This window comes from Roseovarius sp. MMSF_3281 (assembly GCF_030733685.1).
Taxonomy (GTDB): Bacteria; Pseudomonadota; Alphaproteobacteria; order Rhodobacterales; family Rhodobacteraceae; genus Roseovarius.
In genome coordinates, this window is the sequence record NZ_JASHIM010000001.1 from 383,494 (window position 1) to 441,164 (window position 57,671).

The 57,671-nt window shown below is 59.6% G+C and carries 43 protein-coding genes (1 of these 43 running past the window's edge); 25 read left to right on the plus strand and 18 right to left on the minus strand.

Annotated features, from left to right (window positions below):
- From cpaB to RBB32_RS02235, 17 genes are all read left to right on the plus strand, one after another.
- Positions 1-502, plus strand: the 3' portion of a protein-coding gene (gene cpaB, locus RBB32_RS02155; RefSeq protein ID WP_306151018.1) for a Flp pilus assembly protein CpaB. The gene continues 446 nt to the left of window position 1, outside the view; 502 of the gene's 948 nt are visible here — the last part of the coding sequence; its start codon lies off the left edge, out of view; the stop codon is at positions 500-502.
- Positions 503-622: 120 nt separating this feature from the next.
- Positions 623-1,867, plus strand: a complete 1,245-nt coding sequence (locus RBB32_RS02160) for a type II and III secretion system protein family protein (RefSeq protein ID WP_306151019.1) — start codon at positions 623-625, stop codon at positions 1,865-1,867.
- Positions 1,864-2,421, plus strand: coding sequence for a hypothetical protein (locus RBB32_RS02165; protein ID WP_306151020.1), 558 nt, complete (start codon positions 1,864-1,866; stop codon positions 2,419-2,421). The genes RBB32_RS02160 and RBB32_RS02165 overlap by 4 nt, the downstream gene beginning before the upstream one ends.
- A 17-nt stretch (positions 2,422-2,438) precedes the next feature.
- Positions 2,439-3,668, plus strand: a complete 1,230-nt coding sequence (locus tag RBB32_RS02170; RefSeq protein ID WP_306151021.1) for a hypothetical protein — start codon at positions 2,439-2,441, stop codon at positions 3,666-3,668.
- A gap of 3 nt (positions 3,669-3,671) precedes the next feature.
- Positions 3,672-5,219, plus strand: a complete 1,548-nt coding sequence (locus tag RBB32_RS02175) for a CpaF family protein (protein WP_306151022.1) — start codon at positions 3,672-3,674, stop codon at positions 5,217-5,219.
- Entirely contained in the window at positions 5,216-6,181 is a 966-nt protein-coding gene (locus RBB32_RS02180; protein ID WP_306151023.1) for a type II secretion system F family protein, read from the plus strand. The genes RBB32_RS02175 and RBB32_RS02180 overlap by 4 nt, the downstream gene beginning before the upstream one ends.
- Positions 6,174-7,124: a type II secretion system F family protein gene (locus RBB32_RS02185; RefSeq protein WP_306151024.1), complete on the plus strand. Its 951-nt coding sequence runs from the start codon at positions 6,174-6,176 to the stop codon at positions 7,122-7,124. The genes RBB32_RS02180 and RBB32_RS02185 overlap by 8 nt, the downstream gene beginning before the upstream one ends.
- A gap of 2 nt (positions 7,125-7,126) precedes the next feature.
- The gene (locus RBB32_RS02190) at positions 7,127-7,540 is read left to right on the plus strand and encodes a TadE/TadG family type IV pilus assembly protein (protein ID WP_306151025.1); all 414 of its coding nucleotides are present in this window, start codon (positions 7,127-7,129) and stop codon (positions 7,538-7,540) included.
- Complete coding sequence (locus RBB32_RS02195) at positions 7,530-9,263, plus strand: pilus assembly protein TadG-related protein (RefSeq protein WP_306151026.1); 1,734 nt, start codon at positions 7,530-7,532, stop codon at positions 9,261-9,263. The genes RBB32_RS02190 and RBB32_RS02195 overlap by 11 nt, the downstream gene beginning before the upstream one ends.
- An 89-nt stretch (positions 9,264-9,352) precedes the next feature.
- Complete coding sequence (locus tag RBB32_RS02200) at positions 9,353-10,135, plus strand: tetratricopeptide repeat protein (protein WP_306151027.1); 783 nt, start codon at positions 9,353-9,355, stop codon at positions 10,133-10,135.
- A gap of 620 nt (positions 10,136-10,755) precedes the next feature.
- Positions 10,756-15,891 carry a VWD domain-containing protein gene (locus RBB32_RS02205; protein WP_306151028.1) on the plus strand — a complete coding sequence of 1,712 codons (5,136 nt, stop codon included), beginning with the start codon at positions 10,756-10,758 and terminating at the stop codon, positions 15,889-15,891.
- A gap of 195 nt (positions 15,892-16,086) precedes the next feature.
- Positions 16,087-17,712, plus strand: a complete 1,626-nt coding sequence (locus RBB32_RS02210) for a CAP domain-containing protein (protein WP_306151029.1) — start codon at positions 16,087-16,089, stop codon at positions 17,710-17,712.
- Positions 17,713-17,957: 245 nt separating this feature from the next.
- Positions 17,958-21,854 carry an Ig-like domain-containing protein gene (locus tag RBB32_RS02215; protein WP_306151030.1) on the plus strand — a complete coding sequence of 1,299 codons (3,897 nt, stop codon included), beginning with the start codon at positions 17,958-17,960 and terminating at the stop codon, positions 21,852-21,854.
- A gap of 109 nt (positions 21,855-21,963) precedes the next feature.
- Entirely contained in the window at positions 21,964-22,797 is an 834-nt protein-coding gene (locus RBB32_RS02220; RefSeq protein WP_306151031.1) for a SapC family protein, read from the plus strand.
- A complete protein-coding gene (locus tag RBB32_RS02225; RefSeq protein ID WP_306151032.1) occupies positions 22,794-24,128 on the plus strand; it encodes a TolC family protein in 1,335 nt (444 codons plus the stop codon). Before RBB32_RS02220 ends, RBB32_RS02225 begins: the two co-directional genes overlap by 4 nt.
- A complete protein-coding gene (locus tag RBB32_RS02230) occupies positions 24,125-26,308 on the plus strand; it encodes a type I secretion system permease/ATPase (protein ID WP_306151033.1) in 2,184 nt (727 codons plus the stop codon). Before RBB32_RS02225 ends, RBB32_RS02230 begins: the two co-directional genes overlap by 4 nt.
- Entirely contained in the window at positions 26,298-27,608 is a 1,311-nt protein-coding gene (locus RBB32_RS02235) for an HlyD family type I secretion periplasmic adaptor subunit (RefSeq protein WP_306151034.1), read from the plus strand. Before RBB32_RS02230 ends, RBB32_RS02235 begins: the two co-directional genes overlap by 11 nt.
- 601 nt (positions 27,609-28,209) lie before the next feature.
- On the opposite strand, the gene RBB32_RS02240 is transcribed toward RBB32_RS02235, so the two are convergent.
- From RBB32_RS02240 to katG, 7 genes are all read right to left on the minus strand, one after another.
- Positions 28,210-28,584 carry a Na+/H+ antiporter subunit G gene (locus RBB32_RS02240; protein ID WP_306151035.1) on the minus strand — a complete coding sequence of 125 codons (375 nt, stop codon included), beginning with the start codon at positions 28,582-28,584 and terminating at the stop codon, positions 28,210-28,212.
- Positions 28,585-28,596: 12 nt separating this feature from the next.
- Positions 28,597-28,866 (minus strand): K+/H+ antiporter subunit F, encoded by a 270-nt coding sequence (locus RBB32_RS02245; protein ID WP_306151036.1) that lies wholly within the window; start codon positions 28,864-28,866, stop codon positions 28,597-28,599.
- Complete coding sequence (locus RBB32_RS02250; RefSeq protein WP_306151037.1) at positions 28,863-29,354, minus strand: Na+/H+ antiporter subunit E; 492 nt, start codon at positions 29,352-29,354, stop codon at positions 28,863-28,865. Before RBB32_RS02250 ends, RBB32_RS02245 begins: the two co-directional genes overlap by 4 nt.
- Positions 29,351-30,928, minus strand: coding sequence for a monovalent cation/H+ antiporter subunit D (locus tag RBB32_RS02255; protein ID WP_306151038.1), 1,578 nt, complete (start codon positions 30,926-30,928; stop codon positions 29,351-29,353). The genes RBB32_RS02250 and RBB32_RS02255 overlap by 4 nt, the downstream gene beginning before the upstream one ends.
- A complete protein-coding gene (locus RBB32_RS02260) occupies positions 30,925-31,290 on the minus strand; it encodes a Na+/H+ antiporter subunit C (RefSeq protein WP_306151039.1) in 366 nt (121 codons plus the stop codon). Before RBB32_RS02260 ends, RBB32_RS02255 begins: the two co-directional genes overlap by 4 nt.
- A 1-nt stretch (position 31,291) precedes the next feature.
- Positions 31,292-34,156: a monovalent cation/H+ antiporter subunit A gene (locus tag RBB32_RS02265; RefSeq protein WP_306151040.1), complete on the minus strand. Its 2,865-nt coding sequence runs from the start codon at positions 34,154-34,156 to the stop codon at positions 31,292-31,294.
- Positions 34,157-34,413: 257 nt separating this feature from the next.
- The gene (katG, locus tag RBB32_RS02270) at positions 34,414-36,591 is read right to left on the minus strand and encodes a catalase/peroxidase HPI (RefSeq protein ID WP_306151041.1); all 2,178 of its coding nucleotides are present in this window, start codon (positions 36,589-36,591) and stop codon (positions 34,414-34,416) included.
- A gap of 164 nt (positions 36,592-36,755) precedes the next feature.
- Here katG and RBB32_RS02275 point away from each other — a divergent pair, with 164 nt between their 5' ends.
- Positions 36,756-37,640, plus strand: coding sequence for a hydrogen peroxide-inducible genes activator (locus RBB32_RS02275; protein WP_306151042.1), 885 nt, complete (start codon positions 36,756-36,758; stop codon positions 37,638-37,640).
- 6 nt (positions 37,641-37,646) lie between these two features.
- On the opposite strand, the gene dxs is transcribed toward RBB32_RS02275, so the two are convergent.
- From dxs to RBB32_RS02290, 3 genes are read right to left on the minus strand one after another with little or no spacing between them, the layout of a single operon-like run.
- Positions 37,647-39,575 (minus strand): 1-deoxy-D-xylulose-5-phosphate synthase, encoded by a 1,929-nt coding sequence (dxs, locus tag RBB32_RS02280; protein ID WP_306151151.1) that lies wholly within the window; start codon positions 39,573-39,575, stop codon positions 37,647-37,649.
- Between the two features lie 30 nt (positions 39,576-39,605).
- On the minus strand, positions 39,606-40,535 hold the full coding sequence (locus RBB32_RS02285; RefSeq protein WP_306151043.1) for a polyprenyl synthetase family protein: 930 nt from the start codon (positions 40,533-40,535) through the stop codon (positions 39,606-39,608).
- Positions 40,536-40,543: 8 nt separating this feature from the next.
- The gene (locus tag RBB32_RS02290; protein ID WP_306151044.1) at positions 40,544-40,786 is read right to left on the minus strand and encodes an exodeoxyribonuclease VII small subunit; all 243 of its coding nucleotides are present in this window, start codon (positions 40,784-40,786) and stop codon (positions 40,544-40,546) included.
- Positions 40,787-40,887: 101 nt separating this feature from the next.
- Between RBB32_RS02290 and RBB32_RS02295 the strand changes: the two genes are divergently transcribed.
- Entirely contained in the window at positions 40,888-41,856 is a 969-nt protein-coding gene (locus RBB32_RS02295; protein WP_306151045.1) for a phosphotransferase, read from the plus strand.
- Here RBB32_RS02295 and RBB32_RS02300 read toward each other — a convergent pair whose 3' ends face one another.
- Positions 41,857-43,407: a helicase HerA-like domain-containing protein gene (locus RBB32_RS02300; RefSeq protein WP_306151046.1), complete on the minus strand. Its 1,551-nt coding sequence runs from the start codon at positions 43,405-43,407 to the stop codon at positions 41,857-41,859.
- A 448-nt stretch (positions 43,408-43,855) separates the two neighbouring features.
- On the opposite strand from RBB32_RS02300, the gene RBB32_RS02305 reads away from it, so the two are divergent.
- Positions 43,856-44,512 (plus strand): invasion associated locus B family protein, encoded by a 657-nt coding sequence (locus RBB32_RS02305; RefSeq protein ID WP_306151047.1) that lies wholly within the window; start codon positions 43,856-43,858, stop codon positions 44,510-44,512.
- Between the two features lie 76 nt (positions 44,513-44,588).
- Here the strand turns inward: RBB32_RS02305 and RBB32_RS02310 are convergent, their stop codons facing one another.
- Genes RBB32_RS02310 through RBB32_RS02325 form a run of 4 tightly spaced genes read right to left on the minus strand, consistent with a single transcriptional unit; the run spans position 44,589 to position 48,819 of the window.
- Positions 44,589-45,800, minus strand: coding sequence for a beta-ketoacyl synthase (locus RBB32_RS02310; RefSeq protein WP_306151048.1), 1,212 nt, complete (start codon positions 45,798-45,800; stop codon positions 44,589-44,591).
- Positions 45,797-46,054, minus strand: a complete 258-nt coding sequence (locus tag RBB32_RS02315) for an acyl carrier protein (protein ID WP_306151049.1) — start codon at positions 46,052-46,054, stop codon at positions 45,797-45,799. The genes RBB32_RS02310 and RBB32_RS02315 overlap by 4 nt, the downstream gene beginning before the upstream one ends.
- A 33-nt stretch (positions 46,055-46,087) precedes the next feature.
- Complete coding sequence (gene lpxD / locus RBB32_RS02320; protein ID WP_306151050.1) at positions 46,088-47,179, minus strand: UDP-3-O-(3-hydroxymyristoyl)glucosamine N-acyltransferase; 1,092 nt, start codon at positions 47,177-47,179, stop codon at positions 46,088-46,090.
- Between the two features lie 26 nt (positions 47,180-47,205).
- Entirely contained in the window at positions 47,206-48,819 is a 1,614-nt protein-coding gene (locus tag RBB32_RS02325; RefSeq protein ID WP_306151051.1) for a murein L,D-transpeptidase, read from the minus strand.
- Positions 48,820-49,141: 322 nt separating this feature from the next.
- Between RBB32_RS02325 and RBB32_RS02330 the strand changes: the two genes are divergently transcribed.
- Complete coding sequence (locus RBB32_RS02330) at positions 49,142-49,711, plus strand: DUF882 domain-containing protein (protein WP_306151152.1); 570 nt, start codon at positions 49,142-49,144, stop codon at positions 49,709-49,711.
- A gap of 82 nt (positions 49,712-49,793) precedes the next feature.
- On the opposite strand, the gene lipA is transcribed toward RBB32_RS02330, so the two are convergent.
- Positions 49,794-50,741: a lipoyl synthase gene (gene lipA, locus RBB32_RS02335; protein WP_306151052.1), complete on the minus strand. Its 948-nt coding sequence runs from the start codon at positions 50,739-50,741 to the stop codon at positions 49,794-49,796.
- Between lipA and RBB32_RS02340 the strand changes: the two genes are divergently transcribed.
- Entirely contained in the window at positions 50,709-51,737 is a 1,029-nt protein-coding gene (locus RBB32_RS02340; protein WP_306151053.1) for a VIT1/CCC1 transporter family protein, read from the plus strand. The genes lipA and RBB32_RS02340 overlap by 33 nt on opposite strands.
- Here the strand turns inward: RBB32_RS02340 and RBB32_RS02345 are convergent.
- Positions 51,734-52,864, minus strand: a complete 1,131-nt coding sequence (locus RBB32_RS02345; protein WP_306151054.1) for a DUF6456 domain-containing protein — start codon at positions 52,862-52,864, stop codon at positions 51,734-51,736. The two genes, RBB32_RS02340 and RBB32_RS02345, sit on opposite strands and share 4 nt — an antisense overlap.
- A 227-nt stretch (positions 52,865-53,091) precedes the next feature.
- Here RBB32_RS02345 and RBB32_RS02350 point away from each other — a divergent pair, with 227 nt between their 5' ends.
- Positions 53,092-53,397 (plus strand): DUF6477 family protein, encoded by a 306-nt coding sequence (locus RBB32_RS02350; RefSeq protein WP_306151055.1) that lies wholly within the window; start codon positions 53,092-53,094, stop codon positions 53,395-53,397.
- Here the strand turns inward: RBB32_RS02350 and RBB32_RS02355 are convergent.
- Positions 53,390-54,934 carry a trimethylamine methyltransferase family protein gene (locus RBB32_RS02355; RefSeq protein WP_306151056.1) on the minus strand — a complete coding sequence of 515 codons (1,545 nt, stop codon included), beginning with the start codon at positions 54,932-54,934 and terminating at the stop codon, positions 53,390-53,392. The two genes, RBB32_RS02350 and RBB32_RS02355, sit on opposite strands and share 8 nt — an antisense overlap.
- A gap of 195 nt (positions 54,935-55,129) precedes the next feature.
- Here RBB32_RS02355 and guaA point away from each other — a divergent pair, with 195 nt between their 5' ends.
- Together guaA and RBB32_RS02365 are read left to right on the plus strand one after the other, a co-directional pair.
- Positions 55,130-56,692 carry a glutamine-hydrolyzing GMP synthase gene (guaA, locus tag RBB32_RS02360; RefSeq protein WP_306151057.1) on the plus strand — a complete coding sequence of 521 codons (1,563 nt, stop codon included), beginning with the start codon at positions 55,130-55,132 and terminating at the stop codon, positions 56,690-56,692.
- Positions 56,689-57,585 carry a DMT family transporter gene (locus RBB32_RS02365; RefSeq protein ID WP_306151058.1) on the plus strand — a complete coding sequence of 299 codons (897 nt, stop codon included), beginning with the start codon at positions 56,689-56,691 and terminating at the stop codon, positions 57,583-57,585. Before guaA ends, RBB32_RS02365 begins: the two co-directional genes overlap by 4 nt.
- Positions 57,586-57,671 lie beyond the last annotated feature (86 nt).

Consider the following 57,671-nt stretch of genomic DNA (forward strand, 5'->3'; position numbering starts at 1 on the left):
GATATCCCTGCCAGTAACCACCGAAATGGCGGTCGCCGGCCTGATAACCCGCGGAGATCGCTTGGATATTCTGGTAACCTACGACGTGCCGGACAACATCCGCGCGGTCCGTACAGTGCTGCAGAATGTCCGCGTGATCGCCACGGATCAAACCACCGAAGTCTCGCACGAGACACCGGAATCGGCGCCCAAGACGGTGACGCTGGAGCTTCCTCCGGAAGGTGCAAAAGTGCTCGCACTTGCAATGCGGACCGGCAACCTTGTCCTGGTGTTGAGCCCTGCCGACGGCGGCGATCATCCGGTCATCGCGGATGACGAGCCGATCCTCTCAAGCCAAATTTCGGACAACAGTCTCTCGGGCACGGCCCCGGCGAGCAAAAGCGTTCGCATCATACGCGGAGCGGTGAAAAGCGATACCGTCATGATCCCAACCGGATCAACAGGAGAGAGAGGCCCCGGGTCAAACGCTTCGAACGTCATGACAGTCACTCCAACCAATTAGGTCAAACTGAAAATGCTGCTCCATCTCTTAAAACGAATTTGCCCACCCTCCCCTACTGTCCTCGCTTTCCTGGTCGTGACGGTGCTTTTACAAATCCCCGGCACCGCCCCGGCCCAAACCGTGATTGCGAGCCAAGGGCGGGCGATCGACCTGTTCACCGGTGAAGGAAAACTGGTCAAGCTCGATGCGCCTGTCGAAACTGTATTCCTTGCCGACCCTTCTATCGCCGACATCGAACTGAAATCACCGAGCCTTCTTTACATTTACGGTAAGGCGACGGGGGAAACCACGCTATTTGCCATCGGCGCGGGAGAAGAGGTGACGCTTAGCAGTTCAATCGAGGTCACGCTGAACATCGATGCTTTGCAACGCGCCGCGAAAGCCGCCGTAAGGGGTAACCGTTATGCAGTATCGCAGGTCGGAAACGCAGTAGTTCTGAACGGCAACGTGACGACGATAGGCGATGCCCAACGCCTGGAAGACGTAGTCAAAAGGCTGGCCGGAGACACGGTAACTGTTGTCAATGGCCTGTCTCTCGATACACCGGCACAGATCAACCTGCAGGTGAAGATCGCCGAGGTATCCCGCACGATCGCCGAGGGGCTGGGTGTCACATGGAGCACCCTTTCCGGTAACGGCTTGAACGGGGGTGCCGGGATCAACGGGGGATATGCGCTTGCCACCAGCCTGAGAGACGGCAGCTTTCAGGCCAGCGTGACGCTGGAAGCCCTCAAGGAAGAGGGGTTGGCCTCGATCCTCTCCGAACCCAACCTGACGTCTCGCTCAGGCGACAAGGCCAGTTTCCTTGCCGGCGGGCGTTTCCCATATCGGATTATCGATGAGGACGGTCGTGAGAGCGTTCAGTTCGAACCCTACGGGGTCGAGCTTGAGTTTCTGCCGAAAGTACAGCGAGCGGACCAGATCCAGCTGAATGTGCGAACCAGCATTCGAGAGCTTGATTTTTCGGGCGGCGCCGAGGACCGGCCGAAAATCCTCGAACGCAGCGCCTCGACCACCATTGAAGTCGGCAGTGGCCAGAGCTTTGCCATCGCCGGGCTATTCAAGGCCACATCACAACAGGACGTCGAGAAAGTGCCGGGCCTTGGCGATGTGCCCGTGCTGGGCGCCCTGTTCAAATCGACAAGATACCAGAAAGGCGAGACCGAGTTGGTCATCATCGTAACCCCCTACATCGTGGAGCCGACAGCGCCGAAAAGCATGAGAACACCACTCGACGATTTCGCCACCACGAACAGCATTCAACGTAACATCATGGGACAACTCAGCCTGGGCGTTCCGGTTAGCAAGGATGGGGCTGTCTCGGTTAACAGCATCAACGGCAAAGCGGGGTTCTTGTTGCAATGAGGTTCCCGATTCATTCCTTGCGTAAACCGCTGATTTTCGCCCTCTTGACGGGCATACTGTCGGCCTGTGAAACGCCCGAACCCGATCTTGGTGTTGTGAACCGGCTGTCGTCCACCTACGTAGAGGCGCAGCACGAGTACCGCTTTGCTCGGAACGCCGCTTCGCTCAGTGGCACGGAACGTAGCAAGATTGCAAAGTTCCTTCATGAGTCCGCCCCGCGCGAGGGCGACTCCCTTATCGTCACGATCCCATCCAGTGGCCTGGCCCGTGTGGATTCCAGCCGCATGCGGACAATGCGGGCAGCCCTCGCTTTGGTTCCCTCGCGCAAGACCTTCAACATGACGGAAAATTTCGGCGCGCGACCGAAACCAGCCACCGGCACCGGCATTCTGCGGCTGGTCCGCCCAAGCGGAATAGATGCCGATTGCCGACCCGGGCTCGACGCACTCGGCTGCGCCAATGCGTCGAACCTTTCCGCGATGGTTCATCAACCCGGCGACGTGCTTGGCCCCCGGGCCACCGCCAGAATAGCCCATCGCCAGGCAGCGCCGTAGCCAGAGGAGACAGCACCGTGAATCGCCCCATGCTGACAACAGCGCCCCCGACCAGCGACAGAAAGCTGGAGGCCTTCGTTTCCTCGGAAGAGGGCAAGAGCGCTGTTGACCAGCTCGTTCAAAAATCCGGCACACATCTCGCAGCATCCATTCATTCAGGCACCCTGGCAACCGCCGCACGCATGGTGGGGATCACGCAATTCGGCGATCTGGTGATTGCCGAGCTGGGCGAAGAACCATTGGCAAACAGCCTTGAGGCAATCCACGAGATCGCCAATGACGGCGTAGAGTTGATCCTGCTCGGACGACAGGACGATATCGCCACCTATCGCGCCCTGATCGCGGCGGGTGCCCGAGACTACCTTGTGCTGCCGCTTGCGGAAACGACCGACTTTCCCGGACTGCCGCAACAGCAGCCCACCATTGCGCCGGAGCCACCGGCCCGGACCGGCAGGGTCATCGCGGTTTGCGGTGTTTCAGGCGGCACCGGGGCAAGCCTGCTGTCCTCCAACCTTGCCGTCGCCCTGATGAAAGAGACAGACCGCGACAGCCCGGAAACACGCCTGGCGGATGTCGCCCTGCTCGATGCCGACCTCGGTTTCGGCACGGTCGCGATCGACTTGGATATCGAACAAACGCAGGGATTGCTTGATGCGCTTGTCGCACCGGAACGGATCGACAGCACCTTCCTGACCTCCACCATGGCAGAGCCGCTTCGTGGCCTGCGCGTTTATTCCGCCGAGGCGTCGGAAACGAAGGAAATATCGCATTCCGAAGCGGGCCTGCCTGAATTGCTTCGGCACCTCCGGCGCGAATGTTCCAACACGGTTGTCGACCTTCCGCGCAACCTGATGACGGGAAATTCCCCCCTTCTCAACGAGGTTGACGACGTTGTTTTCGTGATGTCTCCGGGGTTCGCTTCCGTGCGGGCCTGCGGACGGCTGATCGACCTTCTGAAAACCCGCCAGACGCCCCCGCGCCTCTGGCCGGTTCTGTCGCATACCCGCCGTGATGCCGGTCTCAAACCATCTGAAATCACGTCGGTCCTGGACTGCCCAATCACATTCGAACTGCCGTATTGCGCGGCAGACCTTGCCCGCGCCTCGGTCAAAGGCCAACCGTTACAGAAACTCGCCCCGCGCAGTGCATACGCACGCAAGGTATCGGCGCTTGCAAAAAGTGTCTCGGCCCCACGAGTGCCCGCCAAGCCCGCCCGCCGGACGTTTTTCAAGCGCAAGGGAGGCTGAGCCATGTCCCAAGCTCCCGACCTGGAAGCCCCTTCACTGGACGATATCCGTGCATCCATCCGCGAACGCCTTTTGATAACGGAGCATTCCGGGGCCTCGCCCGACCTGCATGCCATCAGCAACGCCATCGACTGGTACGAACACTCAACCGGGCAGTCCCTGCCCCGCGACCTGCAACGCGCGTTAATGAGGCAATTGGCCCCCCTCGCCGCCGGTACCGAGCTGCCGCCACCGCCAGACAGCGCGCACACTATCACCCAGACCGTGTATATGCCCGAATTCGCCAACCGGCTCACCGGGCTTTTCCACCAGATCGTGCCGGAGGCGATGGCCCTTCTGGATTTGCGCGCATTGGCCGAACAACCCGCCGAGGCGCAACGCTCGACCATCCGCGAGGCCGTGCTGAGCGTCAGCCGGAGTCGACGGTTGGACCTTAATGGCGCGGAAACCAGCGAACTCGTCAGCCATGTCGTGGACGATATGCTGGGTTTCGGACCGTTGGAGCGACTGCTTGCCGATGAAGGTGTAACGGATATCATGGTCAACGGACCGCACCAGGTGTATGTCGAACGCAACGGGCGGCTTGAACTTACCGATATCCGCTTTCGCGATGACCAGCATGTCCTCAACATCGCGACGCGCATCGTTTCGGAGGCCGGGCGGCGGGTGGATGAAACGACACCGCTAGTCGATGCGCGCCTGTCCGACGGCAGCCGGATCAACGTCACCATTCCACCGCTTGCCATCGACGGCCCCACGATGACGATCCGGAAATTTCCGAAAGATGACCTGAAGCTCGATGACCTGGTTGCCCGCAAGGGCCTGTCGTCCGGGATGGCCGAGTTTTTGCGGCTCGCAACCAGGATGCGGCTTAACATTCTGATCTCGGGCGGGACCGGATCCGGCAAAACCACCCTGTTGAACGCGATTTCACGGGAAATCTCGGTTTCCGAGCGTATCGTCACGATCGAGGATGCCGCGGAACTGCGCCTGCAACAGCCGCATGTGGTGCGACTTGAAACGCGGCCCGCCAATATCGAGGGATCGGGCGAGGTTGTCATGCGTCAATTGTTTCGCAACGCCCTGCGGATGCGGCCCGACCGGATAATCATCGGCGAGGTGCGCAGCGACGAGGCATTGGACCTTCTGCAGGCGATGAACACGGGACATGACGGCTCGATGAGTACGCTTCACGCCAACAACCCGCGCGAGGCGCTCACCCGAATGGAGAACATGATCGCCATGTCCGGCGTCAACCTGTCGCCCGAATTCGTTCGGAACCAACTCAAGAACGCCATCCACCTGATTGTTCAGATCGCGCGGATGCGCGATGGTGTCCGCCGAGTCGTCTCGATTTCCGAGGTCGTCGGTTTTGACGGCAATGTCGTGAACATGCAGGAACTTTTCCGGTTCCGCCATGAGGCGAGCCAGGCCTCCGATACCGTCAACGGCGCTTTTGAAACCACCAGGATAATGCCGAGTTTTCTTGACCGGGCGGCCGAACATGGCCTGGAACGCACCCTGCGCGCGACTTTGGAGCGGGGGACATGACAAAGGTTCAATTGATCGGGTTTATCCTTACGTTTGCCATCTGCATGAGTGTTGGCCTGTTACTACTGAAGTTGCTGGATCGGGCCCGGCGCATCCGGCGCATCCGCCTTGCCCGCTATAGCGCCGATCACCCGAACGCTTCGACAGACGTGGTTCAACAACGCCTTCAGGCCGGTCAGAAGAATGATGGCCTGCGCGATGCGCGCGCCGGCTTTTCCGGAACGCTTGAAAGGCGGCTCATCGGCGCAGGGGTGCCAATGTCGGCCAGATCGGCCTGCACCGTGATTGCCTTGTTCGCCTTGTTCATTTCCGGCGGGATCGCCTTGGCCGGTATCCTGCCGCTTCCCTTTGCCGTGCTGCTCGGCCCGGTTGCCGGTTGGGTCCTATTTAACATCTTTCTGGACATGCGCCGGGCGCGGCGCGTGCGGGTCTTCAACGACGCGCTGCCCGAATGCCTTGATATGTTCGCCCGCGGCTTGCGCTCGGGCCAGACGATCACCGCCTCCGTGGGCGTGGTCGCACATCATTCAACCGGTATCGCACGTGAAGAATTCCAGCGGTGCCGGGAAGAACTGCGCCTAGGGATGACGTTACACTCAACGCTTTCCTCCATGGCCGAGCGGATCGGCTCGCCCGAAGTCCGCTTTATCGCGGTTGCCACCAGCCTTCAGGCCGAGACCGGTGGCAACCTGGTCGAAACCCTGGAAAACCTTGCTGCGCTGCTGCGCGACCGGCATAAATTGCGCAAGAAGGCCGCGGCCCTTTCGGCGGAAACCCGGATCAGCGCCGTTATCCTTTCCGGCCTGCCCTTCGCCATCGCGGCAACGCTTCTTGTGATCAACCCGAACTACTTGCTGCCATTGTTCGAGGACCCGCGAGGCCGGACACTCACCCTGGTTGGGTTGTTGAGCCTGGGTGCCGGTATTTTCAGCATGTACAGACTGTCAAAGATCGATGCCTGAAACGTCACTTTTCTTGCTGGTAGCCGTGATTGTCCCGATCATGATCGTCGGACAACTTTACATCTTGTCACGGCTCGATCACCGGGCGCGGCTTGCGCGGTTGGCCCGTAGTGTCGGCGCAATGCACACCGGACCGGTGAAACCGGCGGGGGCCGCACCCTTCGCGTATCTGGGAAATGCACTGAACCGGATCGCGGCACTGACCGCTGAACGCTTTTCCGTCGTGAAAGGCGGCGAGGCGGAAAGCTCGGCCGCCCTCCTGCGTGCCGCGGGGTTCCGCAGCCGCGATGCGGTCCTGATCCATGCCTTCCTGAAACTTGTCCTGCCACTTCTCGGCGCGGGGCTGGCGGCGCTTTGGCTTTATATCGGCGGAAACCTGACCCCCATGACAGGCACGATCTGGATCTGCGGCGGGGCGCTGGCGCTATCGAAGGGGCCCGACCTTTTCCTTGCCTATCGTCGCAACAAACGCCTGGAAAGTGTCCGCCGCAATTTTCCGGACATGCTGGAATTGCTGGTCATCGCAAGCGAGGGCGGGCTCGCCCCCGGCGCCGCACTCTCCCGCGTCAGCCGGGAGATGAATGTCAGTTGCCCGCCGCTGGCACTTGATATGCAACATCTCGTGATCGAACTGGGCGTTCTGCCGGACCGGACCATCGCCTGGCATAATCTTGAAGATCGCCTGCCATTGCCCGAAATATCCGTTTTCGTGAATGCCCTCTTGCAAGCCGAACGTTATGGCACCCCGTTCTCCGGTGCGCTTCGCACCCTGATGCAAGAGGAACGCGCGTCGCGGCTCCTCAAGATCGAGGAAAAGGCGGGGCGGGTGCCCGCGCTGATGACGATCCCGCTGATTGCCTTCATCATGCCCGCCTTGTTCGTCGTCCTGATCGGCCCGGCCGCCCTCAATATCCTTGATAACATCATGAACGGAGCATTCTGAACATGCGTATCGTCCGAGAATTCGTTCATGATGAAAGCGGCGCCACGGCTGTCGAGTTCGCACTGATCCTGCCGCTTTTGCTGTCCATCGTCTTCGGCATCATCTGTTTTGGCCAGTTTTTCGCCATCGCCAACAGCCTGCAGCAGCTTTCGGCCGAGGCCGCCCGCGCATCGGTTACGGAAATAACCATGGCTGACCGGGAGACCACCGCGAGGGCCTTTATCGACAACGCCGGTGAGCGTTTTTCCTTTCTCGGCGGGGGGAATATCGACCCGACGGTTACCCCGTTCGAAGATCCCCCGGCAATCGAGGTAAGCCTTGAATACGATCTGGCCGGTTCGGCTGTCGAGATCGCATCCGGTTTCCTTGGCCTGAACATCGGGTCGATCACGCGGAGCAGCTATCTTGCGTATTAGACCGTTCCTCATCCGTTTCCGCCGCGATGAAAACGGCGCGGTCGCCGTGTTGGTTGGGCTTCTACTGGTCGTCCTGATAGGTTTCCTGGCCATCGGGGTGGATATAGGCGCTCTTTATTACCAGCAAAAAACGTTGCAGACGCGCGCCGATCTCGCGGCGGTCACGGCGGTGATGAACCTTGATGATGCGCCCGCGACGGCAGCCGAGAGCACGGTCACCGAAAACGGCCTTGATGCCGCTGCCCTTGGCGACCTGTCCTATGCCCACTATGATCGCGACAGCACATTAACGCCCGAGGCACGGATCACGGCGCGCGACCTTGGCGATGCGGATGTGAACGCCGCGACAACCAGCTTGCAGAAAAGCGCTCCGCTCTACTTTGCCTCGACCTTCCTGCCGACGGGCAGCACGACCCTTTCCGCGACGGCTACCGCCGCCCGGCTTGACCTGGCCTCTTTCACGCTCGGCTCTCGCCTGCTGGCCCTCGACACCACCGACTCTGCCGTTCTCAATGCCCTTCTGGGCACGGCCCTCGGGTCGCCGGTATCGCTCGACCTGGTCGACTACGAGGCGCTTGCCGATACCTCGATCGACCTTCTGACATTCACCGATGCACTGGCCACCCGTGCCGACCTGACCGCACTGAGCTATGAGGAGATCCTCAATAGCAACATCAACCTCCCCGATATCGCCGGGGCGCTGCTGGATACAGGGTTGGTCGCCGGCAGCACGGATGTGCTGACCACGGTGTTGAATTCCGGGGCCACGTCCCTTCTGAATGCCTCCGATCTCATTGCCCTCGATGGCGACAATGCCGATTTGTGGCTTGATGATGTCCTGCCCACCATCGAAGTCACCGCCCTCGACCTGCTGGTGGCCTCGGTCGACATTATCAACGAAGACGCCTTGATCGACATCGGTGTCGGCATTCCCGGGCTGGCCTCGGCCTCGGTCGTCGTCGGGGAACGTCCGGTGGGATCGGGCTGGATCATCATCGGCGAGCGCGACACGACGCTGCATACCGCGCAAGTGCGGTTGAAACTGCGCGTGGCGCTGAATCTTGTCGGTCTCGCGTCGGTAGATTTACCGCTTTACCTTGAGATTGCCGGTGCCACTGCCACGCTGACCAGGGCCAACGCCTGCGGCACGCCTGATCCTTCGGATGTGGTGGCCGTATTCGACACCGGTTCCGACGCGATGGCAGGCGGCCACGGCAACCAGGTTGCCAAGCTTTATATCGGTGATCTCGTCGGGAAATCTTTCGAAGATACCTCGACCTATTTTACCGCCAATGATTTTGAACCCGTTAAACTCGTGGACGTTCTCGGGCTCCTCGGCGTCCCCATCGCGAGGGTGGACATCAAGGCATATAGTTCGGTCGGGGCCACCCCCACGGAAAGCACTGAATTCACATATGATGAAATCGGCGAAACGAAAACTTACGGTTCCGGGACGTTGCTGACCACGGCCCTCTCTACCCTGCTTGCCCCACAGGACAATCCGGGCATGGAAGGCGCCCATATCGACGTTACCGTTCTGGGCCTCGGCCTTGGGTCCATCACCGACCTTTTGCTAACACTGGTCTATCCCATCCTCGATGCCTTGTTATCCCCCCTCGACGTTTTGGTCGACAGGTTGCTCAGTGCGCTTGGCATCGGGATCGGTGAAGCCGACCTTACATTGAACGGCGTAAGTTGCGGGGGGGTCATGCTCGTACGATGATACAATTTACAAATCCGCTGCCCGCCCGTTCCTTTCTTTCGCCGACCTTTCGAACAGGAGACCTTCTTTTGCAACACCTGTCTGCTCTCATGCGCCCCCTACTCTTGTTACTTATGGCATCGGTCGTTTCCGCCTGCAGCCTGAAGACACCGGAACCATCGGCTCCTCGGCCAGAGACCATTCATTCCGAGGATCTGCGGCTGGCTCAAGCAACCGCCAAGGCAGGTGATTACACAACCGCTGCGCAATTGTTCGAAAAGGTACTTGCCAAACAACCGGATTCGGTGCCCGCGTTACTTGGCGCGGGGGATGTCTATGGCCGTATGGGGCAAAACAGCCGCGCGGAATCCGTTCTTTCAAGAGCCCATGAACTTGCCCCGAAAAACGTGAAGGCCCTGACAATCCTTGGCCGGGTGAAACTCGCCCAGAACCAGTATCCTGCAGCCCTGGAAACATATAACAAGGCGCTGCGTATCGACCGGCGCAGCATCCCCGCCTTGACCGGCAAGGGCGTCACCCTGGATGCCATGTCGCGGCATGCCGACGCGCAGGCCGTGTATCGTGAGGGGCTATCGGTTTATCCGACGAATTTCATTCTGCGCAGCAACTATGCACTCTCGCTCGCGATTTCCGGTGACATGGCGAAAGGAACGGCCATTCTCCAAGAACTGGTGCGGGACCCGAATGCAGCACCGCATGTACGTGGCAACCTGGCGCTGGTATATGGCCTGGCAGGACGAAACAACGATGCGCGTGCCACGCTCGCCTCCGACCTGTCGGAATCCCAGATCGAGGATAACCTCACTATCTATCGGGCCCTTCGGAGGATGATGCTCGAAGATAAACCGATCGGCGCCCTGGTTTTCGTCTGAGGAATTACAGGAAGACAAAGCATTTCGTGCAATGCAGCAGAACGCTCAATCAATGCGCGCATTGCTTTGTGCCGTGTTTGAACCTCTGAGGCTCTGCTCTGTCCTTCGATTGGAATAACCTCCCTGAAAGAGGTTCATCAACCGGGGTGTATTTGTCCTGGAATTTGGAGGATCGGCGATGGCTGGCAAACGAGAGAGGGCAGAAGAGCTTGTATCGAAGCTTCGGCAGCTTTTGTCCTGCTCTCAGGGTCGGCTGGTTCGGGGATCTCACTGTGGCGGAGGGATTAAAGCCTTGACCAATGCGTTCATACCGCAAGGACCGCTTTACCGTATCCAGCGCCATAGCCAAGGGACTTGCCACAAGACACGAAGCACGATGTCACAAACCCCGGCGGCGCGCCTCGGCCCTTGGCTGTAACGCCCCGAACATGTCGAAAGACTGGTTGCTTGAATGAGCCAATCGGCGCGGGGCAGATAGGTGTCGGCCCCAGCCACGCAAGAGCCCCCGAACATGCAGCATCCAATTGGCATTCATCCTTGATCCAAACGAACTTTTCGGCTTACGCTTCGGCAATAGTACGCGATAAACACATGACACATAGATAACCGAGGATATTTTCATGCCGACATATTCGATCTCTGGCTTTCAAGTCACCCGCAATGCAAGTGATCAGATCGTCTCGGTCGATCCTGTCGTTTTGGATATCGTCACTCCGGCAGGTCAGGAAACTTTCACGTATACCATCGACAATCCGGCATCGTCCGGGGATTTGACCGAAGTGGAGATCGAGGCAGGCGAGGCGCACCCCCTGGCAAAAGGCCCAGGTATTCCCGGCGGCGCCGCGGCCATTCCCGACGGTGTTGTCAGTGTCTTTGGAAATATTGAAACCAACAGCGGCTCAGGGAACCACACAATCTTGGCCTTCGAGGCTATCGAAAATGACGGTTCCTCCGTGGAACTTATCTTTCAGGTTGCGGGTGACCCTTTAACCTACCCGACGACGGTCAGTGAGTTCGAAGCGCTGGATGCGTCGATCACCGGTGTTAGCGATGCAACAGGTGCCTGGGGGCCCAATACAGATATCCGCTTTGACGCTCTTGCCAATACAACTGTAAGCGCCTCGCCCGATAACGTGATCCTTGGCGAAGAATTCAATGACACCCTGATCGGTACTGACGAGGATGATTTTATCTTCACCGGCGATAACGATGGTGGCAGTTTCGGGTACGACTACGTTGCGGCCTCCGAAGGTGATGACGATATTGATCTATCCGGAGTCGATACCGGATTTGTTGAACTCGATTACTCTGCCTTGAATGGCACCGGCCAGGCGATCAGCGCGGATATTGACGGGGCCGCAAATGTTGGCGAGGTCGAGAAAGGCAGTTTGGGGACCGATACACTCATTGGCGTTGAAAACCCGCTCAATGCCGGCTGGACGGTTGGAGGGTTGAGCCTGATCGGCACCCAAGGCAATGACAGCTTCGACTTCACCATTGGCGACGAACAATGGCTGAACGTGCAAGCCGGCGACGGTGTCGACAGCTTTAATGTCAACGGCCCGGGCCTGCTGCGGTTCGATTTCCGCGACGCGGAAGAAGGTGCGAACGTCAATTTCGCGACGAAGAGCATCGTTAACGACGGTTTTGGCAATTCCGAAACGATCACCGGCAACAACACGCTTTGGGAAATGCAAGGCTCACGGTTCGACGATACGTTCACCGGGTCTGCCAACGGCGAATCCTTCCGGTCCACGGGCGGCAACAACACAATCAACGCGGGCGGAGGCTTTGATCGCCTGCGCTATGATCGCGACGCGATCATTTCGGTGGACGCCGACTTGGAACGCGGCACGTCCGAAGGGGTGACCGCCACCGGCGGTTTCGGCCACAGTAATTTTGCCAGCAGTTTTGAAACCGTCACCGACACGATCTCCGGGGTCGAGTGGCTGCGCGGCTCGAACGGTCATGACCGGCTGGCGGGGAAAGCCGGCGAGAACAACCGCTTTGACGGCGACGGGTCCGGCCCATACGGCGGACAGGACGTATTTGTTTACCGCGGCGGTGATGATACGATCACCGACTTCGACGTTCTCCAAGATACGCTTGTCATTGATCTTCCTGGGGTGGATTTTGCCGCCCTTGAAGGCGTTGACCCGGTTAACACCCCCGAGGGCATGGTGGTTGATTTCGGGGAATTCGGGTCCCTGTCCTTTTACGGGGTGTCCGCTGACAGCGAGATCCATGTGCAAGTGAACGGCGGTCTCAACGAGATCATGGGCACCAATGGCAACGATACGCTTAATGGTACCGCCGGTGACGATCTGATCAAAACCGGTGACAATGAAGGCGGCGCGACGGGATATGACAGCGTCGTCGCCTCGGCGGGCAGCGATACCATTGATACCACGGGCATCAAACTTGGCTATGTTGCGCTTGATTATGGTTCGGTCGGCGCCGCCGGGGTCGACGTCGTCATCGACGGCGGCACGAATACAGGCACCGTCGACAAGGGCGGAATGGGTAGTGATATTTTACGCGGCATTGTCAGCCCGCTTGACGCAGGGGCGCGGGGCGGAGGCCTGGGCATTTACGGGACAAGCGGTGACGACAGCTTCGACATCACGCTCGAGACGTCCCAGAACGTGGCGTACTATGGCGAGCAATGGCTCAGTCTTCGTGGCGGGGACGGCACCGATAGCTTCCTTCTGAACGGTTTTGGCTATGTCCGGTTGGATTTCCGCGATGCCATACAAGGCATTGATATAGACCTGTCCCAAATGACCAGCCAAATCGTGAATGATGGCTTTGGGAACACCGAATCCATCGGCGGCTTCAATCAGGTGTCGCAAATTCAAGGGTCGAGCCATGACGATACCTTCGTCGGAAGCGGCCACAGCGAAACCTATCGCGACTTTGGCGGCAACGACAATCTGGATGGCGGCAGCAGTTCATATGACAGCCTGCGTTATGACCGTGACGTCGTTCAATCGGTGAACATCAACGGCGATACCGGCGAAGCAACCGGTACCCTGTCGGGCGGCGGAACCTTCACCGATACGTTCATGAACTTCGAGAGCTTCCGCGGCTCGTACGGCAATGACTACATCAAGCTTGAAGATGATAACATGTCCGCAAGCCTGAGCGCCGATGGCTCCGATGGGGACGATACCCTGATTGGCTCGAACGGGGACGACTCCCTCACTGGGGGGCGCGGGAACGACGAATTGAACCTCGTCGGCGCGGGCGATGGCATCAGCGGCTACGATATGGTCGCAGGCTCGCAGGGAAATGACACGATTGATTTTTCGGGATCCAAGGATGATTTCGTCAACCTGAATTATATTGGCCTGCCCGAGCCGGTCAGCGTCACACTGAACGGTGTTGCCAATACCGGCACGGTGAACAAGGGCGCGATGGGGACCGATACACTCGTTGGTGTTGCAACACCTCTTGACGCGGGGTGGACCATCGGTGGGCTGGGCCTGCGCGGAACCTTTGGCGACGACAGCTTTGACCTCACCCTCGGAGCGGAACAATGGATGTCGGTGGTCTCCGGGTTCGGGACGGACAGCTATACGCTCAATGGCGAAGGCTCCGTCCGGCTGGATTTCCGCGAAATCTTCGATCAAGGCATCAAGGTTGATCTAAGTCTCAGCAGCGGGCAGATCATCAATGACGGTTTCGGAAACACCGAGACAATCAATGGCAGCCTCGACCTTTGGGAGGTTTACGGCACCTTCGGCAACGACTGGTTCAAAGGATCTGACGCAGATGAATCCTGGCGCGATAATGACGGCAGTGACACGCTCGACGGTGGCGGTGGCTTCGACCGCTTGAGATACGACAGCATCGATTATTGGGGCGGTGTCGATATTGACGCGGTGGAAGGCACGGTTACCAATCGCGGCGAACCGGATATCGTCGACCAGATCAGCAACTTTGAGTGGTTCCGCGGCTCTGACAATGATGACCGTATTGCCGGTGACGGCGCCAACAACCTCCTGCAGGGCGGTGGCGGCAACGATACGCTTATTGGCGGTGGCGGCGAAGACACCCTTGAAGGTGGCGCAGGCGAAGACGCCTTTGTCATCGGCGCCGGCAGCACCATCATCGAGGATTTCGAGATTGGGACGGACAGTTTTGATGTCGTGATCGACGGTGTGACCGAGGAAGCGCGGGATCTGGCACTGGCGGATGCAACGGCGGTGAGTGGCGGCGGGGCTGTTGTTGATTTTGGCAACGGCAACACGCTGACCTTCGGCAACCTGACGGACTCCGAGGTTGCGTCGCTTTCGCCGGCGCCCCCGCCCCCGCCGGTCACGCCGATCGCCTGGACGGTGGGTGACCCGCACCTTCTTACGCTTGACGGGGTTGGCTATGACTTCCACGCGATCGGTGAGTTCGTCCTGCTGAACGGGATCGCCGGCGGCGCCTTCGAATCCTTCGAGATCCAGTCCCGCATGGGGCCCGTGATCGACTCGCAGGGCGGCACCGTGCCGGGGGTTTCGGCCAACGTGGCAGTGGCCGCGCGCCTGAGCGACGGGTCGGCGCTGATGCTCGATTCAACCGATGCCGAGCCCCTGTCGATCGACGGCATCACCCAGACCCTTGCGGATGGGGGCACGCTTAAAATTGGCAATGACAGCATTTTCCGCGACGGCGACACCTACACCGTGGTCTTTGCCGGGGCCGATGGCACCGTCGGCGAGGGCGATGCCCGCCTGAGCGCGATCGTCCGCGACGGCCGTATGGATATCGGCATCCAGATCAGCGAAGACATGGCCGGCCAGGTCGAGGGCCTTCTGGGCGACGGCAATGGTAACCCCGATGACGACATCGCGCGCGCCGACGGCACGGTCCTGGAACGGCCACTGGCCTATGACGACCTTTACGGCGGCTATCGCGACGACTGGCGCGTCGATAGCGAGGCCGAAAGCCTGTTCACCTACGACACGGGCGAATCCCTGGCCGGGTTCTACGATGCGGCGGCGCCGGCGGATATCCCCGATATCGGCGACTTCGACCCGGCCGATGTCGACGCGGCGCGCGACGCGGTCAGCAATTCGGGGCTGGAGCCCGGCACCCTCGCCTACGAGAATGCCGTGCTCGACTTCCTGCTGACCGATGACGAGGAGTTCATCGAGTCCTCGTCGCAGGACAGCGCACCGACCGAGGACAACGCCGGATCGGCGGGCGTTCTGGAGCAAGGCGAGACCCGGGTCACCATCAATGTCGGCCTTGAGGACATGGACGGCGGGGCGCTGGAGGGGGCCGTTGTCAACTTCTCGGCCGGCGGCGCGCCGATCCTTGGCCAGACCGGCGGCACGGCCGGCGCCTATGAAATCCGGCTCGGGTCGAATGCCGAGGCCGGGCGCGTGAACGCGGTGCGCGACTTCGAGGCCGGCGACGCCGAGATCAACGTGCAGGACGCCTTGAACGTCCTGCGCCTTGCCGTGAATCTCGAACCCTCGTTCGGACCGGCCAGCGCCGAGAACTTCATCGCGGCGGATGTGACCCAGAACGGCGCGGTCAACGTGACCGATGCGCTGGAGGTCCTGCGCTTTGCCGTCGGCCTAGACACCGAAAGCGCCCCGAAATGGGTCTTCCTTGAGAAAGACCAGGATCTTTCCGGCATCGACAGCACCGCGGTCAATTATGAAACCGGAACCGACAGCGGCGACATCGCGGATGGCCTCAACCTCGAAATGACCGGCATCCTCCTCGGCGATATCACCGCACAGCCTGAAGCTTAGGAGATCGCGATTTGAAACCTCTGACGCCCCCCATTTCTGGTCCAGCCCGGGGGGCGTTTTGATCTGGCAACGGGGCACCGGCCACGCCCTCGGCGCAGGGGAATTGCCAACAAGAGCCCCCTGATTTACCCAAAGATCGCCGCAGTTCGCCAATAGTCTTCCGACGCTATTGCCATTTGATGCCGGGGCCGCACCATGCTTACCCAGAACGAACAACTTTTCCTGGAACTCGTGAACGCGGCCCGGCTTGATCCCGCGGGCGAGGCCGAGCGTCAGGGCATTCCCTTGAACGAAGGTCTGGCCCCGGGGACCATCGATGATACGCCAGTGCAACCTTTGGCGGCCAATGCCCAGATTCAACAGGCCGCCACCGTGCACAGCCAATGGATGCTTGATACAAATACCTTTTCGCATACCGGGGCCGGCGGCAGCACCCCGGGCGACCGTATGAGTGCCGCAGGCTATCCCTTCGAAAGCCCCTCTGGCTGGGGCGAGAATGTCGCGCTTTTGCGCACCACCGGCACGATCGATTTTCAGGCCGCGGTCACACAGCATCACGATATGCTTTATGAAAGTTCCGGGCACCGTGAAAACCTGTTCACGGCCTATTTCCGCGAAACGGGCATCTCCCAGGAAAGAGGCGAATTCGAAACCGGCTGGGATTCGTCAATGCTAACCCACAAGCTTGGGTTGTCCGGCAGTCGCGTTTTCCTGACCGGGGTGGTCTTTGAGGATGGCGATGCAAACGAGGCTTATTCGCTGGGCGAAGGGATGGGCGATTTTTCGGTGTCTGCGGGAGGTTCAGCCACCTCGACCTGGGCAGCGGGAGGGTACAGCCTTGGCGTTGATAGCGATCCGTCGGTGCGCGTGACGCTAGGCCAAGGCGAAGGCGCGTTGGATGTCATCGTCGATCTGTCCGGTGACAACGTCAAACTGGACCTTCTGAATGGTTCACGCATCCTGACCTCAGGGAACGTCACCCTGTCGGATGGCGCGCGTGATATCGAAATGCTGGGCGCGGTCGATAACACGATCATCGGTAACGCACTGGACAATCATTTCTACATCGGGCGCGGAGACAACATCTTGGTGGGAGGTGGCGGGTTGGATCGCGCTGTTTTCACCGGCCTGCGCACGAATTACACGATTACCGACAATCCTGACGGAACGACCACCGTTGCCGATCAGCGTTCCGGCCCTGAGAGCGATGGAACCAACACGGTAAGCGAAGTTGAATATCTTGCGTTCTCCGACATCACCGTGGATTTGCAAACACCCCTCGACGGGGAAACGATCAACGGGCAACTGGCCTCTGTCACAGGTACACCCATCGGTGAAACCGAGTTGCGCTTCAGCCTGACCGATGGCGCCGAACATGTGATTTCGACTGACCAGACCGGAGCTTTTTCCCTGGTACTTCCGGAAGGGGAAACGGGCCGCCTTACGATGGCCCAAGATGCCAATAGCAATATCCAACCGAATGTCACAGATGCGCTCGATATCCTGCGGCTCTCGGTTGGGTTGACCCCAAGTTTTGGTCCGGCCACCCCACAAGACCTGATCGCGGCGGATGTCGATTTCTCGGGCGGGATCAAGGTTGATGACGCGCTTGACACCCTGCGCGCCGCGGTTGGCCTTGAAACCGAAAACGCGGCCCCCGGGGCCTATGTCCTTTTGGACCCTGAGCAACCGTTGGACATGGTCTCGGTCGACAACGTGACCTACAGCCATGGAGTGAATATCACGCATGACCATGTAGGCACCCCCCTAGATATCGACGTGGTCGTGCTTGGCGATCTGGGTTCATTTAACGCCGTCTGACCTGCGCCCAAGCGCGTCGGACAACGCGCGCCGCGTTCCGGACCACCGCTTTTCACGTGTCACTTGCAGCGATTTGTGAAGGCCGCACAGATACCCGGCCATGCGAATTATCGCCCCTCGCGACATCCGAGTATGTGATGCCGTAGTCCGTTGAGTGATCCACTTTTTTTCTTGCATCGACATCGCCAACCCGGGCACAGTGCTGCTTAATCTTTATCGTTCGTGACCAAATATATGAGGCCGCTGTGCAAAACGACATTTTTTCCAACAATCCCAATAAATCCAAAGTCGAAACCGAGGCTGATCGCAACGCTTATGTCCGAGACTGGATCGCGCGCCGCCTCAAAGCAGGTAAAACGGTAAGCGCCGGTTTTCTCGGCGCAGTTTTGACGCTGCCGGCTTTGGCCGTCGCGCAAGTGCGTGAAGGTTTTGTCAGTGCTTCGGATATCCAAGGCGTCCAAAACGTCGAAATGATGGCGGATGGCACCGCCCAAATGCAAATGGCCAATGGCACAACCATCGCCGTTCCTGCGCAAGATATTCAGATCGCCGCGAACGGTCAGGTTATGGTCAGTGCGCGTGTGGCTGAAATCGCCGCCGAGGTGATGGCCGCTGGCGCGGGCGGCGCGGGCCTCGGTGCCGGTGCGATAGTCGGGGCCGGTGCGGCAGCGGCGGCAACGGCTGCCATAGCCAGTGACGGCGGTGGCAGCGGCGGTGGCGGGGCTGAGACGCCCACCATCAATGCCGCGGTTCTTTCGGCCAACGGCGGGCTCAGCAATGAAAACACCGGCCTGGAATTGCCCGAAGGCACCTCAAGCATCGAAGTCACGGTGACTGATTCGGAGGGTGGCGAGACGACCACGACGGTGACGCCCGACGCCGACGGCAACTGGGTTCTGCCCGAACCAGATGGCGGCTTTCCCGAAGGCAACGTCACGGTCAACGTAACAAGCTTTGACGAAGATGGCGAAGAAACCGGATCGGATGATCAAGAATTGCTTATTGACACCGTCCCGCCCGCCATCGCGATCAGCGACACGGGCGTTGGCGAAGATGGTGTTCTCAACATTGCTGAAATGAACGAAGGCATTACGATCAGCGGCACAACCGACGCCGAGGACGGGCAAGAGGTTACGGTTACCATCAGCAAGGAAAGCGGCGAAGAACATGTCAAAACCGCCGTGGTCAGCGGCGGGGAATGGAGCGTCGATGTTTCCGCCGACGATCTTACCGGTGGCAACCCACCCGGCGCGGGCGGCTATGACTTTGACGGTCAGAGCATTGAGGTCGAAGCCGAGGTTGAAGATGCATCGGGCAATCCGGCGCAGACCACCGACAGCTTCACAACCGACCTTTCCGGTCCGGAGATTACCATCGACACGATTTCCGACGATGACCAAGTCGGCCTGCTTGATGTGAACGATGCCGATGGATTGACAGTCACCGGCACGACCTCGGCCTCGGTCGGTCAGGCCGTGACCCTGACCTTCAACGGCGAGGACTTCGCCGGTGAGGTTGTCAGTAACGGTTTGCCCGGGGGCCTTTACACATGGGAGGTGACCGTCCCGCAATCGGCTTTGCAGGCCTTGCAGGATTCAGCGGGCGAAGATGAAGTGGTCGAAGGCGTCGAAGTCAGCGCAACGGTCGACGATGCTGCTGGCAACCCGGCGCCGACACCGGCAACCACCACGATTGACGCCGACTTCAGCGGGCCGTCCATCGCCATTGGTACCATCGCCGGGGATGATGTGATCAACAGCGACGAGTCCGGCGCCGATGTCACGATTTCAGGTGTCACGAACAACGTCGGCGCAGGCCAGACCGTCAGCGTTACGGTCAATGGCTCGGCGCTGGCCGATGTTCAGACCGAGGCCGACGGCAGCTGGGAAGCGACCCTGCCACAGGCAGATGCCGCCGCCCTTCCCGAAGGCAGCGCGATCGAGGTGACCGCCGCCGTCAGCGACGCTGACGGCATCCCGGCGAATGCCAGTTCCGAGATCACTGCCGATTTCACCTTGCCCACCGTCGGCATCGATACGATTTCCGACGATGACATCATCAACATCGCCGACAGTGAACAGGCCCTTACCATCTCCGGCACCTCGACAGATGCCGAACAAGGTCAAATGGTGGAAATCGGCCTTCCCGGGCTCACGGCACAAATGGCCGAGGTCGGCGCCGACGGCACTTGGTCTGTGGAACTGACCGCTGAGCAAACTCAACAACTTGTGGACGGACAGGACGGGACAAGCCTCGATATCACGGCGAACCTTTCCGATGCCGCAGGCAACCCCGCAGCCGAAGCCACGCGCAGTGTCGATGTAGATACAACCGCGCCAAGCATTATGATTACCGAACCAATTGACGCCGACGGAACAATCAACATCGCGGAAAGCGGTTCGGACCTTACGGTCAACGGTACGGCGGACGGGACCGATAGCGTGACTGTCACCGTCAACGGCACGCAAGTGGCCACCGCCACGGTAACCGGCTCCGACTGGTCGGTTGATATACCCTCGGCCACCCTGCAAGCCGTGACCGACGGTGAAACAATCCAGATCACCGCGGCAGGAGAGGACGCAGCAGGCAATACAGGCTCTGACGAAGCCTCGCTTGAAACAGATTATTCCGCGCCCACCGTGGCCATTGCATCGGTCTCGACCGGAGACACGCTTACCCTCGATGAATTGTCCGGCGGGATGATCATCTCGGGCACCGCCAGCGAGGAAACCAGTGGAAGCGACGTCACGGTCACCCTTGACGGCACGGATTTCACGGCACCGGTACAAGAAGATGGAACTTGGACCCTGACTTTGGACGACTCGGATATCACGGCGCTCAACCTTGCCGATGAAACCGATTTCGACCTGAGTGCGACTGTCACCGATGGCGCGGGCAACACTTCCATGCCTGCCACCTTCACCATCAGTACCGATTTCCGCCCCATCGTCGCGATCGACCCGATCGGCGTGGACGGCGCGGTTGACCTTTCCGATCTCGGCACGCCGGAGATCACGGGCACCGCTTTGGGGGTCGAAGCCGGACGCGATGTGACAATCGTGGGCACCGACCCGGACGGTGAGATATTGAACGCGACAGCACAGGTTCAGGCCGATGGCACATGGGCGTTGACGGTGCCACAGGCCACGCTCGATGAACTCGACGCCGGCGAAACCGTGAACGTTACGGCCAATGCCAGCAATGCTGCCGGTCGTGCGGCAGCGGAGGCATCGACCGAGGTAGAGGCCTACCTGCCCTCCGTTTTCAGCGCGTATAGCGCGGTTGAAGACGGATCGACCTTGTCGGTAAGTGTCGTCGCCAATGAAGGTCTTGTTGCAACGGATGGCGTTCAATCAACGATGACATTCGATCCGGCAAGCGCCAATTTTGTATCTGGCAGCCAGAGCAACGAGCTTGACCTCTTCATCGTCAACGACACCGACGCTGGTTCCGGCAGCGTTATCTTCAGCGGCGGCACGCTCACCGAAGCGCGTAACGAGGGTGACCTGTTGTATGAATTCGACGTGACGGACCAAGGCGCGGGGCCGATCACCCTCAACTTCGAGGATGACAACCAAGGCGGGCAGACTGAACTGCAAATCGGGACGTCCGGCGCCGACACCCTGACATCCGGCAGCATCGACTCGATCCTTCAGGGCCGTGGCGGCGACGACGCGCTTGATGTGTCCGCGTCGGGGCGAAATGTCGTGGTGTTCAACGCCGATCAGGCCACCAATGGCACCGATACGGTCACCGGGTTCACCACCGGCACCACCTTCCAAAGCGATGTCATGGCGATCACCGGTACGGTGGACATGCGGGGCGACGGCGACGCATTGCAGACCCTGGCCGAAGGCGGTGCTCTCAACGCGGATACAGGTTTCGTGATTTTCACCACGGCCCTGGACGATACCGAAGCCTCGACATTGGAAACGGCCTTCGAAGGTCTGACGGGCGAGGCAGAGGGCGACACCGTCTTCTTCCTTGCAGGCGACGGCGAGGATGCGGCACTTGTCCGGACCGAAACCAATGGCGCCGACGATGCCTCGGTCGAGGTGATGGCCCGGTTCGAAGGGATTGGCGATCTATCGGATCTCAGCCCCGACAACGTCATCCTGCCCGATCCTGTCATGAACACGTGATCGTCGTTTGAAACCGTCACAACAGCGCGGGCTGGATGCGAATGCACCGGCCCGCAAAGATTTTCAGTTCAATATTGTTCAAAGTGGCCCTTGAATACACGTCCACCATATGTCTGACGCAACTTCCAAAACGCTGGTCGCGGTCAGCCCGCAACGCCATGGCGCGCGCTACTGGCGGCGTTTTGAATCCTACAGCTTCGCGCGGGCCGCGCACTGTGTCGATATTGTCATGGCCGAACTGCCCCCGGTGGCAAGCGCCTTTCCCTTGGTGTTCCGTGAATCCTTCGATGGCGCGGCCATCACCCCGATTGCCCTTCTCAGCTTCGGGCGTAGCGAAAATACCCCCTTCGTGTCCGCCGATGGAAATTGGCGCGGAACATATGTTCCCTCCGCTTTGCGGGCGCATCCCTTTACCGCGCATTCAACGGAAACAGCCCGGGAAATGACCCTATTGGTGGATGAAGCAAGCGGCCTTGTTACCGACGATCCTTCGGACCAACCTTTTTTCGACACAGGCGGTGCGCCGTCGCAGGCCCTTGCGCAGGTGATCGAGTTCTTCCGCACCCGGGCCTTGTCGGCCATACAGACGCAAAAAGCCTGCGCAGAACTGAATGCGGCTGGCCTGTTGACCCAATTGCACGATTTTGCGGGCATGTCGCAGCCCGACCTTCAGGGGCTTTACGGAATAGATTTCGACAAGCTCGACAGCCTTGACGCGTCCGCCCTGCCCGCTCTTTGGCAGAGCGGCGCCCTGCGCCTTGCCGAGGCGCACCGCATTTCGCTTTGTCACATCGGCTGGATGCTGCGGGCGGAAAGGGCCAGCGCCGGTCTTGAACCGCAAGCCGCCGCCACGCGCCCGCCGTCGCAGGCCGACACGGCGCTGTCCGGCTTCCTTGATGCGCTGTCGGATGCACAAGATCAGGACTGGAGCAACAGGTCATGAGACCCCACACCGCCCCCGCTGTCCTGTCGCTTCTCCTTGTCGGCCTGACGGCCTGTGCCGAACCGCCCGATCTCGAGCCGGTCACGGAAAGCTTGGAAACCGGCACCGCCGGGCTTGGCGCCCAACGGGTCAAAAGCGACGTGGCCAAGAAGCCCTTTGGCAAATTCATTGCCCGCGCCGTCACGACCGATCCGGCAATGCGCCGAAGCCTTTCCGACATTCGCGCCGCCCGGGCCGAGAAACAATCCGCAGATGGTGCCTTTCTCCCTGATCTTAGCGTCGGGGTCAGCGCCGAAACCCGTTATGTCAACAGCAGCACCACCAGCGACGCGTCGCCTTTCGTGCGCGTCTCGCAATTGGTTTATGACGCCGGCGCCGCCCGCGCCGATCAAACCGCCGCCGAGGCCCGTGTCTTGCAAAGCCGGGCGCGCCAGATTGAAAGCGGTGCGGGCTCGACGCTTTCGGCGGTCGAAGCCTACAAGCGTCTTATCACCAATCGACGGCTGCTTGCCCTGGCGCAAGAAAATCTACGTGTATTGCGCGGCATCGCAAACCAGATCGACGAACGCGCACAACGCGGCGCCGGGTCAAGTGCCGACAACCTGACCGCCCGCAGCCGCGTGGCCGATGCCGAAACCCGCCGCGTCGATGCCCAGGCCGGGCTGGAACGCGCCCAAGCCGCCTTTCGACGTTATTTTGCCGAGATTCCGAAAAATCTGCCAACACCCGTCAAGGCCCCCGCCTTGCCTGCAAACCAAGATGACGTTCTTATTCAAAGCCCGCGATTACGCGCTGCAAGCGCCAGCCTTAAAGCCGCCGAAGCCGATTTGATCGCCGCACAATCACGGCGCCAACCTGCCGTCGAAGTTGGATGGACCGGGCGCCAAGCACCCTCTGGTGGGGGGGCAGACGTGGGATTGGACCTGACGTTGAACTACAGCCTCGACACCCGTGGACAAAGACGTGCCGCGATTGATGCGGCGCAGGCCCGTCTGGATGCGGCCAAGGCCGAACGGGATACGCTTCTGCGCGATGTGCGCGAAGCGCTGGCCTTTGTGCGCACCGATCAGGCAGCTGGCGAAGCCCGCGTTGCCGCCGCGCGCGAGGCGGTACAAACCAACGCCGCCAGCGTACAGGCGGCCCGTGATCAATTCAGTATTGGTCGCCGTAGCCTTATTGATCTTCTGGATGCCCAACGCGACTACGTTCGCGCCGAAGAAACCCTGATACGTGCCGAACAGGAACGCTTCCTGACCGATTATGCCGCGCTGGCGTTGACGGGCGACATCCTTGACGTCTTTGAAATCACTTTACCGAAGGTGCCGGAATGACGTCAGACCAAAGCACGGATGATCGCCGCGTCGTTCCATTGGAACGCGACAATCGAAGCCGCCCCGATGAAACCTCCCCGCTTGAAGCCTGCCTGATTCACGCGGCCGCAACGCTTGACCGGCCCATGACGCTGGCCACACTGCATGCCGTGCAATCCTCCGAGGCCGAAGGCACACTGGGCGTCCGCGAGGCCATCACTGCCGCCGAACGTGCCGGCATGCAGGCCGCCTTCGGGGCCCATTCGCTTGCTGAGTTCGACTCCGTCCTGACACCGGCCATCCTGTTGCTTGACGGGGACCGCGCCGTCGTGCTGCATGATGTCAAACCCGGTGGCGCGCTTGCCGTGCATGATCCGACCCTCGGCGAGGGTATCGGTGAGATGTCCCGCGATGATCTTGAAAAGACCTATAGCGGTTACGCCATTTTGCTGCGCCGCGAACACCGCGAAGATATCCTTGCCAGTAGCGAGGGACGACGGGGACATTGGTTCTGGTCGGCCCTTGCGGCCAATCGCTGGTCCTACACGCAGGTCCTTCTGGCCGCGATCCTCGCCAACTTCCTGTCCTTGACCACCTCGATCTTCATCATGGTGGTTTATGACCGGGTGCTGCCCAACGAGGCCACCGAATCCCTTATCGCCCTGACGCTTGGGGTTGGGATCGCACTAATCTTTGACTTTCTTATCAAGAACCTGCGCGCAGGTTTCATCGACCGGGCCGGACAGCGCGCCGACATGGTGATGGGGCGCCGTATCTTCGACCAGTTGCTCGATATGCAAATGCGCGCGCGCAAAGGCTCGACCGGGGCCCTTGCCAGTACCCTGCGTGAGTTTGAGACCCTGCGAGATTTCTTTACCTCGGCCACGCTTGTTGCCGTGGTCGACCTGCCCTTCATCCTTTTGTTCATCTCGGTGATCTCACTTATCGGCGGGCCGCTCGCCATTGTCCCGGCAATTGCCGTGCCGTTGGTTCTGTTCGTCGGGCTGGCCGTGCAACCGATCCTCGCACGCCTTGCTGAACAAAGCTTCAAGGACGGGCAATCGAAGCAAAGCGTACTTGTCGAAACCGTGTCCGGGCTGGAAACCATCAAGGCCGTCGGCGCAGCGCGGCGGATGCGTGCGCGCTGGGAAGAGGCCATCGCGCGACAATCCGATCACGGCGCACGTGCCCGCGCGGTCACGCAACTGGCCATGAACGCCACCAGTTTCACCCAGCAGGCCGCACAGGTGATGATTGTCTTTTACGGTGTGTTCCTTATCACCGCGGGCGAGGTCAGCATGGGGGCCCTGATCGCCAGCGTTATCCTGACGGGCCGCACCCTTGCGCCATTGGCACAGCTGGCGCAAACCCTGACCCGCCTCAATCAGGCCCGTAGTTCCTATCGCAATCTTGACGCCCTCATGCGTGCCGAAAGCGAAAGGCCCGCCGGTCACCATTGGATCAGCCGCCCCAGACTCGACGGGCGCATCCGATTTGACGATGTGCATTTTACCTATCCCGACCAGATGCAAGCGGCCCTCAGCGGCGTCAGCTTCAATATCGAACCCGGCGAAAAGGTGGCCATCCTCGGGCGCATCGGCTCGGGCAAAAGTACGGTCGCGCGCCTGCTTCTGGGCCTCTACACTCCGGACAAGGGCGCTGTTCTGGTGGATGATACCGATATCCGGCAAATCGACCCTGGCGATTTGCGGCGCAACATCGGTTCGGTCCTGCAAGATGTTTGGCTGTTCTCAGGCACGGTACGCGAAAACATCGCCATCGGTGCCCGCCGCCCCCGGGATGCGGATATTCTGGAGGCGGCGCAGATTTCCGGCGTCGAGGATTTCATCGCCCGCCACCCCTCGGGCTATGACATGATGCTAGCCGAACGGGGCGAGGGCCTGTCCGGCGGGCAAAAACAGGCCATAACCCTGGCCCGCGCGCTTGTCGGTCACCCCCCGGTTCTGCTGCTTGATGAACCGACAAGTGCCATGGATGTTCAAAACGAACGCGATGTCATCTCCCGGCTTAAGGACGCTGCGAAAGATCGCACGATGATCGTCGTCACCCACCGGACCAGCCTTCTGGACCTTGTGGACCGTGTCATCGTGATCGAGAACGGGCGCGTTGGCGCGGATGGTGACAAATCCATTCTCGCACGAAACGCCCGCCAAGCCGCAGGAGACCGTGATGGCGCGTGATCACGACCTTGACCGGCTGGCCCGGGAAATGCGGGGGCGATCGCCGCTGCGCGGCTCGATCCTCCTGTTCACGATCCTCGGGTTTTTGGCAACCGCTGTCATCTGGGCGGCCTATACCGAGATCGACGATGTCACCCGCGCCGATGGCCGCATTGTCCCTTCGGCCTCCCTGCAAGTGATCGAAGCCGCCGAACCCGGTGTGTTGAAAACACTGCACGTCAAGGAAGGCGAGGTTGTCGAGAAAGGCGACCTTTTGATGGAGCTGGATGGCACCCTCCTCGACAGCCAACTCAATCAGGAACAGCAACGTGCCTATGGCCTGATGGCGCGGATCGAACGGCTTCAGGCCGAGATTGACGAGGCCGACCTTTCGTTCAGCCCCGATCTGGTGGCCAAGGCCGCCGATGTGGTCAAATCCGAAACCGCGCTTTATCGCGGGCGGCAGGCCGAACTGCAGGCGGAAATCGACATCCTCGAACGCCAAAGGCTCCAACGCCAGCAGGAGTTCGAGGAGGGCCGCGTCGACCTGCAAACCGCCACCGAAACCCTCGCCGTATTGGGCGAAGAACGCGAGATCATGGCACCGCTGGTCGAACGCGGCATGGAACCGGCCACCACATTGCTGTCCCTGCGCCGAACCGAAGCGGAATGGCGCGGCCGCGAGGTCCGTGCGCGCGCCTCGCTTGATCGGCTGCAATCGGCGCTCGATGAAATCGACGACAGGATCGCCGCCCAACGCAGCCGTTTTCAAAGCGCCGCGCTGACCGATCTTGCCACCGCTACAGCCGAGCTTGCGGCACTCAAACCGGCCCTTCCCGCCCTGCAAAGCCGGGCCGAACGGTCCCAGCTCCGCGCGCCCGTGCGCGGCGTGGTCAATACCATCCACAGCCCCACCGTGGGGGCCATGGCCCGCGCGGGCGAAGAGCTGATCGAAATCGTTCCGCTGGACGATTCCCTTCTGGTCGAGGCCTATGTCCGCCCGTCTGACATCGCCTTTCTTTACCCGGGACAGCCCGTCAAGGTCACCATCACCGCCTATGACGCCTCGCGCTATGGCTCACTTTCGGGGGAAATCATGCGCATCGGTGCGGATACCATCACCCGCAGCGAACGCAGCGAGGAGGAGGTCTTTGTCGTGGAAATCCGCACCACCGACACGATTCTTGATGCCGATGGGGTCGAGGTTGAAATAATGCCCGGGATGGTGGCGCAGGTGGATATCCTCGCAGGGAAGAAAACCGTGCTGGATTACATTCTGAAGCCCGTCGTCCGCGTCAAGGACCGCGCTCTGAGGGAATAATGCATCGGCACCTTGCCGCGGCATGACCTTTCGGACCTCAAAATCCTAATGTCGCTGATATGACCGACGCGCGGGATGGCTCAGGTCTTTCAAACTCCACCCTGGATCGGCCGGCTCCAACAGGTCCAGACATCCGGCGCACAGCAAGGCGTAATACTCGGAGCCGAGGGGGTGTTTTACTCCGACGCCGCCGGCGGCCCTGATCAACGCTTTAGGCTGGACGATTGAGGGCCATGTGCCCCCTGCCCGGGACCGCGATCCGGTTTCTTGTCACCGGCACCACAGGCGCCGTAATCCTTGATATCCACCTGACTGGGGAACTCACGCTGGAACGCGATGTGACGGTCGACGATATTCCACAAAGCGACGTCCCCGACGCGCTCAACAATCCTGCGCCTTGCGGTTACGGGAACGCCACCAGCTATTGGTTTACTATGAATTGGCCAGCCCCGGTTGGTCCGTTGGCTGTTCACTCCGCGCCATCAAATCGGATAGACCTCGTCCCGCTAACAATTCGCCTATGCCACCTTCAAAAGGTTCAAGGGCCAAGCGTCGAAACGCTAGGCCCCCTTCGTTTTCTCAGAGTGTTTTCAGTGGCGCATTACTCGTCTTCCGGGCGCTCGCGCTCGGGCGGGTCAACGTAGACTGACCAGCCGTATTCACTTTGCGAGGGGGGAAGGTCCTTGGCCCGCATATTGGCCTGCATGAAGGTCTTGGCGATGAAATTTGCACTGATCGGGGCGGTCAGGAACAAGAACAGCGTGATCAGCAGCTCGTGAAACGAAAACTTCCCCTCGACGAATCCGAAATAAAGCATCGACGCAATCAGGATGCCGCCCACCCCGAGGGTCGTGGCCTTTGTGGGCGCATGCAGGCGCTGCATGGTGTCTTTCAGCTTGATCATGCCGAAGGATCCGACAAGCCCGAAAGTGCCGGCGACGACAAGGAAGGCGGAAATCAGGATTTCGATGAGCATATCTGTCCCTCCTTACTCGATGATATCGCCGCGCAGGACGAAGCGGCAGTAGGCAACGGTCGAGACAAACCCCACCATGGCGACCAGCATCGACGCCTCGTAGTAGACGGCGGTGCCTTGCCAGATCCCATAAAGGATCAACAGCGCGATGATATTGATCACCATGGTATCCAGCGCGAGGATCCGATCGGCGCTGTCCGGGCCGGTAGCGATGCGCCAGAGGTTGAACAGCAGGCCAAGGCCAAAACAGGCAAAGGCATAAATCAGGGCACTGGTGATCATTGGAAAATCTCCTTCAATCGCCATTCGTAACGCGACTTGATCTGATCGCGGACCCCGTCTGGATCGTCGGTATGCAGACAATGGACAAGGATACTGCGCCCATCTGCCGAAAGCATGGCCGAAACCGTGCCGGGGGTCATGGTGATGGTCCCCGCCAGAACGGTGATCGCCTCGGGCGAGACAAGTTCCAGCGGAACGGCGATCCAGTGGGAATGGGTGTTTTCGTTGGATTTGAACAGGATGATCAGCGCCACCTGCACGTTGGCCACCACAATATCCCAAATTACCACGAGGCCGTATTCGATGATCCGCAGGGGTTTGCCCACCTTGGCGCGACGCGGCCAATACGGGGCCGTCATCATCGGCACCACGATGGCAAGGATCACGGCAAGAAGGACATTACCGGATGTGACCTTATTGACCAGCGCAAGCCAGACAAAGACCAGTGTCAGGCTAAGAAGGGGATGGGGGAAGATGCGACGGATCATTGCTGTGCCTCCTCTCCTTCGGGCAGAACAGCAGAGACATAGCCGCTGCGATCATAAAGTTGCGCCGAGGCCTTTTCCAGGTAACTTGTCACCGGACCAGCCGCAGCCGCCAGCAACGCCAGCAGGACCAAGGCCGCCATGGTCGGGGCCACTTCAAGGGCGGTGGCGGGTTTCGGGGCGTCGTCCTCGGTTTGGGTCTCGCCCTCGTCCTCCTGCTCAGTGTCTTGTTCCGCCTCGTCTTCGGGTTGCTGCGCGGTGGATTTCCAGAACAGGATGCTACCCGCGCGGGCAAAGCCGACGATGGTGAGCAGTGAACCAAGCAGGATCGCAACCCAGCCCAAGGTCATGAAGCTACTGTCGCGGATGGCGTCGAGGATGACAAGTTTACCCAGGAACCCGCTGAGCGGGGGCATCCCGGCCATGCCGATGGCCCCGGCAAAGAAAAGTGCCGCGAAAAGCCCGTTTTGCACGGTTGGTAACTGGGCGGTAAGCGTGTCGCCAGCGGCGCGGCGTGTGACGACTAGATCGGCCAACAGGAACAAGGCCGCCGCCGAAAAGGTAGAGTGCACGAGGTAGTAGAGTGCCGAGGTGGTGGCATAGGGTGTGAAGGCCGCCACGGCAAGCATCATGGTGCCCATGGAACCGACCACCGAAAAGGACAGCAGCGGCATCAACCGGCGCGCACCCAAAACGCCAATTGCACCCACGGCCAATGTCACCACGGCGGCGGGCATGAGCCATTGGGCAATCAACCCCTCCGTGGCCTCGACGTCAGGGCCGAATGAAATGGTGTAGATGCGGATGATGGCATAAGCCCCCACCTTGGTCATGATGGCAAAAAGGGCCGCCACGGGGGCCGGCGCGTTGGAATAGGTGCCGGGCAACCAGAATTGCACCGGGAAAAGTGCAGCCTTGATGGCAAAAACCACCATCAGCAGGATCGCCGCAACGCGTACAAGGGCCGCGTCTTCAACCGGGATTTCACGCAGTTTCACCGCCATATCAGCGATGTTGAGCGTCCCGGTGGAGGCATAAAGCGTGCCAAGCGCGAACAGGAACAGTGTTGAGCCGGCAAGATTCATGACAACGTACTGCAGCCCGGCCTGAAGGCGTACCCGCCCGCCGCCGTGGATCATCAAACCATAGGAGGCGATCAGCAACACCTCGAAGAACACGAAAAGGTTGAAGGCATCGCCCGTCAGGAAGGCCCCGGTGATCCCCATCAACTGGAACTGGAAAAGCGCGTGGAAGTGGCGGCCCTTCTCATCCCATTTTGTGGCAATGGCATGGATCAACACGATAAGCGCAAGCGCCGAGGTCAGCAGAACCATAAGCGCCGAAAGCCTGTCGAGGACCAGAACGATCCCAAAGGGCGCGGGCCAGTCGCCCAGTGTATAGGCGATGGTTTGCCCGCCCATGGCCGTGATGGCCAGGCCGATGGAAATTCCGAACAGCGTCAAGGTGCCCGCGACAGATGCCGCGCGCGCCAAGGTGAAATCGTGGCGCATGACGAAGGCGATGATCGGGGCCAGAAGCGCGGGCAGGATGACGGGTGCAATGATCCAATGTGTCATGCGCCGGTTTCCTTCTGCGCGTCTTTGTCTTCATCCGCGTCGGTCATGTCGATCCGGTCGTGATCAGCCTCAAGAAATGCGCCCAAGGCGATCATCACCAGCACCGCAGTCATCCCGAAAGAGATCACGATGGCGGTCAGAACAAGCGCTTGAGGCAGCGGGTCGGTATAGCTGGCCTCGCCGTAGTTCTGCAGGACGGGCGGCATGTTGATCGCCAATCGCCCGGTCGAGAACAAAAAGACGTTCACCGCGTAAGACAGCAGCGCCAGCCCGAGGATCACCGGAAAAGCCCGCAATCGCAGGATCAGGTAGACCCCTCCGGCGGTCAGGACGCCGACAGATGTGGCAACGACGATTTCCATGTCAGTCGGTCTCCTTCTCGCTGGGTTTGACGTTGAGGGAAGGATCGTAATCCATCGGCTCCACGTTGACGGTTTCCCCGGCGTAGCGCGCGATGCGCGACAAGCTGTAAAGCATGAGCATCACAGCGCCCAACACGGTCAGGAAAACCCCAAGGTCGAACATGAAGGCCGAACCGAAGCCGAATTTCTCGATCCCCGGCAGGTGGATATATTCATAAAAGCTGGTCAGGAAGGGACGGCCAAAGAGGAAGGCCCCTGCCCCGGTCAGCCCGGCAACCAGCGCACCCCAGCCGATAAGCGAATGATATTCGATCCGCTTGCGGCTTTGCGTCCAGGCAAAACCCGAGGCCATGTATTGCATCAGTAGCGCGATGGAAATCACCAAGCCCGCCACGAAGCCGCCGCCAGGCTGGTTATGGCCGCGCAGGAAGATGTAGACACCGACCATGACCGCAATGGGCAGCATGGCACGCGTGCCCACCACCATCATCAGCGGGTGCCGGTCGCGGGAGCGGTCAGGCGGGACGGGAGCGGCGCGCAGCTTGGCCCCCGCTGGCCCATCCAAAAGCGATTCCATCAGCGCGTAGATGGTCAGGCCCGCGATCCCCAGAACGATGATTTCGCCATAGGTGTCGTATCCCCGGAAGTCGACAAGGATCACGTTGACGACATTGGTCCCACCGCCGCCGGTATAGGAGTTGGCAAGGTGGTAGTCGGAAATCGTGCTGAAATCACGCGTGAGGAAAGCATAGGCCAGACCGGCCACCGCACCACCTGCGGCGATGGCAATGGTACCGTCGCGCAGGCGCAGCCCTGCACCGCTTTCGCGCGGTGTGCCCTTGGGCATGAAGTAAAGCGCCAGCAGCAGCAGCATGATGGTCACAGTTTCAACCGAGATTTGCGTCAGCGCGAGGTCAGGCGCCGAAAGATAAACAAAACCGGCCGAGATCATCAGACCGATCACCCCGATCAAGATCAGCGCGCGGAACCGGTTGCGGTGGTTCAGCACGACAAGCGTAGTGGCACCCATCAAAAGCACCCAGCCCGCCGCGACCACTGCCGGGATTGGCAAAAGATCGCGCGTGGGCGGCGAGAGTGTGCCCGAGGAAAAGGCGAGGTAACCCAGCGCCGTGGTCACGGCCACGAAGATCGCCAGGTAACGGCTGATCGCGCCATTGTGCAGGCTCTCAGTGCCAGCGCGCGTGAGGCGCACCATGGCACCAATAAGCGCATCGAAAATGTTCTTCGCTTCCGGGCGCGGGGTGGCAAGCCATGCGCGATCCAGCGGTTTGTGCAACAGCAGAAGGATGATCCCGCCCACGACCGCGATGATCGAGAGATAAAGCGCGGGCGTCAGGCCGTGCCAAAGTTTCAGGTGAGCGTGGGTTTCATGGCCGGTGACGGCGGTGGCGGCCATGTTGACCACGGGTTCAGCCAGGAAAGGCATGATGCCGATCACGACAACCATGACCGTCAAAAGCGCTGGTGCCGCCCACATTCCAAAGGGCGGATCATGCGGTTTGGCGGGGTAATCATCGCGCACCGGCCCGCCGAAAACGTGGAAGATGAAGCGCAAGCTGTAAGCGACCGAGAAGACAGCCCCAAGCGTGGCAAGCGCGGGCACGATCCATGGATTTTCCCACCAGACGGTATGCACCGCTTCTTCCAGCATCTTTTCCTTGGAGATAAAGCCGTTGAAGGGTGCTATCCCGGCCATGGACAGTGCGGTGATGGTGCCAATCACGGCGGTGATCGGCATGAGTTTTGCCAGCCCGCCAAGGCGCTTGATGTCACGTGTATGCGCCTCGTGATCAACGATGCCCGCAGTCATAAAGAGCGCGGCCTTGAAGGTCAGGTGGTTGATGATGTGGAAGACAGCGGCGATCGCGGCGGCCTCGGTGCCAAAGCCCAAAAGCATGGTCAGAAGGCCAAGGTGCGAGACCGTCGAGAAAGCCAACAGCGCCTTCAGATCATCCTTAAAGAGCGCGATCACCGCCCCCAGAACCATGGTGATCAGGCCGACGGTGGCGACGATATAGAACCACTCGGGCGTCCCTGCGAGCGCGGGCCACATGCGCGCCATCAGGAACACACCAGCCTTTACCATAGTGGCCGAGTGCAGGTAGGCCGAAACCGGCGTGGGCGCGGCCATGGCATGTGGCAACCAGAAATGAAAGGGGAACTGCGCGGATTTCGTAAAAGCCCCAAGCAGGATCAGGATGAGCGCGGGCATATACCACTCAGACGCTTTGATCTGATCCCCGGCGGCCAAGATATCGGTCAGGTTGTAGCTGCCCACGATATTGCCCAAGATCAGCATACCACCGATCATGGCCAACCCACCGGCCCCAGTCACGGCCAATGCCATGCGCGCGCCTTGGCGGCCTTCGGGCAGGTGTTTCCAATAGCCGATGAGCAAGAAGGACGAGAGCGAAGTCAGTTCCCAGAAAATCAGTAAAAGCAGGATGTTGTCGGACAGCACGATGCCCAGCATCGCGCCTTGGAAGAGCAGTAGGTAGGTATAAAACTGCCCCATCGGGTCCTCGCCCGAGAGGTAAAACCGGGCATAAAGCGTGATCAGCAGACCAACACCAAGGATCATGCCCGCGAAAAGCAACCCCAGACCATCAAGGAAAAAGCTGGCCGACAGGCCAAGTTGCGGAAGCCAAGCGATCTCGGCGCGGATCACCTCGCCTTGCATGACCGAAGGCGCAAGGGTGCCAAGCATGACGATGGCAAGAATTGTCGGGGCGGCGGTGAATGAGGCGCAGGCGTTGCGCCCCGCGCGGATCATGATGCCGGGCACGAGCGCGCCCAGAAATGGAAGGATCGCGATGATCGGTAATAGACTGCCGCCGTTGCTCATGTGCCCCCCGTTTTGTTTTCACCAAATTTGGCTTCTGACTTTTGTAGCCAGTTGTGACCTTCTGTTAAAGTCAACTCTTTCGCTTCACCACAGGATATTTGAATAACCCCCTCAGCTTACGAAATAATATTCGCCGATAAACTAGCGAAGTTATCGGGAATTTCACCTCCCTAAACCAAAAAAACGGCGCCCGAAACCATGGGCGCCGTTGCATCTTGTAGGCTACAGGCAGGGACACACGACCCCTGCCCTGAGCATTATGCCTCGAGGTCGAAGCGGTCGGCGTTCATAACCTTGGTCCAGGCGGCAACGAAATCCTTGACGAATTTCTCCTTGTTGTCGTCCTGGGCGTAGACCTCGGCATAAGCGCGCAGGATGGAGTTCGAGCCGAACACCAGGTCGGCGCGCGTGGCCGTCCATTTTACCGCATCGGAGGCGCGGTCGCGGATTTCATAGGCATTCTCGCCAACCGGCTGCCAGCGATAGTTCATGTCGGTCAGGTTCACGAAGAAATCGTTGGTCAGAGCACCGACGTTATCGGTGAAAACGCCATGCGCGGTGCCGCCGTGGTTGGTGCCCATGACGCGCATACCGCCGACCAGAACGGTCATCTCATGCGCGGTGAGGCCCATGAGCTGCGCGCGGTCGAGCATCATTTCCTCGGGGCTGACCACATATTCTTTCTTCTGCCAATTGCGGAAACCATCGGCCAACGGCTCAAGCACATCGAAGCTATCGGCGTCAGTCATCTCGTCGGTGGCATCGCCACGGCCCGGTGCGAAGGGGACTTCGAGATCGACACCAGCGGCCTTGGCAGCCTGTTCGACACCGAGGTTCCCGGCCAGAACGATCACATCGGCGATACTTGCCCCGGTTTCAGCCGCAATCGGTTCAAGCGCCGAGAGAACCTTTTGCAGACGATCCGGTTCATTGCCTTCCCAATCCTTTTGCGGGGCAAGACGGATGCGGGCACCATTGGCGCCGCCGCGCATGTCAGAGCCTCGGTAGGTGCGTGCGCTATCCCATGCAGTGGCGACCATCTCGGACAACGAGAGGCCCGCATCGGCGATCTTGGCCTTCACAGCGGCAACGTCGTAGTCGGTGTTGCCTGCCGGGATCGGATCTTGCCAGACTAGGTCTTCTTCAGGCACGTCGGGGCCGAAGTAGCGGGCTTTCGGGCCCATGTCGCGGTGGGTCAGCTTGAACCACGCGCGAGCAAAGGTATCGCGGAAGTAGTCATCGTCTTCCATGAATTTTTCGCAGATGGCACGATAGGTCGGGTCCATCTTCATGGCCATGTCCGCATCGGTCATGATCGGGTTATGGCGGATCGACGGATCGCTTGCATCGACAGGCTTGTCTTCTTCCTTGATGTCGATTGGCTCCCACTGGTTGGCACCGGCGGGGGATTTTTTGAGTTCCCACTCGTAACCGAAGAGCAGCTTGAGGTAGCCATTGTCGAACTTGGTCGGCTCCGTCGTCCATGCCCCTTCGATGCCCGAGGTGATCGCCTTGCTGGCCTTGCCGCCCATGTTGGGGTTGTCCCAACCAAAACCCTGCGCCTCGATACCGGCGGCTTCGGGCTCCGGGCCAAGCGCTTCGGCGTCGCCGTTGCCGTGGCATTTGCCGACGGTGTGGCCACCCACGGTCAGGGCCGCGGTTTCCTCGTCGTTCATCGCCATGCGGGCAAAGGTCTCGCGCACCTGATCGGCTGTTTTCAGGGGATCGGGCGAACCGTTCACACCTTCGGGGTTCACGTAAATCAGACCCATTTGCACGGCGGCCAGCGGGTTTTCCATTGTCGCGGGGTTTTCGACGTTGCTGTAACGCTCGTCGGAGGGGGCCAGCCATTCTTTCTCAGCGCCCCAGTACGTGTCGATTTCAGGCGCCCAGATGTCCTCGCGGCCAAAGCTGAATCCAAAGGTCTTCAAGCCCATGGACTGATAGGCGATGTCGCCCGCCAAAATAAGGAGATCGGCCCAGGATACCTTGTTGCCGTATTTCTTCTTGATCGGCCACAACAGGCGGCGCGCCTTGTCGAGGCTGGCGTTATCGGGCCAGGAGTTCAGCGGCGCGAAGCGTTGGTTGCCTGTACCGCCGCCGCCACGGCCATCGGCCAGACGGTAAGACCCTGCCGCGTGCCACGCCATTCGAATCATCAAGCCACCATAATGCCCCCAGTCAGCCGGCCACCAATCTTGGCTGTCGGTCATCAGCGCGTGCATATCTTTTTTCAGCGCGTCAACATCGAGCTTTTCCAATTCCTTGCGGTAATTGAAATCCGGCCCCATCGGATTGGTTTTGGTGTCGTGCTGATGCAGGATCTCGAGGTTGAGAGAGTTCGGCCACCACTCCATGTTCGAGGTCTCGTGCGAGGTAATGCCACCATGCATGACAGGGCATTTCCCTGATGACTTCACATCATTTCCGTCCATTTTCATCTCCGATGGTAATTGAATTTATGGCTCTGATTTCAAAGACGACGACAGGGGCACGCGGACCTGCGACCAACTTCCCCCACCTGCCTTTAGAATCACTCTAACAAACAACGGCCATTGGATTAAGTTGCATTTTCTGATTGCCTCGATAACTTATGATTATGGATAACTTCTCATTGAGACAATTGCGTTATTTCGCGGCCCTTGCCCGCCATGGTCATTTCGGACGCGCCGCCGAGGCCAGTGCGATCTCCCAACCCGCTTTGTCAGTACAGATCCGCGATCTGGAAGCGGCGATCGGTCAGGTTTTGTTCGAACGCGGTGCCCGACAGGTGCGCCTGACCCGCTTTGGCGAAGAATTCGCTGGCCGTGTGAAAGACATCCTGCGCTCGGTCGATGAACTGTCCGAGATGGCGCGAGTGGCGCGCACTGGGCTGTCAGGCTCGCTTCGCTTGGGCGTCATTCCGACCATTGCGCCATACCTGTTGCCGCGTGTCATTGGCCGGCTAAACGACGCCTACGCCGACCTCGACCTGCACGTACGAGAAAGCATTACACCCCGTCTGCTGGACGAATTGGGCGAAGGGCGTTTGGACGCGGCCATCGTCGCTCTCCCCGTATCAGAGCCGTCGCTGCTTGAGGTCCCACTTTTTGAAGAAAGCCTTTTGTTGGTGCGCCCTGAAGCTGAGCGCGATGCGCCGGTGCCCTCCCCCGAAGCGTTACATGAAATGCGGCTGTTACTTTTGGAAGAAGGTCATTGCTTTCGCGATCAGGCGCTATCGTTTTGTCATCTGGGCCAAGGGCGCGGGCGCGAAGGCTTGGATGGAAGTTCTTTATCGACATTGGTGCAAATGGTCGGCGCGGGGCTTGGCGTGACCTTGATCCCGGAAATGGCGGTGCCGGTGGAAACCAGATCGGCCAATGTCAGCCTTGCGCGGTTCGACGATCCGCAACCGGGGCGGACGATTGGCATGGTCTGGCGCAAGTCCAGCCCGTTATCCGAGGATTTGCTGCGCCTGTCCGAAGTTGTGGGCGCCGCGGCCTGAGCCTGCTCAGGCGCGCTTGCTGTCGATCTGCGCCACGCCCAAGACATCAAGAACGCGCGCCTCGATATCGGCCGCATTCAGACCGGCGGTGGCGTACATGTCTTCCGGCGTGGCTTGATCGATAAAGATATCCGGCAAGACCATCGAGCGGAATTTCAGCCCGTGATCGAACACGCCATGTTCCGCCAAAAGATGGCTGACATGGCTGCCAAAGCCGCCGATCGCGCCTTCCTCAATGGTGATCATCGACTCGTGATTGGCCGCCAGATCAAGGATCAGCGCGGCATCAAGCGGCTTGGCAAATCGCGCATCGACCACCGTGGGGTCAATACCGCGCGCCCGGAGGGCCTCGGAGGCTTTCATCACTTCGCCCAGACGGGTGCCGAAGGACAGGAGTGCCACGCGGCTGCCCTCCCGGATCATACGGCCTTTGCCCAGTTCCAGTATCTCGCCGCGCTCAGGCATTTCAACGCCTTCGCCTTCGCCCCGCGGGTAACGGAAGGCAATCGGGCCGTCGTTATGGGCAACGGCGGTGGCAACCATATGCTTCAGCTCGGCCTCATCGGCGGCGGCCATCACGGTAAAGCCCGGCAGATTGGACAAAAAGGCCACATCGTAGCTACCTGCGTGGGTCGCACCATCAGCCCCAACCAACCCCGCACGATCAATGGCGAACCGCACCGGCAAACGCTGGATCGCCACGTCATGCACCACTTGGTCAAACCCACGTTGCAGGAAGGTGGAATAAAGTGCGCAGAAGGGTTTCATGCCGCCTGCGGCCAAGCCCGCAGAAAAGGTTACGGCGTGTTGTTCTGCAATGCCGACGTCGAAACAACGGCTGGGATACCGGTTTTGGAACAGGTCCAACCCGGTCCCATCGGGCATGGCGGCGGTGATCGCGCAAATCTTGTCATCAAGGGCCGCTTCTTGCAGCAGCGCCTCGGCGAACACCTTGGTATAGCTTGGGGCGTTTGAGGCGGCTTTCTTCTGCTCGCCTGTGGCCACGTCGAATTTCGACGTGGCGTGGCCACCGTCACTGCGGGCCTCGGCGGGGGCGTATCCCTTGCCCTTCTTGGTGCAGACATGGATCAGGATCGGCCCGTTGGCGCGTTGCCGCACGGTACGCAAGACCGGCAGCAGTTGATCCATGTTGTGCCCGTCGATGGGGCCGACATAGCTAAAGCCAAGCTCCTCGAAAAGCGTCCCGCCAACGGTCATGCCCTTGAGCATTTCCTTGGCCCGTTTCGCCCCCATCTGGAATGGCGGCGGCAGAAGCGAGACCGCGCCCTTGGCGGCAGCCTTGAATTCTTGAAACGGCTCTCCGGCGTAAAGCCGTGAAAGGTAAGACGAAAGCGCCCCAACCGGCGGGGCAATGGACATTTCGTTATCGTTGAGGATGACGATCAGGCGTTTCCCCAGATGGCCCGCGTTATTGAGCGCCTCAAAGGCCATGCCCGCCGACATCGCACCGTCACCGATGATAGCGATGGCATCGCCATGGCCGGTGTCACAAGCCCCGCCCAGATCGCGCGCCACGGCAAAGCCAAGGGCGGCACTGATCGAAGTGGAGCTATGCGCCGCGCCGAAAGGGTCATAGGGCGACTCGGATCGTTTGGTGAACCCCGACAGCCCGCCCTTCTGGCGCAGGCTGAGCATCCGGTCGCGCCGTCCGGTCAGGATCTTATGCGGGTAGCATTGGTGGCTGACATCCCAGATGATCTTGTCACGCGGTGCGTCGAAAACAGCATGCAAGGCCACGGTAAGCTCCACCACGCCAAGCCCTGCACCAAGATGACCACCCGTTTGCGAGACGGCCGCAATAGTATCGGCGCGCAACTCATCCGCCAGTTTGCCCAACTCCGCATCGGAAAATGCCTTCAGGTCCGCAGGCGATTGCACGCGATCCAAAAGCGGGGTCTCGGGGTTCTGGGTCAGCGGTGGCTGCGACATGGCGAAACGCCTTTCCTAGGTACGGCGCGAGATAACGAAGCGGGCGGCCTCGCGCAAGCAGTCGCCCTGTTCTTGATATATATCTAGGGCTGTGCAGGCGTTGTGCACGAGTTCAGCAGCATATTCCTTGGCGCCGTCAAGACCCATGTGGCTGACGAAAGTGGCTTTGCCCCGGTCCGCGTCCTTGCCCACAGCCTTACCCATTTCATCTGCATCGCCCTCGATATCCAGCACGTCGTCCCAGATTTGGAAGGCAAGCCCGAGGCATTCGCCATAGGTATCAAGGGCCTGCCAATGTGCGTCGTCCGCCTCGGTCAGAACCGCGCCGGCCCGGGCCGACCAGCGGATCAGCGCACCGGTTTTGCCGTGCTGAACCTGCTTGATTTTCTCAAGACCATAAGGAGTTCCGCAGGTTTCGGCGGCGATATCCATCATTTGGCCGCCCACCATGCCGCTATGGCCCGCGGCGATGGCCAGTGAGCGTACTAGATTAAGCTGTACTTGCGGGGCAATTCCTGTGGGCCGTGTCAGAAGTTCAAACGCCAGGGTCTGCAGGGCGTCCCCTGCAAGAACGGCGGTATGTTCGTTCCATTTGCGGTGCACGGTGGGCTGGCCCCGACGCAGGTCATCGTCATCCATACACGGCAGGTCGTCATGGATCAGCGAATAGGCATGGATACATTCGATGGCGAGGGCGGGCCATTGCGCCGTGCGCGTATCAATCCCGTTCATGCGGGCCGATTCGAGCACCAGAAAAGCGCGCAGGGCTTTGCCGCCTGCCAGCGCATATTGCATGGCGTCGGTCAGATCGCCTTTGTGCCGTCCCAACACGTCAAGTTTCGCGGCGGACACAAGGCTTTGCGCCCGCTTCAGGGCCGCTTTGAAGTCACGCGGCTTCAGATCGTCGGTGCGGTCGAAATCCAACCCGCCAAGAACATTTTCCATGGGAACGGTCAGCCAGCGTCGACCGGCGTGGTGCCCGTCGGTGTGCCCTCGCCATCCAGCGTGATGGCAGCAACCTTTTCCTCGGCCTCTTTCAGCTTGGCCTCGCATCGCTTCTTGAGCTTGGCGCCGCGTTCGTAAAGCGCGATCGACTCCTCAAGCGCCACGTCGCCGCGCTCCAGCTTGCCCACGACCTGCTCCAATTCTTGCATGGCCGCTTCAAAGGACATTTCGGAAACGTCGGTGTCAGACATGGGCTTGATCCTGTGGCTACTGGTTTCGAGTCACTCTAGCGATGCTGCCGGAGAGGTTCAATTCAGTTGACGGGGCAAGTGGCCTGAGGAATTCTGCCATCATGAGCAAATCCTCCCGACATGACGAGCAAAAGTTAGACGCGATTCTGGCATTGACCGAGCGGTTCGACGCCGCGCGCAAGGCTGACACGGCATTGAAGACGGTCGAGATCGAAGATCTGTTGCGGTTGGTAAACGGCAAACGGGCGATAATCGCCTGCCAATTTGCCGGGCGCGCCGCAGTCATGCGGTTTTTTCTGGATGATGACCCGGCACTATCGCAACGCGAATGGGATGAGTTGCAACGCATCCATCCGGTGATGGCACAAGGCCCCTACCGCGTGGTTGAGCCGCTTTTTCACAGCGCCGGACAAAACCTGTTGGTGGTGGAGCGCGCCGAAGGCACGCCCCTGTTGCAGCTTATGTGGCAAAGCGACCGGGCGGATCGGGTGCAGTACATGGAGCCCGCCGCCCGATGGCTGCGCCTTTACACCGGCGGAACCGAGGAATGGCGCAGGGCGCGACATCGCCGTTGGCTGGACAAGGCAAAACATGCCGCCGAACGGCAGGCCTTCGACAACCTTCGAAAGATTGAAGTTGAGATCATAGACCTGCTGCAGCAGATGGCGGACCGCATGGATGGCGCGGAATGGCGCACCGCGATCCTGCATGGCGATTTTCACCCCAACAACCTGATTGCTCAAGGCCGCGATTTGGTAGGCATTGATACCGGTGGATCGGCCCGGATGCCGATTTACAAGGATATGGCGCGCTTCTTGGTGCATATGGGGCGGCGCGGCATGTGGCCCTCGGGCAAAACGCGTTTTGGCGTGGATGCCATCGGGCTTGCCAATATGGAAGAGGTCTTTGGCCTCAATGCCTTTGAGCGGCAGTTCGCGCTGCCCTTCATGATAGGTTGCGAGGGGTTGATGCGCGTGGAAACGCGGGAACTCTCCTCCTCCCGCGTGCGGCGGTCGGAGGAGATGTATACCCAGCTCCGCGAGGATCTGGCGGCACTTCTAAATGCGTGATCAACGCCCTTTGAAAAACCCGCCCAAGATGCCACGTACGATGCGCCGGCCGGTGGTGCCCTTGAGTTCGCGCACCACGGCCTTGGTCAAAGCGGCACCAATGCCCGCCGCGATACCGCCCTCATCCTTCTTTTTACTGGTCGAACGAGAAACGCCCTTGCCCGAATAGCGGCGTGCGGCGTTGAATTCGCGCATGGCGGCGGTTTCTTTCTCGGCGGCTTGCTCTGCTTCTTCGGCCTCGCGCGCGGCCTTTTCTGCACGTGAGGCAAGGATTTCATGGGCTGAACGCCGGTCTAGCACCTCGTCGTATTTCCCCGCGACGGGCGAGGATGCCATCACCCGTTGCCGTTCAGCATCGGAAATCGGCCCCAGTTGCGAAGACGGCGGGCGGATCAGGGTACGTTCCACGATACCGGGGATGCCGTCATCTTCCAGCATGGAGGTCACCGCCTCGCCCACACCCACATCCCGGATCGCATCGGCAACATCGAAGCGCTTATTTGGACGATAGGTTTCAGCCGCCCGGCGCAAGGCCTTTTGATCGCGGGCGGTGAAGGCACGCAGGGCATGTTGCACCCGGTTGCCCAATTGCCCAAGGATGTCTTCGGGCACGTCATCGGGATTTTGGGTGATGAAATACACCCCAACCCCTTTTGATCGGATCAGTCGCGCGACCTGTTCCACCTTGTCCACAAGTGCATCCGGGGCGTCATCGAACAGAAGATGTGCCTCGTCAAAGAAAAACACCAGCTTGGGCTTGTCCGGATCGCCCACTTCGGGAAGGTTTTCGAAAAGTTCGCTCAGCAGCCACAATAGGAAGGTGGCATAAAGGCGCGGCGACTGCATCAGGCGGTCGGAACTCAGGATGTTGATCCGCCCCTGCCCCTCGGGGGTGCATTGCATGAGGTCGGACAACTCCAGCGCGGGTTCGCCAAAGAACTGCGTGGCCCCTTGGTTTTCCAACACCAGCAATTCGCGCTGGATCGTGCCGACCGAGCGGGACGAGACATTGCCGTAGCGCAGGGAAAGCTCATCCTCATTCTCACCCACCCAGACCAGAAGCGATTGCAGATCCTTGAGGTCAAGCAGCGGCATGCCCTGTTCATCTGCCACGCGGAAGGCAATATTCAGCACCCCCTCTTGTGCGTCGCTGAGGTTCATCAGCCGCGACAGCAAAAGCGGCCCCATCTCGGCCACGGTGGTACGAACAGGGTGGCCTTGGTCGCCGAAAATATCCCAGAACGTTACCGGAAAGGATTCGTAACCGTAATCATCGAAACCTATGGTTCCGGCGCGTTTCATGAAAGCTTCGTGCAATTTGAAACTTTCACTGCCAGAAGCCGCCAACCCCGAAAGGTCACCTTTCACGTCTGACAGGAAAACCGGCACACCCGCCTTTGAAAACCCTTCGGCCAGGATCTGCAGCGTGACGGTTTTGCCCGTCCCGGTCGCCCCGGCGATCAATCCATGGCGGTTGGCATATTCCAGTAAAAGCCCCTGCTCGACACCATATTCAGGGCCACCCCCGCCAACGAACACATGATTTTCCACGACAAATCCCCGTCCCGATTTTTCCACGATCCGACCATACTCGGTTAACTTTTCTCTGCCAGCATGAATTTGCTCGATGCCTTGTGTCTTCTTGGGATCGGGTGACTTCCTCCCTGTCAGACTGGCCGCGCCTTCGGGTGCGGCCCTTTTTGTTCGGTGTTGGAAAAGAAACTGTCGGATTCGTGCAGGTTGGCTGTTGACGGGTCATTCGAACTGCCCTAGCGTTCGGTGCAATGACTAAGTCGGCCAGTCCGGCAGGGAGAAACAGGAAAAGAGGCCACGTGGTCTCTTTTTCTTTTTGTGGCACTGAAAACAACGGTTTGCCCATCGTGGTTGCGGCGGATTTTCGCCTTGAACCGCCGCCGCTCGTGAAGTTTTATCCTGACACGCCCTTGGCGCCATGATAAATCGCGCCTGACTGGATTGAGACAATTGAAACGGGGACCATATGCCCAAACTTCTTTCGACTTTGCCGCTTGTTGTTCTGCTGAGCATGGGGACGGCCCTGACTGCGCAGGATGATACCGCAGAGCAAACCGAGGCCACCGAGGCAGAAACCGCACCCGCCACCGAGGAAACAAGCGAAGCCGCTGAAAGCGGTGCCGTTGAAAACACCGAAGGCGAGGCCCTTGATATGGGGCGCGAAGTGCAAGACGAGAGCACTTACATCAAGGAAGAGCATGGCGACTGGCAGATGAAATGCTTCCGCAGCGAGGCCGAGGAAGACCCATGCCAGATGTATCAGCTCCTGCGCGAAGACGCGGGCAACCCGGTGGCCGAGTTCAGCCTGTTCCGCCTGCCAGAGGGATCACAGGCCGTTGCCGGTGCAACCATCGTCGTACCGCTGGGCACGCTTCTGTCGGAAGAGCTGAAAATCTCGGTCGATGGCGGCAAGGCTAAAACCTATCCCTTCCGCTTTTGTTCCATGGTCGGATGCTTTGCACAGGTTGGCCTGACACAGGCCGATGTCGACGCCTTCAAAGCAGGGGCGGCGGCGAATTTGCAAATCGTGCCGGCACAGGCCCCGGACCAGACAGTGGATATCAAGGCGTCGTTGTCGGGCTTTACGGCAGCCTATGACAACGTGTCGGTTGCCCAGAACTGATTACTGATTACCATCAGTCATTGAATCTTGCGCCGCGTCCCTGCAAAGGGCGCGGCGTTTTCATTGGTATGACCTGTCAGTGAAAGCGGCGCAGCGCCAGCACCGCGTTCAGCCCCCCAAAGGCAAAGGCATTCGAAAGGGCCACGTCAACCTTTGCCTCCCGCGCCTCGTTCGGGACCACGTCCAATGCGCATTCGGGATCGGCGTCTTCGTAGTTTATGGTTGGGGCAATCACCCCGTCGCGCAGGGCCATGATACAGGCCAAAAGCTCAACGGCGCCCGTCCCGCCAATCAGATGGCCATGCATGGATTTCGTTGAGGATATCATCAGGTTGTCTGCATGGGCGCCGAATACATCCGCCACGGCGGCGCTTTCGGTCTTGTCATTGGCAGCCGTGCCAGTGCCATGGGCATTGATATAACCCACTTCGGACGGGTCCATACGGGCATCCTGCAAGGCGCCACGAATGGCACGGGCCGCCCCCTGTTTCGATGGCATCACGATATCCGAGGCGTCCGAGGACATGGCATAACCCGCAACCTCGGCCAGGATTTCGGCGCCGCGCGCCCGCGCGTGCTCGTACTCCTCGAAGACGAACACGCCCGCACCTTCCCCTTGCACCATGCCGTTGCGATTGGCCGAAAAAGGCCGGCAACCGTCCTTGGACATCACGCGCAAACCTTCCCAGGCTTTCACCCCGCCAAAGCACAGCATGGATTCCGATCCGCCGGTGATCATGACCGGCGTCAGCCCGCCATGCACCATCTGGAAGGCTTGTGCCATCGCATGGTTTGAACTGGCACAGGCCGTGGCCACGGTAAAGCTTGGCCCCTTGAGGTTAAACTCCATCGAGACATGGCTTGCCGCGGCGTTGTTCATCAGCTTTGGCACCACGAAGGGGTGCACGCGGTTCTTACCGTCCTCGTAAACCGTTCGGTAGTTGTCATCGAGGGTGGTCATCCCGCCCCCGGAATTGCCAAGGATGATACCGGCGCACGCGGCCAGCTCCCCTGAAAACTCAAGTCCGGATTGTCCTATGGCCTCCCGTGCGGCGATCAACGTGAATTGCGTGAAACGATCATAGAGTGCCAATTGCTGACGGTTGAATCGTGTCTCCGGATCATAGCCCTTGACCTGCCCGCCGATCTTGATGGCCAAACGGTCAACATCGCGAAATTCCAGTTCGCTGATACCGCAATGGCCTTCGCGCATCGCTTCAAGGGTTTTGGGCACGGTATGACCCAAGGCATTAATTGTCCCGGCACCCGTTATGACAACGCGCTTCACGACTGTTCTTTCACCAGTTGCTCTATGCCTGCAACGATCGACGAGACCGAGGAGATGTCGAAATCGCTTTGCTCAGGCTCGTTTGCATTGAAGGGCACCGAGATATCGAATTCTTCCTCGATGGCGAAAATGCTTTCCACTAGGCCAAGGCTGTCGATCCCAAGGTCCTCCAGTGTGCTGTCCATTTTGACATCCGAAGGATCTAGAACAGCCTGTTCCGCGATAATTCCGATGACGCGTTCCTTGATAGACATGGGCATTACCTTTTGGTCTTTTTCGCGGTCGATTTAGTCACTCTGACTGTTGTTTGAAACAGTTTTCTTAAGGTCTGCGACATCACGGAAAAGCCGTTTGAGACGCCTCAGACCTTTGTAGATTTCCATTTGCGAATCCATCTGGATGGCCGGGTATCCCAGCATGACGCGCCCCTTTGGAACATTCGACATCAGCTTGGTCGCCCCCCCGGTGATGACATTGTCACCAACGAAGATATTGTCTGCCACGCCGGTTTGCCCCGCCATGATCACGTTATCGCCCACCTTGACAGAACCCGCCAACCCCACCTGTCCGCAAAGCAGGCAGTCTGAGCCGATGATGCAGTTGTGCCCAATCTGAACGAGATTGTCGATCTTGGTGCCATTGCCGATCACCGTATCCCTCACGGTGCCGCGATCAATCGTGCAATTCGCGCCCACCTCGACGTCATTACCGATGGACACCGCACCAAGGGAATGAATACGGGCGTGTTTCTGGGCCTTGATCTCACCCTGATCCCCAAGGGTTTGCCGCACCTTTTCGGCACCGGAAACTTCGGGCGTGACATAGGAAAACCCATCGCTGCCGATCACCGCGCCGGGCTGCGCGATGAAACGGTCACCGATCATGACCCGCGCCCCGATACGGACACCTTCCCGCAAGCCCCCCTGGGCGCCGAGAACCACGTCTGACCCGATGAAACATTGCGGCCCGATAACAGTGCCCGCCCCAATTCTTGCGCCTTTGCCAATCACGGCCAAGGGGCCCACGGACACGCCATCACCAAGTTCGGCCGTGTCATGAACCACGGCCGATGGATGCACGCCATCCTGCCATCCCTGGCCCGGGTCCATCATGGCGCTTAGCCCTGACAGGGCAAACCGTGGTCGCGGGGAAACGATGGCCGCCTCAAGGCCCAAGGCCTGCCAATCCGCGCCGTCCCACAGCATCGCTGCGCGGGCCTGTCCCTGTGGCAGGGCTTCGGCATATTCAGGCTTCATCGCGAGAGCCAGTTGGTGCGGCCCCGCATCGGCGGGTTCGGCCACCCCCTCCACCTCAATATCAACGGCGCCAAGGGCTTCTGCCCCCAGCGCCGCGGCAATTTGTTCGATCGTGTAGGCCATGACACTCCCCTTTTTCGGGGATCGGTTTAGCCGCGAACCGCGCGCAGTGAAACCCCTGCCTTGTTCAGCGCATTCCAGATACGTGCATCCCGCCCATAGACATCGTCACGGAACTGAACCGGCCCTTTGGCTTGGGTGAAGGCCGTCCGATAGATGATGTGCACGGGCACTTCCTTTTCAAGCTTCACAACGGTTTCGCGCCCGGTATCCAACGTGGAATGGAAGAAGGCCTTGGGATTTTTTTCCTGCTTGGACAGTAACTCATAGGCAAAATCGAAGGGTTTTTGCAGACGGATACACCCATGGCTGTAATCCCGTTTGGCCCGTTCGAACAGGTTCTTCGCCGGCGTGTCGTGAAGGTAAATGTTGTACTTGTTGGGGAACATGAACTTCACCAGCCCAAGGGCGTTTCGGCGCGACGGCGGCTGCTTGATCGCGAAAGGGAAATTCGAGGCATTGTAGGCGTTGAAGTTGATCGCGCTTCGGCTGACCTGCTGTCCGCGGCTGTTATAAAGGCGCAGGTGCCCCGCCGCGTTCCGATTGCGTTTCATCATCGGCAGGTATTCCTTGACCGCGATGGACCGCGGAACGTGCCATGTTGGATTGATCACCATGAATTCCATGACATCCGAGAATTCGGGGCTGCGGCGGTCGCTTTGGTTTTTTCCGACCACGGCACGGGTGCTAAAACTGACGCGGTCATTATCGACGATGCGGGCACTGAAATCAGTCAGGTTGACCAGGACATGCCGTGCGCCGCGTTCACGATTGAACCAGCGTTCGCGCTCCATCGCCACAAGAACCGATTGCAGGCGCGTCTGTACCGACGTGTTAATCGCATTGATCGTCGAGGGCCCTGCAACACCGTCGGTGGCAAGCCCATGCGCCAGCTGGAATTGCTGGACCGCTGCTTGCAACGCTTGGTCGTAACTCTGGCTCGCGGAACGTTTGAGATAGCCCATTGCAATCAACCGATTGCGAAGCGACACAACCGCGTTGCCCGAGGCACCGGGTTTCAGAGACTGTTCAGGCACCTTCGGCCCCCACCCACCGGCGGCCAAAAGCCGTTCAAGCCGCAGCTTTTCTTTCATGAGGCGGGCATATTCGTTGGTTTTGGGCGGCAGGACCCGGAAAAACCCTCGTGGATTGCTTTTGGCGAAGTTCGTCAAATAGGAAGCGCGCTCTCGATAGGGCACTTGGCGTTTGATGCCGCCGTCGACACGTGACGGAATCAAGGCCCCGGTCTGCATATCACGCGCCAACTGAAGGAAGGTTCGGCTCATCTCGACTTCGACAAAACCGCGTGCACGGGGGGTTCGGGCGGCCTTCAGCGTGGCCATGAGGCCCTCGGCATCGTAGCGACGCGCCGGCAATCCGTGATCGTCGGCGGATGCGATCGCCTCGAACAAGGCAACACGCCGACGGCGATCCTTGCCAACATTACCTGTCCAGATAGCCTCGTAATTATTGGCTTGGTAAAAGGCGGCAATATCGCGGTCCTTGGCGGCAGCCTCGGCCACAGCCTGCTTGAAAGCGGTAACCTGTGCATTTCCTTCATCCGGGAGAGCAAATGCTCCGATAAAAAGTACGAAAGCACAGAGGAGCCAGCGCCCCGCCCCGCCGAAAGCAACCTGAATCATCGTTATTCCCCTTTTAAATTCGCGCATCAGCTCTTTCACACGTGTCTGCGTGGGGCGGGGCAAGCTGTCTATTCAAATTTGCGCTAGGATTGAATCAATGTGTCGAATTGCGGCCTTCGAGCATCGGATTCCGCACATTTGAGGCACAGGTTTTATTTTTTGCGCAAATTCCCGCCGAAATCTCTTGATAGATTCAAATTTCGGAAAACTCCTCTTGGTCCGTGATTCTGATTATGCCATACAGTTCGCGCATCTGGGGATGAGATGGCAGGCCCGCCACAATGGCGGCAAACAGGTAAGCGACGGGACAGGCGCTATTCAAATGACGGATTACAGCTCGTTGAGCATGACGCGGCGTGCCCTGCTGGGTGCATTTACAGCTACAGCAGTATCAGCCGCCCCAACTTTCACTCAAGCAGCAGGGTTTCTACGCGGTGGTGGAGATATCCGGCGCATCAAGATGACTTCGCCCCGTACCGGTGAAAGCATCGACACCATCTATTGGATCGAAGGCGAGTACATCAAAGATGCCGTACGGGAAATCAATCTTTTCATGCGCGATTGGCGTACGAACGATATACACAACATCGACCTGCGCACCATCGACATCATGGCAGCCAGCCATAACCTGATGGACACCAACGAACCCTACTTGCTTTTGTCGGGCTACCGTAGCCCGAAAACCAACGCGATGCTGCGGCGCCGCTCCAGCGGAGTGGCCAAGAATTCGCGCCACCTGCGCGGTCAGGCCGCTGACTTACGGCTGAGTTCACGCTCGGTGAACCAGATGTATCGCGCGGCGATGTCCTGCAAAGGTGGCGGTGTTGGTCGCTATTCCGGGTCGAACTTCGTCCATATGGATTGCGGTCCGATCCGCAGCTGGGGACGGTAAAAGCATCTGAACCGAAACGAAAAAACACCGGCCAACAGGCCGGTGTTTTTCTTTGGAAACGGCGTTTGGCTCAGGCGCCAACCTACGCCAGCTTTTGCATCCGCGCCGCACGAAGGCGTTCGAAATCGTCTCCCGCATGGTATGACGAGCGGGTCAACGGCGTGGCGGAAACCATCAAGAATCCTTTGCCATAGGCCGCTTTTTCGTAGGCCGCGAATTCATCGGGATGCACGAAACGATCAACCGCGTGGTGCTTGGGCGTAGGTTGCAGATACTGACCGATGGTCAGAAAATCGATATCCGCCGCGCGCATGTCATCCATGACCTGCAACACGGCTTGTTTATCCTCGCCTAGGCCGACCATGATGCCGGATTTGGTGAACATCGTCGGATCCATCTCCTTGACCCGCTGCAACAGGCGTAGGGAATGGAAATACCGCGCCCCTGCCCTTACCTCGGGATACAGCCCGGGGACGGTTTCAAGGTTGTGATTGAAAACATCCGGCTTGGCCGCCACCACGACTTCGAGCACCGACGGATCACAACGCAGGAAATCGGGTGTCAAAATTTCAATGGTCGTTCCGGGCGATTGCTTTCGAATAGCGCGAATCGTCATGGCAAAATGCTCGGCCCCGCCATCTTCGATGTCGTCACGATCAACAGACGTGATCACGACATGATTTAGGCCAAGTTTCTTCACCGCGTCGGCCACGCGACCCGGTTCGAAAACATCCAGCTCCTCTGGTGGTTTGCCTGTGGCAATATTGCAAAACGAACAAGCGCGCGTACAGACCTCGCCCATGATCATCATGGTGGCATGGCCCTGGCTCCAACATTCCCCGGCGTTCGGGCAGCCCGCCTCTTCGCAGACGGTGACAAGGTTATGCTCGCGCATAATCTTGTGGGTTTCGTGATATCCCTTGCCGTTCGGGGCCTTTACACGAATCCAGTCGGGTTTCTTGGGTTGTGCATTGTCCGGACGATGCGCCTTTTCTGGATGCCGCTGATCCGGGATCTTGAGGTCTCGCACGAATTTTTCCCCGCGAATGGTTTGATGACTCTTCGTAACTATAGTGCACAGCGGTGGGGAGTACCAGTTCTGCATATCTGCTCTGCGCTGACCGTGCAGCCGGGGTCACGAGTGCCCATCGCGTTTCAAGGTGTTTCGTTGATTACCGGCTTGCCTTCGTATTCCAGAGGGCAAGCCGGCACATCCCCCTACCACCAGCAAAGCGATTGCGCCCATCAATGCTTGGGATATCTTGTCGCCAGATTTCGCCCCAACACATTGGAGCAAGACATGGACTGGCAAGCCCACAGGCGCGATGCCCACGCCCTTGGCCGCACGCAGGAATTTCTTAAACAGATTGTCTATGGCGGCAATGACGGGATCGTCACGACATTCGCGATCGTGGCCGGTTTTGCCGGTGCCGCGGCCGATGGCGTCGCGCAGATCGGCGGGTTGGCTGTTCTGGTCTTTGGGCTTGCCAATCTTTTTGCCGACGCGGTCAGCATGGGCCTTGGAGAGTTTCTTTCAGCACGCTCGCAGCACGATCTTTACCGATCCCGGCGAGAAAGCGAGCTGCATGAAATCACAGAAAATCCCGAACAAGAACGCATGGAATTGTTTGAAATCCTGCGCCAACGCGGCCTACCGGCGGGCGAGGCGGATACCACCACCGCCATTCTGTCCCGCCACCCCAAGATCATGGCCGATTTGATGATGACCTATGAATTCGGCATGCAGGACCCCGACGAAGAAAATCCGGCCCTCAACGGGCTGTTCACCTTTCTGTCGTTTGTCGTTTTCGGGGCCATTCCGCTGGCTCCCTATTTTCTGCTCGAACCGACAGACACAGCCTTTTTATTGTCCGTGGGCGCGACTTTCAGTGCCCTGGTCGGTCTCGGCCTTTTACGATGGAGCGCGACACGCGAAAGCATGGCACGATCCATCGGTGAAACTGTCCTGGTCGGCACCGTTTGCGCGGTTGTGGCCTTTATGGTTGGCTGGATTGTCGGGGGTTAACCCATCATTCCTGCGTGTTCCCCAACCGTGTCGTAGTGCCGCTTGAGGCGCTGCAATGCGATGCGCAAGACAATTTTCCCAGACCGCGCAGACCACCCCATACGCTTCTCGGCTTTTTCCAGCCCTTCAAGAAAACAACAACACCGCAAGACCACATCGCCCAAGCCCGGCCCCAATTCCCGCAATGCATTGACCACGCGGTCTTGAGCCGCCGCCTCAAGCCGCCCCTTGCAAGGCGACAGGTTCATTAGAAACCTTTGCAGGCCTTCGGTTGTATTGACCTCGTCCTGCGGTATTTGGGCAAGTTCAAAGTCTTCCCGCAGGCGTTCTCCGGCCCGCACCAAATCTTGTGACAGAAATGGCCGGCCCTCACGATCCTTCCGCCGTGCCAAGGCAACAACCGGGGTTTCCGTGACGCTGTATCGAATGCGCTTGCGGGCCACCGTCTCGGCTGTTGGCGCCTTCACGGTGTTCATCGGGGCCCCTTGAAACGCTGTCGGCGCCTCCGAAAACCCCGAGGCGCGGTTCTCGGACTCGGCCAGCATCTTGTTAAGGGCCAAGCGCCCCTCACGCGTGATGTGATAGCGCGAAACCCGACCGGGCGTGGCACAGGCAATCCACGACTTGAGCGCCATGGCCTCGGCGATCTCGTTTTCGACAATCGCGGTGCGGACTTCCATATCCGTTCCCGCGTCACGGATCACAATGGCCTTTTGCATGTTCTGTGCCACGGCCAAAACGGCACGAGGTTCTGACAATCGGCGCAAAACACGTTGGGCTTCCGCCTTAAGGTGCTCGTCGGTCAACGGTGCCTTGGTCGGTTTGGATGGTTTTTGCGAATAGGCGATCATCGGTCTCTCCTTTGGTGAAGAACCGGCAGTGCCCGCGGCAACGCGCTTGCCCAAGCGCCGCAGGGCATGATCGAAAAGAAAATCGTCACGGCGGGTTTCACAAGCTCGAATCTGGCGCAGGATCGTCGAGGCATGGCAGCCTGCTTCGCGCGCGATGGCGCGGATTGATGTCCCTGTTTCCGTATGGGCGAGATAGTGCAAGGCAGGTCGCGGCACCCATGATGGCACGGCATCTCCCCCTTCGGTTCCAAAGGGTTTGATTGATCCGTCCGCCATGTCTCATCTCCCATGAAATTAGAGCTTTCACCGCAAGTGGTCACACTCGTTAACACAACCCTTACGAGCATTACTTACCGGTTCATTAATTTGTTAACGGCCGGTCAAAAATCGTTTCCTAATTGTAAACAAACGGAAAAGCCTGCGTTCGCAAATCACTCAAAGTGCGCAACACCCCCATAGGTTGTGCAAGATCACTTGCAGCAACAGACAAGGGAAATCATGTTTTGAAAGATATACTATCCAGCCTTCACGCCATTCGCCGTCCCGGCCTTTTGATGCGCGCAGCGCGGATCGGAGCACGAGACTATCACCGAAATACACATCTGGCCCGGTTGATCGGCACCATGCCACCCGCTGCAAGCGGTGCGGCCCTGATGCAGCTTATTGAACTGGAGGCGGACATAAACGAATGTCGGAAAAGCGAACGGGCCGGATATTCCCCGGCCCGTCACGTCGATGTTCTTATAGCCATGCTTGGCGAAGCGCGGTTGCTTCAGCAGGCCCGCGAAACCGCCCTGTCACTCAGGTGAAGGCATCCGGCATCGACGCTTTCTTTTCGGCAACATAGCTTGCCAAAGCTTCGGCAATCGCAGGGTCCATCGCTGGTTGCTGATAGTTGCTCAGCAGCTGATGCATCTTGGCATTGGCCAAGGTCATGGTGTCACGCTCGCCGTCTTCGTGCCATGTCTCGAACGGTTTGTAATCCAACACGTCCGACCGCCAGAAGGCCTCCTTGAAATTCGCCTGGGTATGGGCACAGCCAAGATAGTGTCCGCCCGGCCCCACTTCGCGGATGGCATCCATGGCCTGACCGTTCTCATCCTTGGGGATACCCGCGGCCAGTTTGTGCAGCACGCCCAGTTGGTCGGCATCCATGACAAATTTCTCGAAGCTGGCCACAAGGCCGCCTTCGAGCCAGCCACAGCTATGTAGCATGAAGTTCACGCCGCCCAGAAGCACCGCGTTAAGCGTATTCGCAGTTTCATAGGCCGCCTGCGCATCGGGCAGTTTGGAACCGCAAAGCGACCCGCCCGAGCGGAACGGCAGGCCCATCCGCCGGGCCAATTGCCCCGCGCCATAGATGATCTGGCTGGCCTCGGGCGTGCCAAAGGTCGGGGCACCGCTGTTCATGTCGATCGAGCTTACGAAAGCCCCGAAAATCACCGGCGCACCGGGGCGCACCAATTGGCTATAGGCAATGCCGGCCATGACCTCGGCCAGAACCTGGGTCAGCGTCCCCATCACCGAGACCGGCGCCATGGCCCCGCCCACGATAAAGGGCGACACGATGCAGGCTTGGTTGTTCTTTGCGTAGACCTCAAGCGCACCCATCATCACCTCGTCAAAAGTCATCGGCGAGTTGACGTTGATCAACGAGGTCATCACCGTGTTGTCCTGCACAAAATCCTTACCGAACAGGATTTCGCACATTTCAACGCTGTCCTGCGCGCGGCAAGGGTCGGTGACCGATCCCATGAACGGCTTGTCGCTCAGCGTCATATGCGCGTGCAGCATATCAAGGTGACGCTTGTTCACCGGAATATCGGTGGGTTCACAGACCGTCCCGCCCGAATGGTGCAGCCACTTCGACATGTAGCCCAGTTTCACGAAGCGTTCGAAATCGGCCATGGTGGCATAGCGGCGACCACCTTCCATATCGCGCACGAAAGGCGGGCCGTAGATCGGCGCGCAGACCAGCGTATTACCACCGATCTCCACATTCCGCTCCGGGTTGCGGGCGTGCTGGGTATAGCGCGACGGCGCGGTCGAACACAGCTTACGCGCCAACCCACGCGGAATGCGCACCCGTTCGCCATTCACATCCGCCCCGGCCTCGCGCCAACGATCCAGTGCCGCCGGATTTTCCACGAAGTTAACGCCGATTTCTTCCAGGATGGTCTCGGCGTTTGTCTCGATTATCTCAAGCGCCTCATCGTCCAGCACTTCGTAAAGCGGAATATTCCGCTCGATATACTTGGCGGTCTCTACGCTGACGGCGGTCCGTTCTGCCCGGCGGGCGGCACCACCGCCGCCACGGCCACGTCTACGGGTTGCTGCTTCGGCCATGTTTTACCCCTGAATTGATACGCACCCCCCTCGGGTGCAGCTTCAGGAAATATTATCGCAGTGCCCTGCCCCGACATCGGAGATTTGCGCCCCTTCAGGTGCTATAGCGACATATGGCACCAGTGCTTGTGTCGATTTTTGCAGATTCCCAATGGCCCCTTGCGCAAATCGCGCCTCGGGCCTACTAGGCAAGACATGAGCCAGACATCGCACGACCGCCTTCTTATCATAGACTTCGGCAGCCAGGTGACGCAGTTGATCGCACGCCGCCTGCGCGAATTGAACGTCTATTGTGAAATCCACCCTTTCCAGAACGTCACCGACGCCTTTTTAAAGGATTTCGCGCCCAAGGCCGTGATCTTTTCCGGCGGCCCGGCCAGCGTGATTGACGAAGAATCCCCACGCCCGCCCGAGGCGGTGTTCGATCTGGGCGTCCCGATCCTGGGCATTTGTTATGGCCAACAGGTGATGATGCATATGCTGGGCGGGCGCGTGGAGCGCGGCGACGGTACCGCCGAATTTGGCCGCGCCTATGTCGCCCCTTCCGAACAGCGAATCGATCTGCTGACCGGTTGGTTCCTTGAAGAGCGCGAACAGGTCTGGATGAGCCACGGCGACCACGTCAGTAAAATCGCCCCGGGCTTCGAGGTTTATGGCACCTCGCCCAATGCCCCCTTTGCCATTACCGCCGACCTGAGCCGCAATTTCTATGCCGTGCAATTTCACCCCGAAGTGCACCACACCCCAAACGGCAAGACGCTTTACGAAAACTTCGTGCGGCTGGCCGGGTTCAAGGGCGATTGGACCATGGCCGCCTACAAGGACGAGGCGATCCGCCAAATCCGCGAACAGGTGGGCGACAAACAGGTGATCTGCGGGCTTTCGGGTGGCGTTGACAGCTCGGTCGCCGCCGTTTTGATCCACGAGGCGATCGGCGATCAATTGACCTGTGTGTTCGTGGATCATGGCCTTTTGCGCCTCAACGAGGCCGATGAGGTCGTCGGCATGTTCCGCGATCACTACAATATCCCGCTGATCCACGCCGATGAATCCGATCTTTTCCTGGGTGAACTTGAGGGCGTAAGTGACCCGGAAGAAAAGAGAAAAACCATTGGCCGCCTCTTCATCGACGTGTTTCAGAAATACGCCGGAGAAATCGAGGGGGCCGAGTTTCTGGCCCAAGGCACGCTTTATCCCGACGTGATCGAGTCGGTCAGCTTCTCGGGCGGCCCCTCGGTGACCATCAAGAGCCATCACAACGTGGGCGGCCTGCCGGAAAAGATGGGCCTGAAACTGGTCGAACCTCTACGAGAGCTTTTCAAGGACGAGGTGCGCGCACTTGGCCACGAATTGGGCCTTCCCGCCTCCTTCATCGGGCGGCACCCCTTCCCGGGACCGGGCCTTGCCATCCGCTGCCCCGGCGAGATCACCCGCGACAAGCTGGAAATTCTGCGCAAGGCCGACGCGGTCTATATCGACCAGATCCGCAAACACGGGCTTTACGATGACATCTGGCAGGCTTTCGTCGCCATCCTTCCCGTCCGCACCGTGGGGGTGATGGGCGACGGGCGCACCTATGATTACGCCTGCGCCCTGCGCGCCGTGACCTCGGTCGACGGCATGACGGCGGATTACTATCCCTTCAGCCACGATTTCCTTGGCGAAACCGCCACACGCATCATCAACGAGGTGAAGGGCATCAACCGAGTGACCTATGATGTCACCTCCAAACCCCCCGGCACGATCGAATGGGAATGACCCCCACCCCAGCGTCCCATAGCGATTCCAACGTAACCCTCCGTGCGGCCTTCTGGATGCTGGGGGCTGTGGCCTCTTTTTCCACGATGGCCATTGCCGGGCGCGAGGTGAGTTTTGAACTCGATACATTCGAGATCATGATGTACCGCAGCATGGTCGGACTTGTCATTCTTATGAGCGCCGCCAGTGTCACCGGATCGTATCGCAGCATCACCGGGCGCAAGCCGGGTCTGCACCTTGTACGCAACGTGTTCCACTTCACCGGGCAGAACCTGTGGTTCTACGCGATCACCCTGATCCCGCTCGCGCAGGTTTTCGCGCTTGAATTCACCTCGCCGCTCTGGGTTCTCCTGCTGTCCCCGCTCGTTCTGGGTGAGCGACTGACCTCCATTCGTGTCCTCGCGGCCTTCATGGGGTTCATCGGCATCCTCATCGTTACCCGGCCAAGCCCCGAGACCGTCAACATCGGCACCTTGGCCGCGCTCGGCGCCGCCATCGGCTTTGCCGGGTCGATCATCGTCACCAAGCGCCTGACGCGCACCGAAACCCTGACCTGCATCCTGTTCTGGATGACTCTCAGCCAAAGCGTCTTCGGCGTGATCTGCGCGGGCTTCGACGGGGATATCGCCCTGCCTTCACCTGAATCCGTCCCTTGGCTGTTTCTGGTCGCGCTTGGCGGGCTGACGGCGCATTTCTGCCTGACAACAGCACTCAGCATGGCCCCCGCCACCCTGATAACCCCGGTGGATTTCCTGCGGCTGCCCCTGATCGCGCTGCTTGGCCTGGTGCTCTACCAAGAGCAGATCGAGGCGATGGTGATTCTCGGCGCCGCGATCATCTTTGGCGCGAACTACCTGAACCTGTGGTCCGAAACCCGCCGCAGATCTGCCTGACGGACGATACCACTCAAAATTGTGACTTTCCGAACACCCTGACTTTTCCGTTACGTAACTGACGTCGCGTAAAAATTGACCTGAAA

Bases quoted from the DNA above. Each gene is read 5' to 3' on its own strand.
- RBB32_RS02210 (WP_306151029.1), top strand. From the start codon at position 16,087: ATGCTTACCCAGAACGAACAACTTTTCCTGGAACTCGTGAACGCGGCC.
- RBB32_RS02190 (WP_306151025.1), top strand. From the start codon at position 7,127: ATGCGTATCGTCCGAGAATTCGTTCATGATGAAAGCGGCGCCACGGCT.
- RBB32_RS02255 (WP_306151038.1), bottom strand. From the start codon at position 30,928: ATGACACATTGGATCATTGCACCCGTCATCCTGCCCGCGCTTCTGGCC.
- RBB32_RS02260 (WP_306151039.1), bottom strand. From the start codon at position 31,290: ATGGAAATCGTCGTTGCCACATCTGTCGGCGTCCTGACCGCCGGAGGG.
- katG (WP_306151041.1), bottom strand. From the start codon at position 36,591: ATGGACGGAAATGATGTGAAGTCATCAGGGAAATGCCCTGTCATGCAT.
- RBB32_RS02365 (WP_306151058.1), top strand. From the start codon at position 56,689: ATGACCCCCACCCCAGCGTCCCATAGCGATTCCAACGTAACCCTCCGT.
- RBB32_RS02330 (WP_306151152.1), top strand. From the start codon at position 49,142: ATGACGGATTACAGCTCGTTGAGCATGACGCGGCGTGCCCTGCTGGGT.
- RBB32_RS02250 (WP_306151037.1), bottom strand. From the start codon at position 29,354: ATGATCCGTCGCATCTTCCCCCATCCCCTTCTTAGCCTGACACTGGTC.
- RBB32_RS02315 (WP_306151049.1), bottom strand. From the start codon at position 46,054: ATGTCTATCAAGGAACGCGTCATCGGAATTATCGCGGAACAGGCTGTT.
- RBB32_RS02285 (WP_306151043.1), bottom strand. From the start codon at position 40,535: ATGGAAAATGTTCTTGGCGGGTTGGATTTCGACCGCACCGACGATCTG.
- RBB32_RS02345 (WP_306151054.1), bottom strand. From the start codon at position 52,864: ATGGCGGACGGATCAATCAAACCCTTTGGAACCGAAGGGGGAGATGCC.
- RBB32_RS02355 (WP_306151056.1), bottom strand. From the start codon at position 54,934: ATGGCCGAAGCAGCAACCCGTAGACGTGGCCGTGGCGGCGGTGGTGCC.
- RBB32_RS02305 (WP_306151047.1), top strand. From the start codon at position 43,856: ATGCCCAAACTTCTTTCGACTTTGCCGCTTGTTGTTCTGCTGAGCATG.
- RBB32_RS02175 (WP_306151022.1), top strand. From the start codon at position 3,672: ATGTCCCAAGCTCCCGACCTGGAAGCCCCTTCACTGGACGATATCCGT.
- RBB32_RS02180 (WP_306151023.1), top strand. From the start codon at position 5,216: ATGACAAAGGTTCAATTGATCGGGTTTATCCTTACGTTTGCCATCTGC.
- RBB32_RS02275 (WP_306151042.1), top strand. From the start codon at position 36,756: ATGGATAACTTCTCATTGAGACAATTGCGTTATTTCGCGGCCCTTGCC.
- RBB32_RS02240 (WP_306151035.1), bottom strand. From the start codon at position 28,584: ATGCTCATCGAAATCCTGATTTCCGCCTTCCTTGTCGTCGCCGGCACT.
- RBB32_RS02325 (WP_306151051.1), bottom strand. From the start codon at position 48,819: ATGATTCAGGTTGCTTTCGGCGGGGCGGGGCGCTGGCTCCTCTGTGCT.
- RBB32_RS02230 (WP_306151033.1), top strand. From the start codon at position 24,125: ATGACGTCAGACCAAAGCACGGATGATCGCCGCGTCGTTCCATTGGAA.
- RBB32_RS02205 (WP_306151028.1), top strand. From the start codon at position 10,756: ATGCCGACATATTCGATCTCTGGCTTTCAAGTCACCCGCAATGCAAGT.
- RBB32_RS02295 (WP_306151045.1), top strand. From the start codon at position 40,888: ATGAGCAAATCCTCCCGACATGACGAGCAAAAGTTAGACGCGATTCTG.
- RBB32_RS02235 (WP_306151034.1), top strand. From the start codon at position 26,298: ATGGCGCGTGATCACGACCTTGACCGGCTGGCCCGGGAAATGCGGGGG.
- RBB32_RS02265 (WP_306151040.1), bottom strand. From the start codon at position 34,156: ATGAGCAACGGCGGCAGTCTATTACCGATCATCGCGATCCTTCCATTT.
- RBB32_RS02225 (WP_306151032.1), top strand. From the start codon at position 22,794: ATGAGACCCCACACCGCCCCCGCTGTCCTGTCGCTTCTCCTTGTCGGC.
- RBB32_RS02290 (WP_306151044.1), bottom strand. From the start codon at position 40,786: ATGTCTGACACCGACGTTTCCGAAATGTCCTTTGAAGCGGCCATGCAA.
- RBB32_RS02165 (WP_306151020.1), top strand. From the start codon at position 1,864: ATGAGGTTCCCGATTCATTCCTTGCGTAAACCGCTGATTTTCGCCCTC.
- guaA (WP_306151057.1), top strand. From the start codon at position 55,130: ATGAGCCAGACATCGCACGACCGCCTTCTTATCATAGACTTCGGCAGC.
- RBB32_RS02200 (WP_306151027.1), top strand. From the start codon at position 9,353: ATGCGCCCCCTACTCTTGTTACTTATGGCATCGGTCGTTTCCGCCTGC.
- RBB32_RS02220 (WP_306151031.1), top strand. From the start codon at position 21,964: ATGTCTGACGCAACTTCCAAAACGCTGGTCGCGGTCAGCCCGCAACGC.
- RBB32_RS02340 (WP_306151053.1), top strand. From the start codon at position 50,709: ATGCCGCTGATCCGGGATCTTGAGGTCTCGCACGAATTTTTCCCCGCG.
- RBB32_RS02245 (WP_306151036.1), bottom strand. From the start codon at position 28,866: ATGATCACCAGTGCCCTGATTTATGCCTTTGCCTGTTTTGGCCTTGGC.
- lpxD (WP_306151050.1), bottom strand. From the start codon at position 47,179: ATGGCCTACACGATCGAACAAATTGCCGCGGCGCTGGGGGCAGAAGCC.
- RBB32_RS02185 (WP_306151024.1), top strand. From the start codon at position 6,174: ATGCCTGAAACGTCACTTTTCTTGCTGGTAGCCGTGATTGTCCCGATC.